Genomic DNA, 48,771 nt, shown 5'->3' with positions numbered 1-48,771 from the left:
GCGTGCCGTGCCCCCGGCGTGGCGCGCGGCGCGCGGCGCGGGCACGCCGCCCGAGCCTTGCACCGCCGAGGCCACGACGGAGCGGAACTGCTTCAGGTCCACCGGCTTGGTCAGGTAGTCGAAGGCGCCCGAGCGCAGGGCCTCGACGGCGTTCTCCGCCGAGCCGTAGGCCGTCATGACCACGCAGCGCTCGCGGCGCTGCTGGTCGCGCAGGTCCTGCAGCAGCTCCATGCCGAAGCCGTCGGGCAGGCGCATGTCGGTGATGACGGCGTCGAAACGGCGGGCCTTGAGCTGCTCGCGCGCCTCCTGCACGTTGGATGCGGTCTCCACGCGGTAGCCCTCGCGCAGCAGCGTGAGTTCGTACAGGGTGCGCAGGTCGGGCTCGTCGTCCACGACGAGGATGGAGGCGGGGGTGGAGGTGCTCATGGTCATACGACGATGGTGTCGAACAGCGTGGCGGCGTCGCTGGGGCGCGTGGTGCGGCGGAATCCGACCGTGAATGCGTTCCCGCCCGTTTCGCCGCGCGCCGTGGTCCGGTTCAGCCGCTGGTAGCCGATGCTTGCGCCGTGGCGCTGGCACAGCTCGCGGCAAATATAAAGGCCCAGGCCGCTGGAGCGGCTCTCGGACGAGAAGAAGGGCTCGAACAGGTGGCGCTCCACCGACTTGTCCATGGGCGCGCCGTCGCTCCACACCTGCAGGCTGACCTGGCCTGAGGGCGCGATGCGCGTGGTGACGGCGAGCGAATCGGCCTCCGTCCCCATGTAGCGCAGCGCGTTGTCCAGCAAGTTGACCAGCACGCGGCGCAGGTGCTCCGCGTCGAACTCCACCTGTGCGGCCCCGGCGCCCAGCGCCACCACGGCCCGGCGCCGCGCCGGATCCTGGGCCTGCCAGTCGGCCCAGATCTGCGCCACGGTCTCGTCCAGCCGCAGGGTGGACGCGGGCGCATGGCTGATCTGGTGCTGCACGCGGGCGATGTCCAGCACCTCCTCGGCGATGCGCGCCAGGCGGTCGGCGTTCTGCTGCACCATGTGCGCCAGCCGCTTCTGGGCGGGGTCGTGCAGGTCTTCTTCGAGCAGGGCGTTGGCCTGCACGATGGCGGCCAGCGGGTTGCGGATCTCGTGCGCCACGGCGGCGGACATGCGGCCCATGGCCGCGAGCTTCTCGGTGCGCAGGCGCGCTTCCATCTCGCGCAGGTCGTGCAGGAACATCACGCACAGGCGCTCGGTCTGTGCTGTGCGCACGTCCTCGCGCGTGGACGTGAGCCAGGTGCGCACATGCAGGCCCGTGGGGCTCTGGCCGGGGTGCAGCAGGTCCACGTCGGCGGCCTGTGGCTGCTCCTGGCGGAAGGTGCGCTGCGCCAGGACGACCAGCGGCCTCCAGGGCGCCTCGGCCGCCAGGGTGAACGGCGGCTCGGACTGCGCGCCTTTGCCGAGCAGCTGCAGCCCGGCCGGATTGGCGATGCGCACGGTATCGCTCTCGTCCACCACCAGCACGCCGTCGGTCAGGTTCTGGATGACCAGCGCGCTCACCTGCGTCTGCACGCGGGCCGCGACCTGGCTCTGCTGCGCCACCTGCTGCTCGCGCGCCAGCCGCGAGGCCAGCTGATGCACCAGGTAGCTCACGATGAAGTAGCCGGTGCCCGTCAGCGCGCTTTGCAGGTATCGGGACAGGTCGTCGCCCGCCGTGCCCGTGCCTTGCCACCAGGCCCAGGCCAGCAGCAGCAGGGTGACGGCGGCCGTGGTGCCCAGCGCCAGGGTCAGGGTGCCCAGCACGGCCGCCATCAGGATGGGCAGGCCGAACAGCGGCGTGAAATTCATGGTGCTCGCCTGGAGCCATTGCAGAACGGAGATGGCAGCCAGGTCCACGCCGACCGACGGCAGCCACTGCACGCCCGCCCCAGGCGCGGGCGGAGCGCGGCGGGCCAGGATGCGCAGCAAGATGGTGGCTGCCAGGTAGGCTGCGCAGACCCCCAGCACCGTGGGAGAGGGAGTCTGATTGATGGCTTGCATCGCGCCCTGCAAGATGAGCAGCGCCAGGGCGACCATGACGCGGCCGGTCAGGAAGCCGCGCCACAGGCGCAGGAATGGTGCGTCCACCGGGGCGCGGAGTGTCGGCATCGCGTCAGGCCGGGCCCAGGCGCTGGTGCTCGGCGCAGCAATAGGCCCGGTCGCCCGCCACCAGCGCGTCCGGTCGGGGAATGTGTACCTTGCAGTGCGCGCAGGCCAGCATGTCCTGGGGCAGGGCGCGCGACCGTGGCCGCGCCGCGACGGCCTGGGCGCGGCGGCTGCGCCAGATGCCGAAGGCCACCGCCAGCACGATCAGCAGCACCAGGTATTTCATGCGCTGCGGCCCAGGATGACTTCGAGCACGAAGCGCGAGCCCACGTAGGCCAGCAGCAGCAGTGCCGCGCCCGTGTAGAGCACGCGCACGGCGCTGCGCCCGCGCCAGCCGAAGCGCGCGCGGCCCAGCAGCAGCGCGGCGAAGGCCAGCCACGACAGCAGCGAGAACACGGCCTTGTGGTCCCAGCGCCAGGCGCGGCCATAGAGCTGCTCGCTGAACAGCCAGCCCGCCAGCAGCGTGGCCGTGAGCAGCACGAAGCCTGCCGCCACGAAGCGGAAGGTCAGCCGTTCCAGCGTCAGCAGCGGGATGCCGCTGTGCGGGTCTTCGGCCTGGCGGATGTGGCGCTCGGCGCGGGTCATGAGCCAGGCATGCACCACCGCCGCGCCGAAGAGGCCGTAGCAGGCAATGCCCAGCGCCAGGTGCAGCGGCAGCCAGGCCGAGGCCGCCACGTGCAGCGGCTGGCCCGGGAAGACGAGGGCCAGCACCACGGCGGCTGCGCCCAGCGCGGCCAGCGCCCAGCGGGCCTGGAGCTGCGGGAACAACTGCCGCTCCACCGCGTACACGGTGAGCACCAGCCAGGCCGTCATCGACAGCGCGGGCGCGAAGCCGAAGCGCGGCGCGTCGCCCCACAGCCCCCAGACCAGCACCGCGCCGTGCAGCACCCAGGCCGCCAGCAGCGCGTTGCGCGCTGCCGCCGCGCCCAGGCGCGATGCGCCTGCGGCGGGCACGGCATAGGCCGTGGCGGCGGCCAGGGCCAGCAGCCAGCTGACGGGGGAGCTACTCGCTAAAATCATGGGCCGCAGTTTAGCCTTTCACCTGCCCTGGCATTCCCGCCCGCGGCCCCACCGAAACCCCTTTTTTCCTATGGCCTCCGCACTTACCGACAAACTCACGCGCCTCGTCAAGGAGATGCGCGGCCAGGCCCGCATCACCGAGTCCAACGTGCAGGACATGCTGCGCGAGGTGCGCATGGCCCTGCTCGAAGCCGACGTGGCCCTGCCTGTGGTGCGCGACTTCATCGCCCGCGTCAAGGAAAAGGCCCTGGGCCAGGAAGTGCTGGGCTCGCTCAAGCCCGGGCAGGCGCTGGTCGGCATCGTCAACCGCGAGCTGGCCGCCACCATGGGCCAGGGCGTGGCCGACATCAACCTGGCGGCCCAGCCGCCCGCCGTCATCCTGATGGCGGGCCTGCAGGGCGCGGGCAAGACCACCACCACGGCCAAGCTGGCCAGGCACCTCATCGAAAAGCGCAAGAAGAAGGTGCTCACCGTCTCGGGCGACGTGTACCGCCCGGCGGCCATCGAGCAGCTCAAGACCGTGACCAGGCAGGCGGGCGCCGAGTGGTTCCCCAGCACGCCCGAGCAGAAGCCGCGCGACATCGCCCTGGCCGCGCTGGACTACGCACGCAAGCACTACTTCGACGTGCTGCTGGTGGACACGGCAGGGCGCCTGGCCATCGACGACGCGCTGATGCAGGAGATCAAGGACCTGCACGCCGTGCTGAACCCGGTGGAGACGCTGTTCGTGGTGGACGCCATGCAGGGCCAGGACGCGGTGAACACCGCCCGGGCCTTCAAGGAAGCGCTGCCCCTCACCGGCATCGTGCTGACCAAGCTCGACGGCGACTCGCGCGGCGGCGCGGCGCTGTCGGTGCGGCAGGTGGCGGGCGCGCCCATCAAGTTCGCGGGCGTGTCCGAGAAGATCGACGGGCTGGAAGTCTTCGACGCCGAGCGCCACGCGGGCCGCATCCTGGGCATGGGCGACATCGTGGCGCTGGTGGAGCAGGTCACGGCGGGCGTGGACCTGGAAGCGGCGCAGAAGCTCGCCGCCAAGGTCAAGAGCGGCGACGGGTTCGACCTCAACGACTTCCTGTCGCAGCTGCAGCAGATGAAGCAGATGGGCGGCCTGTCCAGCCTGATGGACAAGCTGCCCGCGCAGCTTACCGCCAAGGCCGGCCAGGTGGACCTGGACAAGGCCGAGCGCGACATCCGCCGCAAGGAAGGCATCATCCAGAGCATGACGCCGCTGGAGCGCCGCAAGCCCGAGCTGATCAAGGCCACCCGCAAGAAGCGCATCGCGGGCGGCGCGGGCGTGCACGTTCAGGAAGTGAACCGCCTGCTGAAAGAGTTCGAGCAGATGCAGGGCATGATGAAGAAGATGAAGGGCGGCGGCCTGATGAAGATGATGAAGCGCATGGGTGGCATGAAGGGCCTGGGCGGCGGCGGCATGCCCAAGATGCCGTTCTGATAGATTTCAAGCATTTTTGGCCTCCAGCGCTTATCCAGCAAGCGCGAGCAGCTATCAAAAGATGAGTAAACCGGCGCGTTGTGCGCCGGTTTTTCTTTCAACGCGGCGCTGCCAGCCATTGACCCAGCGGCTGGCTGGCCCAGCCCCGCGCCTCGTCCCCCACGAAGATCTGCGGTTTGGACGGCGGCAGCTTGCGGCGCTGTTCCTGCGCGGCCACGGCCTGCTGGGCGGCGGCCATCCACGCGGTCACGGGCAGGCCGATGGCGGCCTGGCCGAACAGGGCTTCGGCGAACGGCGTGTACTCGCCCGGGTACTGGCAGCGGAACGAGGCGCTGCGTGCGTCGGTGGCCGTCAGCACCACGCGGTGGGGCGCCTTCAGCGGCTCCACGAAGGCGCCGCTGTAGCAGGCCGACAGCACCACCAGGGTGGGCACCTGCCTGGCGGCCAGGGGCGCGAGCGCGTCGCTCAGGATCTGCGGCGTGATCGGGTGCCGGTGCTTGCCGTCCACCATGACGTTGAGCACGCCCGGGTTGCTGTGCGCGGCGATGAAGACCAGCACCCGGTCCTGCGGCCGCGCCACCTCGGCCGTCTTGTTCATCGCCAGCGTGAAGTTCTCGACCGTGGCCTGGGGCCAGTCCGCTGGCTGGCCGGGTGCGGGGTTGGCCATCTTGATGCGCAGCGCCTTGGGGTCGATGCTGCTGGCCAGCTTCTCGGCCAGCAGCACGTCGTTGCGGAAGGCTTTGGCCTGCGAGTGCAGCGCAAAGCCCAGGAAGATGACGCGGCCCGGCGGCTCGGGCTGCGGCTGCGCTGTGGGCGCAGTGACCTGAGTGCGGTCGGGCGCCTTGCCAGGCGGCGCGGCGCAGCCCGCCAGGGTCAGGGCCAGGGCGAATGTGCTGGCGTGGAAGGCGCGGCGGGTGGCAAGGTGTGTGAGGGGCATGGGCGGAGAGGCGCGGGGCCGAGAGTGAAGCGGCGCCTATCGTAAATGCCCCGCGCCCGTCACGCGGCGTTGGGCTTGGCGTGCAGCCACGCACGGCGCAGCACGGGCGGCGACCACGACTCCTCGGGGATCAGCAGCAGGCGCCGCTCGCGCAGTGTGCGGCCCAGGTCGGTGCGGCTGGTGAACACGGCCAGCGGCGTGGCCAGCGCCAGCGGCAGGCCCACGGGCAGCAGCCAGAGCAGGGCGCTGGCGTCGATCAGCGCCACGCCAGCGGCCAGCAGGGCGATGACCGCGCTCATGGGCGCGAGCTGGCGCAGCGCGTGGTGCCAGGGCACGGCCTGCGCCTCGCGCGGGGGCGACTTCCAGTCCAGCTTCAGGCCGGTGAGCGCCACCAGCACGAACAGCGAGTGCGCCAGCATGCGGATGGGCGCCTGCAGGATGGCCAGCGCGCTCTCCAGCGCGGCGCTCTGGAGCAGGCTGGCGCCGCCGCCGTATTCGTGCTGCTCGCGCCGCATGAAGACGGCGGCCACGCCCAGAATGCGCGGCAAGAAGAGCATGCACAGCGTCCAGCCCCACAGCGCGAGCAGCTCGCTGGGCAGCACGTGCGCGCCCGCCGCCTGCCGCGCGCCCGACAGCCACAGCGCCGTGCCCAGCGTGAGAAAGGCCAGCCACAGCGGTGCCGACAGGTAGGCCATGGCGCCCGTGGCGAACATCGTGCGGTGTACGGGGTGGATGCCGGGCTCGGCGATCAGCCGCGCGTTCTGCAGGTTGCCCTGGCACCAGCGGCGGTCGCGCTGCAGCTCGGCCAGCAGGTCGGGCGGCTGCTGCTCGTAGCTGCCCACGAGGTCGGACACCAGCCACACGTGGTAGCCCGCGCGGCGCATCAAGGCCGCTTCCACGAAGTCGTGGCTCATGATGCCGCCCGCCAGGCCCCCCCGGCCCGCAATGGGCGCGAGCGCGCAGTGCCGCATGAACGGCTCCACGCGCAGGATGGCGTTGTGGCCCCAGTAGTGCGATTCGCCCAGCTGCCAGTACTGCATGCCCAGGGTGAACAGACGCCCCGTGACGCGCGACGCGAACTGCTGCGCGCGCGCATGCAGCGTGACGTGGCCGATGGCCTGCGTGGCCGTCTGGATGATGCCCGCGCTCGGGTGGGCTTCCATGAGCTTGGCCATGGAGACGATGCAGGCGCCGCTCATCACGCTGTCGGCGTCCAGCACCACCATGTAGCGGTAGTCCTTGCCCCAGCGGCGGCAGAAGTCGGCCACGTTGCCCGCCTTGCGGTGCGTGCGGCGCGTGCGCAGGCGGTAATAGACCTGCACCTGGGGCTGCTGGGCGTTCTGCGCCAGGGCGCCGCGCAGGTCCTCCCACGCGGCACGCTCGGCGCGGGCGATGGCGGGGTCGTAGCTGTCGGACAGCACGAACACGTCGAACGTGGCGCCGTGGCCCGTGGCCGCCAGCGATTCGCAGGTGGCGCGCAGCCCGGCGAACACGGTGGCCACGTCCTCGTTGCAGATCGGCATGATGATGGCCGTGCGCGCGTCGGGCGAGAGCTGGTGCTCCGTCACGCTGCGCACCGACAGCGCGTGCCGGTCGCCGCGCAGCATCACCCAGAAGCCCATCAGCCCCGTCAGAAAGCCGGTGACCACCCAGGCCGAGAGCACCGCGAACAACGCGATCTGGCCCGCGCCCAGCCAGGCGTTGCCGTGGTCGGGCTGCACCTGGGCGAACAGGGCCGTGGCGAGCGCCGTGGTCAGCCCCGTCAGCAGCGCGAAGACCCAGCGGCGCTGCGTCGCCGCACCCTGCCACGCCTGGGCGGGCGCGGCGCTGGCGGCGTTGGCGCGGGTGTGGCCCGTCAGGCGCAGCAGCGCCGCCGTACACAGGCTGTTCCAGAAGCCGCGCCAGGGCACGGGCGGCATGGAGCCCCGGTGCAGCGGTGGCGCTGTCACGGAGTTGGGGTGGCGCTGCGCACGCGGTGTGCCTACTCGGGAAGAAGGATGTGCGTCCATGTTTCGCTCACTGCGTGGTTGTCGTGTTGCAGAAAAGCCCGCAGCTCGACGGGGCGGCCGGCTTGCTTGCGCTCTGTGCGCACGGTCATGCGCCACTGGCCCGTGGCGGGGTTGCCGTAGGCATTGCTTTCGACCACCTGGCCGTTGGCGTCGCTGCTCACCACGGCCTTCACGGCGGCGTCCGGCGCCAGGGCCTGGAGGGCCGGGCCGTCGAAATCGACCACGTACTGCACCTGCTGGCGCGGGGCTGCGGCGTTTGGCTTGGTGTAGCCCATGCCACGGCGCGACTGCGCCACCCAGCTGCCGGGCGGGCGCTGCTGTTCGTCGCCCTGCCAGAGCAGCTCGTAGGCGAACTCCAGCGGCTGGCCGGGCGCGGGCAGCTGGGCGGGCACCCAGTAGGCGACGATGTTGTCGTGCGTCTCGTCGGGCGTGGGCAGCTGCACCAGCTCCACGCGGCCCGCGCCCCAGTCGTGCAGGGGGCGCACCCAGGCGCTGGGGCGGCGCTCGTAGCGGGCTTCCACGTCCTCGTAGCTGCTCCACTGGCGGTCGCGCTGCATCAGGCCGAAGCCCTTGGGGTTCTGGGTGGCGAACGAGGTCACCAGCACCTGCCGGGGGTTCTGCAGCGGGCGCCACAGCCATTCGCCCTCGCCGGTGGCGACCATCAGGCCGTCGGAGTCGTGGACCTCGGGGCGGAAGTCCTCCTTGCGCGGCTGGTTCTCGCCGAAGAAGAACATGCTGGTCAGCGGCGCGATGCCCAGCGTGGCAATGGGCTGGCCGGTGCTGCGCACGAAGACGCGGCTCCTGACCGTGGTGGTGGTCTGCGGGCCGGGCGTGATGTCGAAGCGGTAGGCGCCCGTGGCACGGGGCGAGTCCATCAGCGCATAGACCGTGGCCTGTTTGGCGCCTGGCGCGGGCCGCACCAGCCAGAACTCGGTGAAGCGGGGAAACTCCTCCTTGCCGCCCACGGTGTCGATGGCCAGCCCCCGCGCCGACAGGCCGTACTGCTGGCCCTGGCCCAGCGCGCGGAAGTAGCTCGCGCCCTGGAACACGACCAGCTCGTCCTTGTAGTCGGCCGAGTTCAGGTGGTGGTGCAGCCGAAAGCCCGCAAAGCCCAGGTCGCCCCAGTCCTGCGGGCGCAGCCTGTCGTTCTTGCCGTAGTCGAAATCGGCCCTGTCATAGCGCACGTGGCGTACGCCCTGGGGCGTGACCTCGTTGATCAGCACCGGCTCGGTCTGGTACAGGCCCAGGTGGAAGAACATGGCCTCGAACGGCAGCCTGTCGGCCCGCCACAGCGCGCGCTCGGGCCGCCAGCGGATGTCGCGCACCTGGTCATAGTCCAGCCGGGCCAGGTCGGCGGGCAGCTTGCCGCCAGATGCGCGGTAGGGCTGGGCGGCGCGCTCGCGGGCCAGGCGCGTCACGCTCTCGAAGTCGAAGCCCTGCGCCTGCGCAGCGCCCGCCAGCAGCGTGGCCGCCAGTGCCAGCAGGGGCCGCCGCCAAAGGGAAAAAACAGCATCCATGCCAGACCTAGGGCAAACCCTGTGCCAGCGCAGAAAACTCTTTTTAAATCAATGAATTAGGAGCGGATGTGCATGTAAGCAACTGTGCGGGCGCTCCAAGGGGCTTCAAAACACAGGTTTTTGTCGCCGGATGGCGACTTGCAAGGGGCGGCTGGCTGGAAAACCTAGGTGGATCAATCACTTACCCATGTCGCTCATTGGCGACAGGCTTGCGCGCACCTGATGCGTGGTATGTCGATAACTACAAAATTGATAGCTGGCAGCGCTTACTGGATAAGCGCCAGAGGCCAAAAAGGCTTGAAACTACGGCGCAGGGTTGTTGAAGTTCCCCGGCGTCAGCGCATGCTTTTGCAGCAGCCGGTAGAACTCCGTGCGGTTGCGCTGGGCCAGCCGTGCCGCGTCGGCCACGTTGCCGTCGGTCATCTTGAGCAGGTCCACCAGGTAGTCGCGCTCGAAGCGCTGGCGCGCTTCGCTCAGGCTCAGCACCTGGGCCGAGGGCGTGCGCAGCGCGCGCTGCACCAGGGTCAGGGGCACCAGGGGCGTGGTGGACAGGGCACATGCCTGCTCCACCACGTTGTAGAGCTGGCGCACGTTGCCGGGCCAGGCGGCCACGGTCAGCGCCTTGAGCGCCTCGGGCGCGAAGCCCGACAGGCGCTTGCCGTACTTGCGCGCGAGCTTGTCCAGGAAGTGGTTGGCCAGCAGCGGGATGTCCTCGCGCCGCTCGGCCAGCGTGGGCAGCGCCAGCGTGACCACGTTGAGGCGGTAGTACAGGTCCTCGCGGAACTGCGCCGCCGCCATGGCGGCTTCGAGGTTGCGGTGCGTGGCCGAGATGATGCGCACGTCCACGGGGATGGCCTGGCTCGCGCCCACGGGGCGCACGGCGCGCTCCTGCAGCACGCGCAGCAGCTTGACCTGCAGGGCGGGCGGCATGTCGCCGATCTCGTCGAGCAGCAGCGTGCCGCCTTCGGCCGCCTGGAACAAGCCCTTGTGGTGGCTCACGGCGTCGGTGAAGGCGCCCTTGACGTGGCCGAACAGCTCGGATTCGAGCAGCGCCTCGGGGATGGCGCCGCAGTTCACGGCCACGAAGGGCCTGGCCGCGCGCGGGCTGGCGCGGTGGATGGCGCGGGCCAGCAGCTCCTTGCCCGCGCCGCTGTCGCCCAGCAGCAGCACGCTGGCGTCCGACTGGGCGACCATGTGGGCCTCGGCCAGCAGGTCGGCCATGCGGTGGGAGCGGCTCACGATCTCGGCGCGCCAGGCTTCGTCGGCGTGCGGGTGGGCGGCTGCGGGCGCGCTGAGGGCCAAGGCCTCGCTGACCTTCTCCAGCAGCTCCTTGCCGTCGTAGGGCTTGGTGAGGTAGGTGAACACGCCGCGCGACGTGGCCTCGACCGCGTCGGGGATGGTGCCGTGCGCGGTGAGCAGGATGACGGGCAGCGACGGGTGCCGCGCGCGCACCGCGTCGAACAGCGCCAGGCCGTCGCGGCCCGGCAGACGCACGTCGCTCAGCACGAGCTGGGGGCGCGCCACGTCGAGCTGGGCCAGCGCGGCCTCGGCCGAGCCCACGGCGACCACCTCGTGGCCCGCAGCCGACAGGCGCAGGGAGAGCAGCCGCAGCATGTCGGCGTCGTCGTCAACGACCAGGATGCGGGCGGGGGATGGGTTTTTTGCCATGGTCAGGGCATGGGCTTTGTGCCATTGGCGGGCGGGGGCGGCGCGGGGCGGGTGCTCAGGCTGCGCTCGATGGCGCGCACGGCCTCCAGGCGTTCGTTGAGCTGCTCGTTGCGGCGCTGGGCTTCGCGCAGTTGCTGGGCTTGCTTGTCCAACTGATCTTCCAGCCGCCGCTGTTGCAGCAGGCGCGATTCGAGCAGGCGGGCCAGCGGGTGCAGGGCCGGTGCGGCAGCGTTGCCCAGCACGCGCTGCACCAGCCCCAGGGCGCGGGCCGTGTCCGCGGGCTGGCGGGTCTGGGCCAGCGCCACGGCCAGCAGCAGCGGGTTCTCGGGCGCTGCATCTTCACTGTCGCCCAGGCGGGCGATCTCCCGGCCCAGCTCGGCGGGCGCCAGGCGGGCGATGGCGTCGGCCCGGGCCAGTGCCTGGGCCACAGGGTCTGCCGTGGGCGCCGCTGCGGGCGGGGGCGCGGCTTCGGCCGGAGCAGGGACCGCGATGACCACCGCAGCGGGGGGTGGTGGCGGCGGAGCTTCTGCCGGACGCGGTCGCACGGCCTGGCAGCCCCCGAGCACGGCTGCCAGGCAGGCGGCAGCCAGGACACGGAGGGCGGAGGGGTTACTGGGCATTCGGCAGTTCCATGCGAAAGAAAGAAGAACGGGTGCCATCTTCCACGATGTACACGCGCCCGCCATGGGCGGCCACGTATTCCTGCACGATGGACAGGCCGATGCCGGTGCCGCGCGCGGCGTCCTGCGGCTGGCGCTCGCCACGGTAGAAGGGCTCGAACACGCGCTCCCGGTCGCCGGGCGCCACGCCCGGGCCCTGGTCGGCGATGTCCACGCGCACCACGCCCGGCCCGTGGGACAGCGCCATGCGCACCGTGCCGCCCTGGGGCGAGAAGCGGATGGCGTTGGACAGCAGGTTGCTCACGGTCGAGGCGATCTTGTCGGGGTCGATGGGCAGCGTCACGGCGGGCCCTTGCACCAGCACCTGCAGGCCCCGGGCCTGCCACTGCAGGCGCTGGGCTTCCACCTGGGCCTCCAGCAGCGCCAGCAGGTCGGTATCGCGCCGCCGGAGCTGCCGCGCCTCGAAGGCGGCGGCGTTGAAGCGCAGCAGGGCCTCGATCTCGCCCTGCAGCACCAGGGTGTTGTGGTGCAGGATCTGCGCGACCTCGCGCTGGCCGGGGGTGAGTTCGCCCGTCACGCCGTCCTGCAGCAGCGCCACGCCCTCGCGCAAGGCGGCCAGCGGGGTCTTGAGCTCGTGCGAGACGTGGCGCAGGAAGCGCGCCTTGTCCGCGTCCAGCTCCGACAGGCGCAGCCGCAGCCATTCGAGCTGCTGGCCCACGCGGCGCACGTCGTCGGGGCCGGAAATGGCGACGGGCTCGTCCAGCTGGTTCTCGCCCAGCCTGCGGATGGCGCCTTCCAGGCGCTTGAACGGGCGCGCCAGCCAGATGCCCAGCGCCAGCGCCAGCACCAGGGCCAGCACGATCACGCCCACCGCCTGGTGCGTGACGCTGCGGCGGCTGTCCTCCACCCGGTCCTGCAGCTCTTGGTTGCGCCGGGTGTTGATGTCCTGCACCGACTGCACGATGGCCGCGTGCAGCGCGTCCAGGCCGACGAATTCCTCGGCCACCCGGCGCTCGTTGTCCAGCGCGCGCTCTGGCGGGGCGTCGAGCAGGGCCTGCACGGTGTCGAGGTGCTGGCGCCACCGGGCCGCTTGTTCTTCGGGCAGGCCGCTGTTGTGCAACTGCGCCAGCACGCCCAGCGCCTGGGCCGCCATGTCGTCGAAGCTGCGGCGCAGCGTGGCGTCGCGCAGCACCAGCGACTGCCGCGCCGCGCGCTCCAGCGCCTGGCCGTGCTGGTTGAGCGCCTGCGCGGCGCCGGTCAGCGCGGTGGCCTGCGCGGCGCCGTGGCGGCTTTGCACCATGAGCTGCTCCAGCGTGTAGAGCGCCCGCAGCGAACTCGCGCCCAGCAGCCCGGCGATGAGCAGGAAGGCCAGCAGCAGCAACTGCTGGAAGGAGAAGCTGTTCAGCGGGGAGTGGCTGCTTTCTGCGGGCATCTCATGCCGCCAGCGCGGCGGTGTCATGCGTAAGGACTTCGCCCCGCAGCGTGTACGCCTTGGCCTCGGTAATGGTCACATCCACCATCTGCCCGATCAGCCGGGGCTGGCCCGCGAAGTTGACCACGCGGTTGCATTCGGTGCGGCCCATCAGCTCGCCCGCGTCGCGCTTGGACGCGCCTTCCACCAGGATGCGCTGCACCGTGCCCACGCGGCTTTCGCTGATGGACTTGATGTTGGCGTTGATGACGGACTGCAGGTGCTGCAGGCGGCGTAGCTTCACGTCGTGCGGCGTGTCGTCGTGCAGGCCGGCGGCGGGCGTGCCGGGGCGGGGGCTGAAGATGAAGCTAAAAGAGTTGTCGAAATGCACGTCGTCGATCAGCTTCATCATCTTGTGGAAGTCGTCCTCGGTCTCGCCGGGGAAGCCCACGATGAAGTCGCTGCTCATCGCCAGGTCGGGCCGGATGGCGCGCAGCTTGCGGATGGTGCTCTTGTATTCCATGGCCGTGTAGCCGCGCTTCATGGCCATCAGGATGCGGTCGCTGCCGTGCTGCACGGGCAGGTGCAGGTGGTTTGCCAGCTTGGGGATGCGCGCATAGGCCTCGATCAGCCGGGGCGTGAACTCGTTGGGGTGGCTGGTGGTGTAGCGGATGCGCTCGATGCCCGGGATGTCGGCCACGTATTCGAGCAGCAGGGCGAAGTCGGCCACCTCCGCCGTGCCGCCCATCTTGCCCAGGTAGGCGTTCACGTTCTGGCCCAGCAGCGTGACCTCTTTCACGCCCTGGTCGGCCAGGCCCGCCACCTCCACCAGCACGTCGTCGAAGGGGCGACTCACCTCCTCGCCGCGCGTGTAGGGCACCACGCAGTAGCTGCAGTATTTGGAGCAGCCTTCCATGATGGAGACGAAGGCGCTCGCGCCCTCGACGCGGGCCGGGGGCAGGTGGTCGAACTTCTCGATCTCGGGGAAGCTGATGTCCACCTGCGGGCGGTCCTGCCGCTCGCGCTGGGTCAGCAGCTCGGGCAGGCGGTGCAGTGTCTGGGGGCCGAAGACCACGTCCACATAGGGCGCGCGCCGGATGATCTCGGCGCCCTCCTGGCTGGCCACGCAGCCGCCCACGCCGATCTTCACGCCGCGCGCCTTCAGGTGCTTGACGCGGCCCAGGTCGCTGAACACTTTCTCTTGTGCCTTCTCGCGCACCGAGCAGGTGTTGAACAGGATCAGGTCGGCTTCATGAACGTTCTGCGTGGGCTCGTAGCCCTGGGCGGCGTTCAGCACGTCGGCCATCTTGTCCGAGTCGTACTCGTTCATCTGGCAGCCGAAGGTTTTGATGAAGACTTTCTTGGCCATGGCGGGCTCTCTTATCTCGGGGCGGAAAAACAAAACGGAAACGGCGGCGCGCCCGCACGGGCGCGCCTCGGCAGTCGAGCGGTCGGGCCTATTTGTTGGCCGACTCGGTGCGGAAGTTGAAATGCACCGCGTCGCTGCCCTTGCGGGGCTGCGCGGCTTCCTTCTCGGTCAGGATCCAGGCCGTGAGCAGCATGCCCGTGCTGTTCTCGATGACGTAGTTGACCTTGAAGGTCTGGCCGATCACGCTGTGCGCCATGACCAGCGTGTTCTGCGGGCTGAACAGGCGCATGCCGGGCGCCAGGCGGATGGGGCGGTTGTTGAGCGTGGCCTGTGCCACCGTGTCGATGGTGAGCACGCCGCGCAGCGCGGACGGGGGAAAGTTGCGCGTGACGCCGAGGCCGGGCTGGACCTGGGCGGCGGTCGGCAGCGCGGTCCATAGCAGTACGGCGGCACACCCTGCAAGCAGGGTGCGTGTGAAGGAGGTCGTGGGACAGCGGTTCATGGTTTACATCCAGGGGCTGAAGCAGCGATTCTAAAAGCGGGGCGTGTGGCCAGGGTATTCAAAAAAGATAGCTGCTGGTGCCTGATTCCATTAGGTTTCAGATAGTTTTCTCATTGAAAACAAGGCTGGAAAGGCGCGAGCAGCTATGATTTTTGATATCCATCTGCCCAAGAAAAAACCCACAGTGCAGGGCACTGTGGGTTGGCAGGTGGTGGTGGTACCGGGACTTGAACCTGGGACATCAGCATTATGAATGCTGCGCTCTAACCAACTGAGCTATACCACCGAAGCCGCGCATTATAGAACGAATTTTCTCACTGGTGCGTGAAGTTGGCGGCGCGCTTGTTCATGAAGGCGTCCATGCCTTCCTTCTGGTCCTGCGTGGCGAACAGCGCGTGGAACAGGCGGCGCTCGAACATCACGCCGTCGCTCAGGCTGCCCTCGAAGGCGCGGTTGACCGATTCCTTGGCAGCCATCACGGCGATCTGCGAAAAGCCAGCGATGACCAGCGCCGCGCCCAGGGCCTCGTCCATGAGTTTGTCGTAGGGCACGACGCGGCTCACCAGCCCGGCGCGCTCGGCTTCCGATGCGTCCATCATGCGCGCTGTCAGGGCCATGTCCATGGCCTTGGACTTGCCCACGGCGCGCGGCAGGCGCTGCGTGCCGCCCGCGCCGGGGATCACGCCGAGCTTGATCTCGGGCTGGCCGAACTTGGCGTTGTCGGCCGCGATGATGAAGTCGCACATCATCGCCAGCTCGCAGCCGCCGCCCAGGGCAAAGCCGCTCACGGCGGCGATCACGGGCTTGCGGATGCTGCGGATGGTTTCCCAGTTGCGGGTGATGTAGTCGCCCTTGTAGGCGTCGGCGAAGCTGTACTTGGCCATGGCGCCAATGTCGGCCCCGGCGGCGAAGGCTTTTTCGCTGCCGGTGAGGATGGTGCAGCCGATTTTTTCATCCGCGTCGAACGCTTTCAGCGCTGCGCCCAGTTCGTCCATGAGTTGGCCGTTCAGCGCGTTGAGCTGCTTGGGGCGGTTGAGCGTGATGACGCCGACCTTGTCCGCCTCGACGCGGACCTCGATGGTTTCGTAGGCCATGGAATCTCCTGGATGTTTTTGGTGAGGGAAATTATGAGCCGAGCCATCGGCCCAGCGCGGCGGCATCGGCGGCGGCCAGGCTGACGGTGTCGGCGGCGACTTTCTTGCCGGGCAGTGCAAGCGCGAGCCGCAGCAGGCGACCGTCCCGCGCCACGATGGCCGTGGCTTCGGCGGCGCTGCCCGCGTAAAAGCCCACGTCGGCCAGTTGCTGGATGCGCCAGCCCTGGCCCGCCACCTCCAGGCCCAGCCACTCGTCGCCTGCGGCCATGCCCGCTTTCTCGGCAACGCCGCCGCGCAGCACCACCTTGATCTGCACGCTGTGGTTTTCCGCCACGCGCAGGCCCAGGCGCTGGGCCAGTTGCGGTGTTTCGGCCTTCAGCGTCACGCCATGCGCGGCCAGCAGCTCGGCCAGCGGCAGATCCGCCGTGCCGTGTACCCACTGCGCCAGCTCGGCGTCGAACGAGCGGCCCGCCAAGTCTTGCAGCACGGTGCGCAGGTCGGCCTCGGCCATGGGGCCGCCCGCGCAGCGCTGCCACAGGGCGCGCATCACGGCGTCCAGCGTGGTGCGGCCGTCGCGGCGCAAGGCCAGGTCCAGGCACAGCGCCACCAGCGAGCCCTTGGTGTAGTAGCTGACCGTGGCGTTGGGCGTGTTCTCGTCCTGCCGGTAGTACTTGACCCAGGCGTCGAAGCTGGCCTGCGCCACGGTCTGCACGTGGCGGCCCGGCGTCTGCAAGACCTGGTTGATCGCCTTGGTGAGCAGCTTCAGGTACGCGGCGTCGTCAATCAGCCCGGCGCGGCGCAGCAGCAGGTCGTCGTAGTAGCTGGTAAAGCCCTCGAAGAACCACAGCAGCTCGGTGTAGTTCTCGCGTGCGTAGTCGTAGCTGGCGAACTCCGCGGGGCGCAGGCGCTTGACGTTCCAGGTGTGAAAGTACTCGTGGCTGATGAGGCCCAGCAGCGTGGTGTAGCCCTCGCCCGGTTTGCTTTCTCCCACACGCGGCAGGTCGCGCCGCCCGCAGATCAGTGCCGTGCTGTTGCAGTGCTCCAGCCCGCCGTAGCCGTCGCCCACGGCGTTGAGCAGGAACAGGTAGTTCTTGATCGGCGGCTTGCCGCTGCCGTGCCAGAAGCGGATGGCGGTCTCGCAAATCTTCTGCGCATCGGCCAGCAGGCGCTTGCCGTCGAACGAGGGCGCGGCCCCGGCCACGACGAAGCGGTGCGGCACGCCGCAGGCCGTGAAGCGGCCCTGCCAGAACGTGCCCAGCTCCACGGGGCAGTCCACCAGCTCGTCGTAGTCGGCGGCGGCGTAGAGGCCAAAGCCCTGTTTGTCGGCCTTGACGGCGGCCAGCCCCGTGGCGACCGACCAGTGGGCCGTGGCGGGCGTGCTGGCGACTTCCAGCGTGTGCTTTGCGCGCTCCTGCCCGTGTACGCGCAGGCACAGGCTGGTGCCGTTGAAGAAGCCGCGCGCCGTATCGAGCCACGCGGTGCGCACCGAGGCGTCGTAGGCGCATACGGCATAGGTCAGCACCAGCGGCGTGCCCGGGCGGCTGTCGGCGCGCCAGCGGTGCTTGTCGAGCTGTGCCAGCGGCACGGCGCGCCGCCCCTGCCGGGCTTTCAGGTCCTGCAGGTTCCTGGCGAACTCGCGCACCAGGTAGCTGCCCGGAATCCATACCGGCAACGACAGCTCCTGCCCCGCAGCGGGCGCGTGGATGGTCAGGGTGACGCGGAACAGGTGGGCGTGCAGGTCCGCAGGCTCGATGCGGTAGTGGATGGCGGCGCCGGGCGCGGGCATCAGTTGGCCGCCCCGCTGGAGTCGCTGCCCGCGTCGGCCAGGCGCTTTTCCACCTCCTGCGCGCCGATGGCGCCCGGCACGCGCGTGCCGTTGGAAAAAATCAGCGTGGGCGTGCCCGTGATCTTGTACTTGCGCCCGAACGCCAGGTTGCGCTGGATGGCGGCAGTGTCGCAGCTCGCAGACGGGGCGGGCTTGTCGCGCACCATCTGGTCCTGCCACGCGGTGGCCTTGTCCTTGGCGCACCAGATGTTGCGCGACTTCTCGGCCGAGTCGGGGCTCAAGATGGGGTACAGGAACAGATGGACGGTCACGTTGTCCACGTTCTGCAGGTCGCGCTCGAAGCGCTTGCAGTAGCCGCAGTTGGGGTCCTCGAACACGGCCACCTTGCGCTTGCCGTCGCCGCGCACGATGGTGAAGGCATCCTTGAGCGGCAGGGCGGAGAAGTCGATGGCCGTCAGCTTGTTGATGCGGTCCTCGGTCAGGTTGCGCCGCGCCTTGGTGTCGATGAGCTCGCCCTGGATCACGTAGTTGCCCTTGGCGTCGGTGTAGAACAGGTCGGTGCCGACGCGCACCTCGTACAGCCCCTTCATGGGCGTGGGGCGCACCTCGTCGATCTGGGTGAACTGCGGGTAGCGCTCGGCCAGCGTCTTGCGGATGTCGGCGTCCTGGGCAGAAGCTGCGAAGCTCGCGGCAAGGGCGCTGGCGGTGAGCAAAAGTGCGGGAATCAGTTTCATGGCGTTCTCGGTCGATCCATCTCTATGGTTGGCAATCACATCCCCATGGCCTGGCGGGCCACGAAATTTTTCAGCGGCCCGCTCAGGTCGAAACCCTTCATGCCCCAGTTGCGCAGCGCCTGCAAGGGCGCTTCCGGGCGCGTGAACAATTGCTGCAGCCCGTCGGTGGCCAGGCCCATGGGCAGCAGGGCCGCCTTGCGCGCGCGCTCGTAGCGCCGCAGCAGCCGCAGGTCGGCCACGCTGCGCCAGGCGTCGCGCCCGTGCAGCACGGCGGCCAGCGCCTGGCCGTCGGCCAGCCCCAGGTTCAGCCCCTGGCCTGCCAGCGGGTGAACGTTGTGCGCGGCATCGCCCGCCAGTGCCCAGCTCTGGGTGCTGGCGCCAGGCAAAGGCCCGCACCAGCGGTCGGCCTGGGCGAACTGCAGGGGCCATGCGGCGCGCTCGGCGGTCAGTTGCAGCGCGCCCAGGGCGTCCTGGCTGGCGTCCTGCAGCTTCTGCGCGAATTCCTCGGGGGGCAGCGCCATCAGCAGCGGCGCCTGGTCCTGCGGCACGGACCAGACGACCGCCACGGTGCTCCCCTGCGGCCCGTCCAGCGGCAGAAAGGCCAGGATGCCGCCCTGCGCGAACCACTGCCGCGCCACCTGCCCGTGGGGCCGCTCGCAGCGCAGGCGGGTGGCAATGGCGTGCTGGGCGTAGGGCGTGGCGTGGAACTGCGCGCCGAACTCCGCGCGCGTGCTGCTGGCGCGGCCTTCGCACACCACCGTCAGCGCGGCGTGTACGGGGGCGTCCACCACGTCCACCTGGGGCTGGTAGCGCACGGCTTCGGCCAGGCGGGCCTCCAGGGCAGGCACGTCCACGATCCAGGCCATGGCGTCCACGCCCTGCGCGGCGGCGTCGAAATGCACGGCGCCGCCCTGGTCGCCCTGCACCTGCATGTGGCGCACGGCGGTGGCGTGCTGCGCGTCGGGCCAACTGCGCAGGGACTCCAGCAACTGGCGCGAGGCACGGTTGAGCGCATAGGCCCGCACGTCGCCCGCTGCGGGGCTCTTGGGGCCGGGGGCGGGCAGCAGGGCCACTTTCAGGCGGTCCCGCGCCAGCAGCAGCGCCAGCGTGCTGCCCACGATGCCGCTGCCGCGAATGCAAATGTCAAAGGTGGGGGCCATGAGGGGCATTGTAGGAGCCGCCCCGTGGGCCAGCGCATGGTGGCTGACCGACGGCTCGACCGACTGACTAAAATCGACGGTTTGTCTCCGAACTCCCAGAAAGCCCAGCCATGAGCCTCCAATGCGGCATCGTGGGCCTGCCCAACGTCGGCAAGTCCACCCTTTTCAACGCCTTGACCAAGGCTGGCATCGCCGCCGAAAACTACCCCTTCTGCACCATCGAGCCCAACACCGGCGTGGTGGAAGTGCCCGACCCGCGCCTTGACCAGCTGGCCGAGATCGTCAAGCCCGAGCGCACCGTGCCCGCCATCGTCGAGTTCGTGGACATCGCGGGCCTGGTGGCAGGCGCCAGCAAGGGCGAGGGCCTGGGCAACCAGTTCCTGGCCCACATCCGCGAGACGGACGCTATCGTCAACGTGGTGCGCTGCTTTGAAGACCCCAACGTGATCCACGTGGCGGGCAAGGTGGACCCCATCGCTGACATCGAGGTCATCCAGACCGAGCTGTGCCTGGCCGACATGGCCACCGTCGAGAAGGCGCTCAACCGCTACAGCAAGGCCGCCAAGAGCGGCAACGACAAGGAAGCCGCCAAGCTCGTGCAGCTCCTCGCGCCCATCCAGGCCGCGCTCAACGAAGGCAAGCCCGCGCGCACCGTACCCGTGAGCAAGGAAGACGCGCCCTTGCTCAAACAGTTCTGCCTGATCACCGCCAAGCCCGCCATGTTCGTGGGCAACGTGGCCGAGGACGGCTTCGAGAACAATCCCCTGCTCGACAAGCTGCGCGAATACGCCACGGCCCAGGGCGCGCCCGTGGTGGCGATCTGCGCCAAGATCGAGGCCGAAATGGCCGAGATGAGCGACGAGGACCGCGCCATGTTCCTCGAAGAAATGGGCCTGGCCGAACCCGGCCTGAACCGCCTGATCCGCGCGGGCTACGACCTGCTGGGCCTGCAGACCTACTTCACCGCAGGCGTGAAGGAAGTGCGCGCCTGGACCATCCACAAGGGCGACACCGCGCCCCAGGCCGCGGGCGTGATCCACGGCGACTTCGAGCGCGGCTTCATCCGCGCCCAGACCATCGGGTTCGACGACTTCATCCAGTACAAGGGCGAGCAGGGCGCCAAGGACGCGGGCAAGATGCGCGCTGAGGGCAAGGAGTACGTGGTCAAGGATGGCGACGTGATGAACTTCCTGTTCAACGTCTGACGATTTTTGCTGAATCTCGGTGGCGTTCAGTAGCGCTTGGTGGACAGGTTGACCCATTTGAAATCAATGGGTTGCGTAAACAATACGGTCTGCTGAGCGTTCCTATTGTTCATCGAGGTCTGAAAAATTCGGGGGTAGCGTTGGGGGTACTCGTGTTCAACCGTGGGGGTACATCTCCCCGCAGTGGAGTCCAACGATGCCCGAAAACCTACTCACCGACCTCAAGGTCAGGTCGGCCAAATCGACGGATCGAGATTGGAAACTATCAGACGGCGGGGGCTTGTTCCTGCTGGTCAAACCTACCGGCGGCAAGCTCTGGCGGTGGAAGTACCGCCTGCAAGGCAAGGAGAACCTCTTTGCCATTGGCGGCTTTCCTCAAGTAAGTCTTGCGGATGCACGTGCGGCCCGAGAGAAGGCGCGTGCCCTGGTCAAGCAAGGCATTCATCCTGCGCATGAGCGGCAGCAGGTCAAGCGGCGCAACCTCGAAGCGCTGGAAGAACGCAAGCGCGCTCGTGAAAGCTCGTTCGTCAAGGTGGCGAAAGCGTACCTGGCGGAGATCAAGCCAGTCTTTGCGCTCAGTTCCTACCGCACGAAAGAATCCCGCATCAGGAAGTACCTGTCGCCCAAGTTCGATGGGATGCCAATGAGCGACATTGGCGTGAAGCAGATTCGCCCGCTGCTGGAGGAGTGCAAGTCACACGGTGCGTGGGCGGCCATTCACGTCAAAGGCGATCTGGCGACCATCTTCGAGTTCGCAGTGGTGCGTGGTCTGGTCGAGGCAAATCCAATTCCCAGCCTGCGTGGGCTGCTGCGCGTGCCATTCAGCGAGAGCAAAGCGGCGATGACGCGAGAGCAAATCCAGAAGTTCTATCAGGAGTTGCGCGGCTACCGGGGCTATCCGGAAACCTCGCTGTGTCTGCGGCTGATTGCGCTGACCGCCTGCCGTCCAGGGGAAGCGGCGGATGCCGAGTGGGACGAGTTCGACTTTGAGGATGCCCTGTGGCGTCGGCCTGCGGCGAAGATGAAAGCGCGGCGCGACCATGTCAGCCCGCTATCCACGCAGGCCATAGCGGTGCTGAAAGATTTGCAGCACATCACGAGTGGCGGACGCTATCTGTTCCCGCACAGGAGCGGAAAAGGCTTCACCACGCCCAATCGGCTCACCTACGCCATGCGCGACATGAACCTGGGCCGGGGTACGACGCCGCATTGCTGGCGGACGACCTTTTCGACCTGGGCAAATGAGAACGGATACCGGTCTGATGCAATTGAGCGGCAGCTTGCCCACGTGGAAAGCAACAAGGTGCGGGCGACGTACAACAAGGCGTTGTTGCTAGATCAGAGAAGGACGCTGTTGCAGGACTGGGCGGACTATCTGAGTGCGGCGGAAGGCAGCGTCACGGCATAGGGAAGAGTTGGCTGGGTGTTGCAGAACCAATGGACAGGGCGGCCTTTTCCTTTTCTGGATAGGGCCGTTGTCCCTTGAGGGCCGTTCCCTTGCCATTTGCCTTTGCCCAAGGCTGGGTGCTGGAAATGGGGTAAACAATGGAATAAATGGGGCAATTTTGACTTTATTGCCTCCTTTTAAGATTCGTGTCACCCATTTCCTTCCTGGTTAGCCATGCCTCCCCCTCACGACCGGTCCAATGTTCAGGAAATGGGGTAGTTAAATACTGGTAATGAGGTATTTTTATAGACAATACCCCATTTAACGGCTATGATTACCCCATTTAGACAGCCTGAGCTTACATTTCCATGCACTCGCTCACACCCGAGTACCTTGCCGCGCTTCGCTTCGATGGCACTCAGGCCGCCACACTGCGCACGTTGGGGGAGTACCAGGGCAAGCAGCAACTCTACGCCGCACAGTCGCCCGAAGCCCTCAAGGGGCTACGCCAGATCGCGGTGGTGGAGTCCACCGAGTCATCCAACCGGCTGGAAGGTGTTGTCGTAGCGCCCTCGCGGCTGAAGTCTCTGGTCATCCGCAACGCAACGCCAAAGAGCCGTTCCGAACAGGAGATCGCGGGCTACCGTGACGCCTTGGCGCTGATCCACGAATCGGCCGCGCACATGCCCTTCAGCGAGGGAGTGGTGCTGCAACTGCACACCCTGCTGTACCGCTATATGCCGCAGGCGGGCGGGCGCTGGAAGGCCACCAATAACGACATCATCGAGCGTCACCCGGATGGCACTTCGCGTTTGCGCTTCCAGCCGGTGGCTGCGCATCTCACGCCGATGGTCATGGCTGATCTGACCGGGCGCTACGCCACCGCACTGGACCAGCACCTGGCCGACCCTCTGGTGCTGGTGCCGCTGGCGATGCTCGACTTTTTGTGCATCCACCCCTTCCCGGACGGCAACGGTCGCATGTCCCGCTTGCTGACCTTGCTGCTGCTCTACCACTTCGACTATGCCGTGGGTCGTTACATCAGCTTGGAACGCATCTTCGAGGACACCAAGGAAGGCTATTACGAAACGCTGGAAGCCAGCTCGCAGGGATGGCACCAGGGGCAGCACGACGTTAAGCCCTGGCTCGACTACTTCTGGGGTGCTTTGCTGCGGGCTTATCGTGAGTTCGAGGAGCGTGTCGGCACCATCGAGCGTGGCCGTGGCAGTAAAGGCGACCGGGTGCGGGCGGAGGTCCTAGGGCGCAGCCAGCCGTTCTCGATTTCCGAGATTGAGGAGGCTTGCCCGGGCGTGAGCCGAGACATGGTGCGGTTGGTGCTGCGGGCGATGAAGTCAGAGGGAGTGATCGAGTCCATGGGCAAGGGGCGAGGAGCGAAGTGGAAACAAGTCAAGGTAGAGGGGGGAGACTGATGCAACAGCCCCTTACGCAGTATCAAAGCCAGTACTACGCATGGCTTCTGACGCGCCGCGCGGCAGGCGACTCCGTGGAGTCGCTGGCATCAACGCTGGTTGACTCGCAGGTTGATCTCAATCCGCATCAGGTCGATGCGGCCCTCTTCGCATGCCGCAATCCCCTTTCGCGCGGTGTGCTCCTCGCTGACGAAGTAGGTCTCGGCAAGACCATTGAAGCGGGCTTGGTGATCTCGCAACGCTGGGCGGAACGGCGGCGCAAGATTCTCATCATCGTCCCGGCCAACCTTCGCAAGCAGTGGCACCAGGAGTTGCAGGACAAGTTCGGTCTGCAAGGGCTGATTCTCGAAGCCAAAAGCTATAACGCGATCCGTAAGAAGGATCGGCAGAATCCGTTCCTCTTTGCCTCTGGCCCGGTCATCTGTTCCTATCAGTTCGCCAAGTCCAAGGCTGACGATGTCGAGAGCATTGACTGGGACTTGGTCGTCCTCGATGAAGCGCATCGCCTGCGCAACGTCTACAAGACCAGCAACGTCATTGCCAGGACTCTCAAGGAGGCGTTGTCGCACGTTCACTCCAAGGTGCTTCTGACCGCAACGCCATTGCAGAACTCATTGCTCGAACTCTATGGGCTGGTCAGCTTCATCGATGACCGCGTGTTCGGAGACCTAGACAGCTTTCGCTCGCAATTTACTGGCCGGGAACAGACCTTCAACGGCCTGCGTGACCGACTGACCCCCATTTGCAAGCGCACTCTGCGCAAACAGGTTCAGCCTTATGTGTCGTATACGGCGCGCAAGGCCATCATCCAAGAGTTCACCCCCTCAAGCGAAGAGCAAGAACTGTCCAGACTTGTCGCCGATTACTTGCGTCGCCCCAACCTGAAGGCCATGCCCGAGGGACAGCGCCAGCTGATTTCACTCGTGTTATGGAAGTTGCTCGCGTCCAGTTCGCACGCAATCGCAGGCGCGCTGGAGACGATGGCTAAACGCCTTCAGGGTGTACTTGACGAAACTGCCGAAACTCCCGATCTGGCCGAAGAACTCGACGAAGACTACGAATCGCTGGACGAAACGGCGGATGAGTGGAGCGACCATGAATCCGCTTCTGCGACGCCAAGCCTCTCAGAGCGGAATGCCATCGCGCAGGAAATCGAAGAGCTTCGCCACTTTAAGGCGCTGGCAACCAGCATCCGCGACAACGCCAAGGGCAAGGCGCTGCTCACCGCGCTGGATCGCGCCTTCGCCGAACTGGACCGGTTGGGCGCGGCCAGAAAGGCCATCATCTTCACCGAGTCCAAGCGCACACAGGAGTACCTCCTCAGCTTGCTGGCTGACACACCATACGGCGATGACATCGTGCTCTTCAACGGCACCAACAGCGACCAGCGTGCGCAGGCGATCTACAAGGATTGGCTCAAACGCCACGAAGGCACTGACCGCATCACCGGCTCCAAGACCGCCGACACCCGTGCGGCACTGGTCGAGCACTTCAAGGAGCGTGGCAAGGTCATGATTGCCACCGAAGCCGGAGCCGAAGGCATCAACCTTCAATTCTGCTCGCTCGTCATCAATTACGACCTACCGTGGAACCCGCAGCGCATTGAGCAGCGCATCGGGCGCTGCCACCGCTACGGCCAAAAGCACGACGTGGTGGTGGTGAACTTCGTTGACCTCGGCAATGAGGCGGACAAGCGCGTCTACGAATTGCTGGCGCAGAAGTTCCAGCTTTTCGAGGGCGTTTTTGGTGCCAGCGACGAAGTGTTGGGCGCCATCGGTTCTGGCGTCGATTTCGAGCGGCGCATTGCTGATATCTACCAAAATTGCCGAGAGCCCGAGGAAATCAGATCCAGCTTCGAGCAACTCCGACTTGATCTTTCGGGAGAGATCAGCGAAGCCATGGTCAAGACGCGCCAGCTCCTCTTGGAGAACTTCGACGAGGAAGTACAAGGCAAGCTCCGCGTCCGTGCGGAAGACAGCCACAGCGCCCGGAGCCGTTTCGAGCGGATGCTGATGGAGCTGAGCCGGGCGGAACTGAGCGAATTCGCCAGCTTCGATGACAACGGCTTCCTCCTGCAGCGTGTGCCGGACGGCGTCGATGCCAGTGCACGCGCTGGAATCGAGCTGGGGCGTTATGAGTTGCCCCGTCGCTCCGGCGACGCACACCTGTACCGAATTCATCACCCGCTAGCTTCATGGGTCACCGAGAAGGCCAAGGCCCGCACGCTTGACGGTGCCAAGCTCATCTTCGACTACGACGCATACGGCACCAAGGTGAGCACCCTAGAGCCTTATCGCGGCAAAGCGGGATGGCTCACACTGAAGCTGATTGAAGTCGATGCGTTGGGCAACCAGGAGCAGCACCTGCTGGTTACAGCCATCACGTCGGATGGCGTCACTCTGCTGGAAGACGATCCCAGGAAGCTCCTGCGCCTGCCCGCCGTTGCCCAGCCGCCCAGCCTGCTCAGCAGCGCGGCCGGCTTCGCGCTGTCGTCCGACGTCGAAGTCCGCAAGACCGAGCTGCTGCGCGAGATCAATCGGCGCAATCTCGGCTACTTCGAGCAAGAAGTACAGAAGCTGGATGCGTGGGCTGACGACCTGAAGCTGGGCCTTGAACAGGAAATCAAAGAGATTGACCGGCAAATCAAGGAGGTGCGCAGCACTGCAGCCACCGCGCCGACGTTGGAAGAAAAGCTGTCTTGGCAGAAGAAGCAACGGGAGCTTGAGGGAAAACGGAGCAAGCTGCGCCGCGATCTTTTCTCCCGACAGGACGAAGTGGAAGCCCAGCGCAACGACCTCATCAGCCAGCTGGAATTGCAGCTTCAGCAGCAAGTGGAGGAGCACATGCTGTTCACCATCGAGTGGGAACTGAAATGACGACGAAAAGAGAGCTTTCTCGGGGTGCAATTTGGAGGCAGTGGGACCTGCATGTCCACACGCCCGCATCATTTCATTGGTCGGGAGAGAAGTTCGAAAACGACCTCTCCTCTGCGGCGAGCAAGAAGCTGGTCGATGAAATGATCGAGGCCATGAACAAGGCAGAACCTTCTGTGTTCGCGATCATGGACTACTGGACATTCGATGGCTGGTTCGCACTGAAGCAACGACTCTCTGACGCGGACGCGCCAAAGCTCACAAAGAAGGTCTTTCCAGGGATTGAGTTGCGGCTGTCAGCGCCCACCGAAAAGCGGCTGAACGCGCACGTCATATTCTCAGACGAGATCGCCGATCAACATCTGAAGGATTTTCTTGCCAATCTCAAGATCGAGCGCCTTGATCGCTCCGTATCCAAGGACGCACTTGTAGATCTCGCTCGCGCGACTGCCGCCGATATGCTGGCAAAGAAGGGGCACAAGAAGGAAATTGTCGAAAGCGACTACGCGGATGCGCTGTTGGCTGGGTACAAGTTGGCTGAAGTAAAAACAGAGAGCTACAAGAACGCGATTGCAAGTGTTCCGAATGAGTTCGCGATTGGGTTCATGCCATACGACACTAGCGATGGGCTTAACGAGGTTAAATGGGAGCAGCACTACTCCTACTTCCTCGGGCTCTTTGAATCGTCACCTATCTTCGAGTCCAGGAATTTGGACCTGAGAACAGCTTTCCTGTGCGAGAAGACATCGACCAACCACGCCTGGATCGACAATTTCAAGCACGGATTGAAGGGTATCCCCAGGCTCGTAGTGGCTGGCAGTGACGCTCATTGCTTTGTTGGCGCCGCCGGGAATGATGACAAGCGGGGCTACGGCGACTTCCCTTCTGGGAAAAGAACGTGGATCAAGGCCGACCCAACGTTCCACGGCCTCAAGCAAGCCATTCTTGAGCCGGCAAAACGCTCCTTCATTGGCGACACGCCGCCCAAGGTTCAAGAAGTCGACTCCAACAAGACCTTCTACATCGAGTCTATCGAGATTAGCAAAACAGTGGCCAAGGCTGGCGTCGGGCGGTGGCTGCACGGCTGTGACATCCCGCTGAATCCCGATCTTGTCGCCGTCATTGGGAACAAGGGAAGCGGCAAGAGCGCTTTGGCGGATGTCATCGCGACGCTCGGCAACTCCAAGCAATCCAAGCACTTCAGCTTTTTGAAGAAGGATCGCTTTTGGGGCAAGACCGGCGAGCCCGCACGTCACTTCACCGGAACGCTGACCTGGCGAGACGAAAGCACCGAGTCCAGACCGTTGCATGAGTCGCCATCAGAGGAGAAGGTGGAGCTTGTTCGCTACATCCCGCAGGGCTACTTCGAAGAGCTTTGCAATGAGCACGTATCGGGCAAGTCGAACGCATTTGAGAAGGAGCTGAGGTCAGTGATCTTCTCCCATGCGAGCGAAGAAATGCGGCTTGGCGCACTCGACTTTGATCAGTTGACCGAGCAGCAGGAGCAGTCACTCAGGAATCGATTGGGTGAGTACCGTAAGGAGCTGGCATCGACCAACGCAGACATCGTTCGCATCGAGGAGCAGCTTCAACCCATTGAGTTGAAGAAACTCACCGATCTGCTTTTGCTTAAGGGCAAGCAGATCGAGGAACACGACAAGCTGAAGCCTGCGGAGGTCGCGGCGCCGACCGAAGCTATGAGCCCCGCGCAAAAGCAAGCGGCTGAAGGCTTGGCTGCAGCAACTCAACAGGCGGAAGCCGCCAAAAAGCGCAGCCAAGAGATCGCTGGCGAGACCACGGAGCTGGCCAAACGCCAAAAGGCCATAGGGAATATTCGCGAGCAGTTGAGGTTGCTTCAACGATCTTTCGATCAAGCCGAAAAGGCCGTTTCCGACGAAATCAAACTTCTCGGATTCGCTTGGACCGATCTCGCTGCCATCGAAATCAAGACCGCCGTTCTGGACCAAAAATCGACCGAGTTGGCAACGAAGCAAGGCGAGATAAAGATCGAGGCCGAAAAGCTGGCGGAAGCCCTCAATGCCGTCACCGCAACTCAGCAAGGTCTCACTGCAAAGTTGAACGCTCCGCAACAGCAGTATGAGGCCTATCAGCGCCAGCTTGCGGAATGGAACACAAAGCGCGACGAGCTCATCGGCTCAATCACCGAGCCTGAGACCAAGGTCGGACTGGAAACCAGGATCGAGCAGATCAAGGAGCTTCCGCAGCAGCTCAAGGATTTGGAAGCGAGGCGTTTGCAGCTATCCGGGGAAATCTTCGACACCCTTGATGCACAGCGGCGTGCGCGCGCGGAATTGTTCAAGCCGGTGCAGGACCTCATTCAGAAGAACATCCTGATACGCGAGGACTACAGGCTGCAGTTTCAGGCAACGCTGGCGGCATCCGCTGATGCTATCGCCGACCAATTGTTTGCGCTGATCAAGCAAACCTCGGGTGACTTTCGCGGGCAGGACGAAGCGCTGGCGACCATCAGAAGACTGTTCGATAGCCATGACCTGAACACCAAGGAGGGGGCGCTAGCCTTCATTGCTTCCTTGCAGGAGAAGATTTTGGCTGCAGCGAAGGCCTCCGGCTCGGATGCTGGGATATTCAGCTTGCTGAAGAAGGGGCAGACGGCCGCGGCCGTCTATGACCTAATCTTTGGCTTGAACTTCCTTGAACCTCGCTACTCGCTGCTCTTTCAGGATACGCAGATCGAGCAACTGTCCCCTGGTCAACGTGGCGCGCTCTTGCTGATCTTTTACTTGCTGGTGGATAAGGGAAAACCCCCCATCATTCTTGATCAGCCGGAAGAGAATCTTGACAACGAGACGGTGTTCCGTCTGCTCGTTCCCGTTCTCTCTGAAGCCAAAAAGCAGCGGCAGATCATCATGGTCACGCACAACCCCAATTTGGCGGTTGTGTGCGACGCCGAACAAATCATCCACGCAAGATTCGACCGCGCATCGGACTCCACTATCCGCTACGAATCGGGAGCCATCGAGAACACGGGGCTGAACGAAGCTGTCGTGACCATCTTGGAGGGGACGAAACCCGCATTCGAGAACCGCTACGGGAAATACCACTGACATGGCGGCCCTTGAACCACAGCACATGACCGCCCTGAAGACGATTCTGGCGGAGCGCTTCGTGCCCTCCTTGCCGCCGCTTCTGGACACCTCCAAACCTGCAGCGGAGCAACAGGCCAAGCAGCTCTCGCGTGCCTTCAGCGCCTTCGTTCTGCACAAGCTGCTCGACATCACACCGCAGGAGGCCGCCGCATCTGTCGTGGACGACTACAACGACAAAGGCATCGACGCCGTCCACTACGACGAGAATTCGGAAACCCTTTACCTGCTGCAAGCCAAGCTGATGGAATCCGAACAGTTCAAGCAGGAAGACGCGCTGCCGTTCTGCGAGGGCATCCGCTTGTTGATTCGCCAGGAATTCGCCGGGTTCAACAAGAACTTCACGAACCGGAAGGCGGACATCGAAGCGGCGCTCGATGCGTGCAGCTATATCAAACTGGTCGTTCCCTACACGGGTGACGGTATTTCCAAGACGGCCAGCGATGCCTTGCAGGCCCTGCTCGACGATGAAAACCTCGACGAGGAGCGGCTCGATAAGCAGGTGACGTACTACACCGCAGCCGATGTCACCCGCGACCTGCTGGCGGAACAGGCCTACCAGCCCGTTCACACCGACATCGCCTTGCAGAAATCCGAAAAAATCGAGAGCCCGCGTGCCACGTATTACGGCGTCGCCCGATTGGTCGATCTGGTTGCATTGCACAAGGACAAGGGCAAAGCGCTGTACGAGCGCAACATCCGCTATTTCCTCGGCAGTAGCCGATCTGACGTCAACAAGGCCATCAAGACAACCTTGCGCGACTCCCCAGCAGACTTCTTCTATCTCAACAACGGCGTCACTGCCGTTTGCGACCTGATCGAACCCAAGGCCACGAAGAACGGAGTCAAGAAATTCAAGATTCGCGGCCTGTCCATCATCAACGGCGCGCAGACGGTCGCGTCCGCCGCCGAGTTCGTGGCCCAGCACCCGAACTGCAACATCGACGACGCCAAGGTGATGCTCACCTTGATCAAGGCCCCGGCGGACGGCCCGTTCGGCAAGCGCGTCACCAAGGCGCGCAACCACCAGAATCCGGTGCAGACGGCGAATTTCGCCTCGCTGGATGAGAACCAGGAGCGGCTGCGACAGGAAGTCGCCCTGCTCGGTTTTACGTACCACTATCGCCCCGAAGCCCTGGCCACCGATTCCCAATCCATCTCACTGGATGAAGCCTTGCGTGCGCTCGCTTCGCAGCAGGGTGATCCGCGCTACGCCGTCTGGCTCAAGAGCGAACCGGCGCGGCTGGCCGATCCGGAATCTGCTGAATACCAAGCGTTACTCCCGGCCACCCTGACCGGCGTGGCCCTGGTCAATGCCGTGCTGTGCTACCGCGCTATCCGCAAGCTCGTGGTGGGCTACGAGCAGCGCGCGGCGGCGCGCAGCCGGGAAAGGCTGATCTACCGCCACGCCATTCACGTCATCACCGCCGTGATGATGAAGCGCCTGCGCCAACGCATCGGTGCGGCAGCAGTCCTGGACGCGGCAGCGATTCCCGGCTTGATCAGCCAGCCGCTTGATGAGCTGCGGCAGCAGACCTTCGACCTCAAGCAGCAGCAACTGCTAGGCGATGGGCCACTGGCCTACTTCCGCAACCAGAGCAGCGTCGCCTCGTTAATGGCTGACCTGATGGCCGCGCACTTTGGCCTGACTGCCGACCCGACGCTGCCCACACTGCGCAATATCAACACTGCGGCGGATGCCTATCCGCGCAAGCGCCTGCTCGACTACTTGTCGGGCAAGGCTCCCCAACTATGAGAGCGATGCCATGAGCAAGCAAAAACTAGAACTGACATGGATCGGCAAGGAGAAGCGCCCCAAGCTGGAGCCACGCATCCTGCTCGAAGACCCGGCCAGGTCGTACCACGCCAAACAGCGTGTGAGCGAAAACGACATCTTCGACAACCGGCTGATCTTTGGGGACAACCTGCTGGCGTTGAAGGCGCTAGAGCAGGAGTTCACCGGCGCTGTGAAGTGCGCATACATTGATCCGCCGTACAACACCGGTTCGGCCTTCGAGTACTACGACGATGGCTTAGAGCATTCGATCTGGCTGGGCCTGATGCGCGACCGATTGGAACTCCTACGGCGTCTTCTGACTTCGGATGGATCAGTTTGGATCAGCATTGACGACAACGAATACCCCTACTTACGAGTTCTTTGCGATGAGGTGTTTGGTCGTGCGAATTTTGTTTGTACGATCATTTGGGAGAAGAGAAAGAGTCGAGAAAACAGGCGTGCCTTCTCCTTCAAGCACGATTACATCGCGGTGTATGCGCGGGACAAGGGAAGCTTTGAGGCTTCCCGCAATCCGGTACCCGTAAATCAAGAAGTGCTTGCCAGGTACAGAAATCCAGATGGTGATCCACGGGGCGCTTGGCAATCAGTAGCAATAACAGCTCAGGCCGGGCATGCAACAAAATCGCAGTTCTACCAAATCACCACCCCAAGTGGTCGCGTTATTGATCCCCCAGCAGGAAATTGCTGGCGTTTCACTGAGCAACGACTGAACGAGTTGATTGGCGATGGCCGAATTTATTTCGGTGCCAACGGAAGCAACGTGCCGAGGCAAAAGAAGTTTCTGAAGGAAAGTGAGGACGCCGGCCTGACACCAGAAACCATTTGGTATGCAGATGACGTCGGCACGAATGACACGGCCAAGAGGCACTCAAACGGGATTTTCGACGGCAATGGCTTTGATAATCCGAAGCCAGAAGAGTTGATTGAGCGAATCCTGAGTATTGCCTCGAACGAACGAGACTTGGTACTCGACTCCTTTGCAGGATCAGGTACGACAGGCGCAGTAGCTCACAAAATGGGCCGCCGCTGGATCATGGTGGAGCTGGGCGAGCACTGTCACACGCACATCATCCCGCGTCTGCAAAAAGTGGTGGATGGCGAAGACAAGGGCGGCATCACTGAAAGCGTGAACTGGCAAGGCGGTGGCGGCTTTCGCTACTACAAGCTCGCGCCCAGCCTCATCGTCAACGACCGCTGGGGCAACCCGGTCATCAACCCCGAATACAACGCTGCGCAACTGGCCGAAGCGCTCGCCAAGCTGGAAGGCTTCAGCTACGCCCCCTCCGAGGTGCAGTGGTGGCAGCACGGCCATTCCAGCGAGCGGGACTTCATCTACGTCACCACGCAGAACCTGTCCGCCGACCAGTTGCAGGCCCTGTCTGACGAAGTGGGTTCCGACCGGAGCCTGCTGGTGTGCTGCTCGGCCTTCCACGACGTGACCGCCGCCAAGGCAAACGAACGCTGGCCGAACCTGACGTTGAAGAAGATTCCGAAGATGGTGCTGGCCCGCTGCGAATGGGGTCATGACGACTACAGCCTCAACGTGGCAAATTTGCCGATGGCCAAACCCGATCCGAAGGAACCTGCGGTAGCCCCCGAGGCCGACAACAAGAAGTCCAAGAACAGAAAAGTGGCTGCTGCGAATTTGAATCAGGGCGGTCTGTTTGGGGAGAACGAATAATGAACAACCGCGTCCTGCACGCCGTCACCGGTCGTCTGTCCCTTCGGCCGCCCCAGGCGGATTCGCTCATTAAACTGGTTCGCGCGCTCGATGCCGCGCCTGAACTTTTAGGCCACGAGCGCGATGTCTCCGCGATTCTTTCCACGCTGAAGGCCGAGTTCAGCACGCTTGAGGATTTCGAGCGCGAGTTCCCGTCACTGTGCTTTGCGCTGGCAACAGGCGTGGGCAAGACGCGCCTGATGGGAGCCTTTATCGCCTACCTGCATCTGGCCCACGGCATCAACAACTTCTTCGTCCTCGCGCCCAACCTGACGATCTACAACAAACTCATCACGGACTTCACGCGCAACACGCCGAAGTACGTGTTCAAGGGGATTGCCGAGTTCGCACAGCAGCCACCGCTGATCATCACCGGCGACAACTACGACCAGACCGGCGCTGCGGTGGATGATCAGCAGGGTTCATCGTTTGGGGGCTTCGCCCACGACGTGCGCATCAACATCTTCAACATCTCCAAGATCAACTCCGAGGTGCGCGGCGGCAAGGAGCCGCGCATCAAGCGGATGAAGGAAGTGCTGGGTGACAGCTATTTCAACCATCTGGCGAATCTGCCTGACCTCGTGCTGCTGATGGACGAATCGCATCGCTATCGCGCCAGCGCGGGCGTGCGCGCCATCAATGAGCTGAGGCCGCTGTTTGGCCTGGAGGTGACGGCGACGCCATTCGTGGAATCCAGCAAGGGGCCGGTGCCGTTCAAGAACGTGGTGATGGATTACCCGCTGGCGCGGGCGATGGAGGACGGCTTCGTCAAAGAGCCTGCCGTGGTCACCCAGCGCAACTTCGACGCCAAGGCGCACACGCCTGAAGAAATCGAGAAGACCAAGCTGGAAGACGGTGTGCGCCTGCACGAGACGACCAAGGTCGAGTTGCTCACCTATGCCCGCGAGAACGGCGTCAAGCCGGTCAAGCCCTTCATGCTCGTCATCGCTCGCGATACCACGCACGCGGGGCAACTCTTGGCGCTTCTGGAGTCGGAAGCCTTCTACGAGGGCCGCTACCAGGGCAAGGTGATTCAGGTCGATTCCAGCCGTACCGGCGCGGAAGAAGAAGAGATGATCACGCGCCTGCTGGCCGTGGAGAGCGTGGACGAGCCGACCGAGATCGTGATTCACGTCAACATGCTCAAGGAAGGTTGGGACGTGACCAACCTCTACACCATCGTGCCGCTGCGCGCCGCCAATGCCCGCACGTTGATCGAACAGTCCATCGGACGCGGCCTGCGTCTGCCCTACGGCAAGCGCACGGGCGTCGCGGCGGTGGATCGCTTGAACATCGTCGCGCACGACAAGTTCCAGGAAATCATCGACGAGGCCAACCGCGGCGACTCGCCGATTCGCCTGAAGCAGGTCATCCTCGATGCGCCAACCGCCGACGACAAGAAGGTCAGCGTACAGGTCGAGTCCGGAGCGAAGGCGCGTCTCGGTCTGACGGATGCACCGGTCTTGGTTACAGGGGTTTCATCCGCCGAAAGTGGAGCGGAAATCCCAGTGCCCGAACCGGTGTTCACCACGGAGGCGGAGAAGCAGGCCGCGCGCGTGGTCATGGACGTCATCGGCAAGTACGAGGTCAAGCGCGATCTGGTGCCCACCAGCAGCGCGCTGCTGAAACCCGAAGTGCAGAGGGAAATCCTCGCGGAGGTGGCGGAGCGGTTGAAGCCGCTGCAAGGCGAATTGCTGGCGGGCGTGGATGCATCAGCCCTCGCACTTGATTTGTCCGCCGTGGTGGCGAAGACCTCCGAAATCGTGGTGCAGCAGACCATCGACATCCCGCGCATCGCGGTGGTGCCGACTGGCGAGGTCACGACGGGGTTCCACGCCTTCAAGCTGGACGTGAGCCAGCTCCACCTCCAGCCGGGTGAGCGCGAGATCGTCATCCATAACCTGCGCACCAACGAGCAGGACACCCTGGCCGCCGAAGTTGGGCTCAAGGAGCAGCGCCCGGAGGACTACATCGTCCACGCGCTGGTGGACTTTGACGACATCGACTACTTCACCCACGCCGATCTGCTCTACGACCTCGCGGGCCAGATGGTGCAGCACCTGCGCGGTTATCTATCCGAGGACGAGGCCATCAGCGTCTTAGATCGTGACCGCCGCTTGATCGCACGGGAAATCCACGCGCAGATGATGGCCCACTTCTGGGAAGAGGCGACGGAGTACGAGGTGCAGGTCAGTCGTGGCTTTACCGAACTCAAGCCGTGCAACTACACCGCCACGGCGGGCCAGACGGCCCATCACTTCCGGGAGACGGTTGCAGAGACTAGCCGCATCAAGCAGATGCTCTTCGGGGGCTTCGCGCGTTGTCTGTACCCGCTACAGAAGTTCGATTCGGACACTGAGCGGCGCTTCGCCATCATCCTGGAGCGCGATGCCCTGAAGTGGTTCAAGCCTGCGAAGGGGCAGTTCCAGATCTACTACAAGCTTGGCACCGAGCAGTCGGAGTACATCCCGGATTTCGTCGCCGAAACGGACTCGACGATCTTGATGGTGGAAACCAAAGCACGCGGCGACATCAACACGCAAGAGGTGCAGGCCAAAGCTGCTGCTGCCTTGCAGTGGTGTCAGCACGCGTCGGACTTCACGGCGAGCGTCGGCGGAAAACCGTGGCGGTATCTGCTCGTACCTCACGATGAAGTCAATGAGTCGCGGCGGCTGGCCGACTTTTTGAGGTTTGTGAAGGCTTGAGGCACTACCGTATCTGGCGACTTGCTCACCTCAGATGACGCAATAAGGAATAACCATGGCCAAGGCCGAAGCAAGCGTTGAAGAACTGGTATCCATGATCGAGCGGGGCGAACTGCGCTTGCCAGAGATGCAGCGCCAGTATGTGTGGCGCTCCACGCGAGTGCGCGATCTGCTGGATTCGCTGTATCGCGGCTACCCATCCGGCGCAATCCTGCTTTGGGAAACGGATGAAGCTGTGCCGCTGCAGGATTTCGCGGTCAGCCAGAGCACGAATCCTTACCAGAGCACGCGGCTTCTGCTGGATGGTCAGCAGCGTCTGACATCGCTTTCTGCCGTCATTCGCGGCGAGCCAGTATCGGTGCGCGGCCGTCGTCGGCCTATCGACTTGCTGTTCAACTTGGAGCATCCCGACCAGTTGGCGGTCGTGACCGAAGTGGAAGAGAACGGCGACGACGAGGACGATGCCGACGACGATAGCGAACTGATTGGCGATGAGACGGATTCGACCGAGGACGAACTGCTCAAGCGCTTCAACAAGATGACTTTCGTGGTGGCCACGAGGAAGCTTGAGCAGTTGCCGCATTGGGTGAAAGTGTCGGAAGTGTTCAAGACCGACAACGATGCGCCTTTCCTCAAGCGTGCCGGTATCAGTGGTCTTGACGATCCGCGGTACGAGAAGTACAGCCAGCGCTTGGCCCGGCTACGTGGCATCCGTAAGTACGTTTATCGGATGGACGTGCTGGAACGCACGCTTTCCTACGATGAGGTCACGGAAATCTTCGTCCGGGTCAATTCACTGGGAGCCAAGCTGCGCAGTTCCGACTTGGCTCTGGCTCAGATCACCGCCAAGTGGCGGCACTCGCTGCAGACGTTCCAGGATTTCCAGAAGGCATGCGCCAAGACGGGCTTTGATCTTGACCTCGGTTTGCACTTGAAGAATCTGATGGCGTTTGCCACCGGTCAATCACGTTTCCAGATCGTGGGTAGCCTGAATGTGGAGAAGCTGCAGAAGGCGTGGAAAGAAGCCTGCGAGGGCATGGAATTCGCGCTCAACTTCCTGCGTAGCAATCTGGGCATCGATAGCCCGGCGCTGCTGTCGTCGCCCTTCCTGCTGGTGGTGCTGGCGTATTTCGGACACAGCCGCAACTATGCACTGAGCAACGATGAGGCCCGCCAACTGCGCTATTGGGCGCTGATGGCCAATGCCAAAGGCCGCTTCTCCCGAGGCTCCAGCGAAACCATTCTGGATCAGGATTTGGCAAGTATTCGTCAGGGCGGAGCGGTGAGCGAGCTGATCGACCGGCTGCGCCTGCAGTTCGGCCGCCTGGACATTACCGCGGAGGAGCTGGAAGGCCGCAACCAGCGCAGCGCGCTGTTCAAGACCATGTTCCTGGCTTTCCGCGCTGCCGGTGCGAAAGATTGGCGCAGCCATCTGGCCATTGCTCTGGATCATTCGGGCGTCCAGCATCGCTTGCAGTTCCATCACATCTTTCCCAAAGCCGTACTGAAGACCAGCTTCACTGCCCGCGAGGCGGATGACATCGCCAATCTGGCCTTCATCGGCGGCAAGACGAATCGCGCGATCAGCGACAAGGCCCCGGCGGTTTACCTGCCCCCGCTGGTGGACCAGCTTGGCGAGCCAGCGTTCTCAGCACAGTGCATCCCGGTTGAGGCATCGCTGCTGGAAGTGGAAAGCTACAAGGCTTTCTTGCTTGAGCGACGCAAGAGGATTGCAACGGCGCTGAATACGTTTGTTGGGCCTGCAGATTGAGCCGGTGGACGGCTGTGTATGTAGGCCAGGGGGTTCATACTGCCTGACCTAGCTACCGAGGTAGATGGCAGTGATTTGAACGCGCTCGTGTCCCAACTCACGGCTGATGGTTTGACGAGCACGGTGGTCTTCTATGCGCTGCGTTGGACTTAACTCCGTGACTAATGGTCCACCTGCCGCTGGCGGCGGCCTCCCCGTCAACGTCTCATAACGGCTTTGCGCGTACTGATGGCGAAGGCCATGCATATGACTCAGACCGGCTGCCTTGCACTGTCCGTCGTAGACGTGCCGTTGCTGGATGTAGGTCTTGTTTGCCGGAATCAATGACCCTGCGCCCGCCAGACGGTGTGCAGCTTGGAGCGCGTCGCGTTGCTCTGTTGTTGTGATGGGCACAGTGCGCTCCCGACCACCCTTGGTCCACGATCCCTTGAGGGCGATGTGGTCACCCCCATCTGCGTAACTGGGCTGGAACTTGATCCCTTCCTCCCGACGCAGTCCGAAGGCGGCCTGTAGCTGACGGCTCATGCGTACGTGAGCGTCGGTGACCTTTTCAAGACCTGTGCCGAGTTCCTGGGCCTTGCTGATGTTGGTCACGTAGCGGCGCTCGGGCACGCCAAGCTGTGTGTTGTCAGTCGGCAAGATGCCAGCCTTGCCGATCTTTTCGGCCCACCAGCGCAGATGAGAGAGCCGATTCTTGATGGTGCCGGACGACAAGCCTTCGCCTTGCCAGCGTTCCAGCAGCGTATGGACGTGCTTGCCCTTGAGCGACGAAGCCTTCATCTGCCGGAAACCGGCCTCCCGCAGTTGCCGCGCGGCCAGCGACAGCGAGCGCATCCGGTCGGCCTGTGTGGTGTGGCTGCCGTCACGGTTGCGCTGGCAAAGCTGCCGCAGGGTATAGGTCAAGTCGTCCATTTCCCAGCCTCCCGGCAAAGCGCCGTACTGCGTTGTCCTGAAACTCAATGGTTAGTGTTGGTGCCAACTCGCCAGGGCGAGATCCCGTGAGGGCAAGGGCATGGTGTTCAGGAGACACCAGAGCCTCGAATGAGGCGTCCGTCTTGCTTCCTGCTGGAAGGCCGGACGGAGATCGTGCGAGATGAACAAGCTTTCAGCGTCGATGAGTCCTCCTATGAAGTGAGTGGGATGAGAAAACGCAGCGGCAGTCCTGTGCATTGCACACAGGCGATTGCCGCAAGGGGACAATGCGCCAGACGGCGCGCAAGGGATGAGTGCAAGCAGACGAAGAAGGCTCCGCCCATGGGTAGGGCCAGTATGCGGTCGAAGCCTGGGCATACCTGGGGTGGTTCTGCCCTGACGGGCCAGCGCTTGCAGGAACCTACGCTGTTGGGGTTGCCGATGTACGAAGCCCATCGGTCTTGGCAACTGCCCGGTCAGTGTAGAGCGGCCATCATCATGTCTGCCGCACGCAATAGGATTCGGCATTCGCCCGCATTGTTGCTGACGCAGGCGGGGTCGTCACTGCGGCGTGCAGTGACGACCCGTTTCGCGGCAGCATTTGCTACGCAGGATGCGGCTCCCATCCCCTGGCCTGCATGCCTGTGCCGCGATATCCCCAGCGTTCGTCGGAGCATTCAGCATCTTGCGGATGTTGGCGATGTGCGCCAGGGCAGTTTCACGCGATGCCGGTGGCGCGGTCGGTTCTGGGCGGTGTTCGGTGCGTGGCACACCAGCAGGCCGATTTTCGGCAGTCCGTGGGGTGGCAGACGTCTCCTTACGACCTGCCCACAGGCGGAATTCGCCAGCAAAGACGCGCTTCACCAAAGAGTAGGCCACGACATTGCGCACGGTGCCGCTCTGGCTGCGTGCCTGCAATTCATCGAGTACTTCCTGGCGATGCTGCGGCGGCAGCCGCCGCAAGGCGGCCTGCACGTCCTTTTGCTGATCTGCCTGGGCATTGCTCAGGCAAGGCGGCAAGCTCACCGGCCGCGATGAGGGATCGCTGTTTTCTTCACGCGCGCGGTACGTACGTTCTTTTTTATACATATACGTCTTATACGTACTGCTCTGCTCAGCCGTCATGTGGCGAGCGTATTCGGTCTGTTGCGGAACAAGCGTGCTGCCAGCGGAATCGCCAGACAATGGCAGTGGGTCGGCTGCCTCGCTCTCCTGCGACGGCGGCGTAGGGGGCAAATCATCGTCATGGTGGCGCTGATCGTGGGTCGCAATGGAGGCGGCTTCAGGTGCCTGCGCCAGCGTTGCCTGAATGTGGACGGCCACCCGATCCACTTGGTTGTTTTCGTGGCCGATAGACCCTTGCAGAAGCGCGGGCAGACTGGCATCGAGCATGCAGGCCTGCTGGAAGTGCAAGGCGCTTTCGTGAACCTGATACAGCTCGCTGAGCACATGGCCGGTCAGAGGATCGCGGTGCTGGCCTACCAGGCTGATCCAGCCCGTCAACCGAAGCACAACGAGGACGCGCCGGGCCGTCTCGTACTCGGCCCTCTGCCCCAGCGGGGTGGAGGTGAGATAGCGGCGCAACTGGCCCAGGTTCGCCAGCGGGCTGATGCCCTCGGCAGAGCGCAGCATGTTCAGCACCTGCCAGCCATTGCGCTCCAGCGGCGTGAGGCGAGCATCGAGCATGAGCGAGGCGGGCGTGGTGAACAGGGCATCTTGCCCTAGCGAGTTGTGGCGGTTGTGGTGGTCTGCCATGAGAGTTCTCCAAGGTATGGGCTATAGCTGCCCGTTCCCCTGCATCTCATCGCGTACCGTTCCATGCGTCAGCCAACAATGCGGTCTGCGCCATACCCGTTTTATCCGGCAGGCGCAGCGCTGGCACCCGCATCCAGACTGATCTATCATCCCGATACCCCCTTGGGGGTACAACTGGGGGTACTTCCAGCGATTCCCGCAAAGGCCGTGGCTCAATTTCCCCGCGAAACCTAGCATTCACGGCCCTTTGCCGACCGATCAACGTTTAAACGTGTGATCAACGTCTGAGCCCCGTTCTTCAAAATCCACCGCCGCCGCCCGCCAGCATGGCCTGCCTTCGCTACCGCTCCAGGTTCCACACCATCTTCACCATGGCCTTTGTCTGCACCGGCTCCAGGGTGCGTTGCGCGCCCGTGTAGCCCAGCCTGTCCAGCGCCAGCACCAGATCGCTGCCCGGCGCCCACCCTGGGGGGCGCCAGCGCAGCCGTGCGCTTACTCCCATTGCGCGGGTCACGTTGTCCCACTGCAGCAGCAGGCTGCTGGCCAGCCGTGTGCTTGGCGTGTGGTCCAGCCGCAGCGTCGCCAGTTTCACCGTGAAGCGACCCGTGGGCAGCGCGATCGCGTTGCGCCCCAGGCCCGCGCGGGCCTCCCACCGGGCCGACGGCTTCCAGCCGATGGTGGCTGTCTGGTCGTTGCGCCGTCCGTCATAGAAGCCGCCCGCACGCAGTTCCGCCGACACCCACACCGGTCGCGCATGCGAGGTCTCCGCTACGCCATACAGGTAGCGCCAGCGGTAGGCTCCCGGCGCCAGCCATTTACCCGGCACCGGGGCGTAGCCCTGGGCCAGTCTGTCCTGCTCGATGAACAGCTCGGCCATCGCCGTGTCGCCCGCCGCAGTGGTGTAGGCCACCTCGGGGTTGAGCACCACCGTGCGTTCGCGCCCGTCCAGCGTTCGCCGGTAGCTCCAGTCCAGCGCCGGGATCGCGTCCGCGCCGCCTGGGGTGCGGCGCCACCAGCCCAGCGTGCCTTCACCGCGCAGCACGTTGGCCTCGGCCAGGAAGCCCAGCGCCGGGTCGAAGCCCTGGCCGATGTGCTGCACCTGCGCTTCGGCCATGGGGCCGATGTTCAGGTAGCGCAGGCTGGCGCCCCACGCCTGGCCGCTGGTCTGCGTGCCAGCACGGGCGTTCGATGAACGCATCGCCCAGGCGTGCCCCTCCAGCGTCTTGCCGCCCGTCCAGGCGGTGTCGCGGAACTGGTAGTCCACCCCCCACAGGTGGCTGCCCGCCGTGCCCTGCGGGTTGCCGCGCGTGGCGATCAGGCCCACGCGCTGGCGCTCATCCAGCGGGCGGGCCACGCGCAGCACCGCCACGTCAGCGGCGTTCTGGTCCGGCTCGCCAGCTTCGGTCGGGCCGCCCGCCACCCGGGCAGCGAACGCGCCAAAGTCCGTGCCGCCCATGCTGCCGGTGAGCTTGAGGCCCGCATCCAGCCCGCGCGCCCTGCCTGCGGCGTCCAACCCGATGCGGCGCGAGTAATACGGCATCACCGCCGCATCCACCAGCCCGCCAAAGCTGAAGCGCCCGGCGTCGCGCAGAAAGAACTCGCGCTTCTCGGGCCTGAACAGCTCGAAGCGGGTGAGGTTGACGCTGCGCTCGTCCGCCTCGGCTTCGCCGAAGTCGATGTTCAGCGCCGCCGTGGTGCGCAGGCCCGCATCGCTCGCGTGGAACAGTTCCAGGCCGGGTTGCAGGCTGGTTTGGGGCCTGCCGGTGCCGGACGCGGCGGAGGATTCGCGGGCCAGGCGCAATGAAGGCTTCACGCGCAGGTTCCAGCCCTCGCGCTCGCCGCGCATGGCGGGGATGCGCAGGGCGTCGCCCAGGGACGCGACGGGTTTGTCGGGCTGGGCGCCCGCCAGGCGCACGCGCTCGTGGCCCCGGGGCATCCAGCGCTCGGCGTTGATGCGCCAGGTATCGCTGCTGCCTTGGCCGAACACGCTCAGGGGGATCTCCAGCCGGGCGCTCCAGCCCCAGGGTTCGATGCGGGCATCGCTCTCCCAGCGGGCATCCCAGTCGGCGCGCATCTGGCCGCCGTCGAAGATCAGGGCGTCGAACTGGGCGCCCTGCGGGTTGACGGCGAACAAATAGCCGTGGCGGCCTGCGCCTTCGGCATCGATCACCAGGGTCACCTGGTCCTCGGACAGCATGCTGTCCACGTCGCGGCGCAGGTGGCGGGCGGTGATGGCGGCGGGGTCGGGGTCGAAGGCCAGGACTTCGGCGTGCAGGGCGTGGGCGCTGCGCCACAGGCGCAATTCGGTGCGCCGCGTCGGCGCGGCGCCGGTAGCGGGGGACGATTGCACGAAGCCATCGAGCACCAGGGTCTGCGGCGCTTCGCCGGGGCTGCTGGCGTGTACGCAGGGCGCGAGGCTGGCGGCCAGCAGAAGCACCCTCGCGGCCTTCACCGCGCCACCCCCGCCAGGCCCCGCAGCCAGTGCGGGCGCCAGGCCAGCACCATCGCCACCACCAGCGCCGCAGCGGCCAGCGCCATGACCCACACCAGCACGGCCATGGAGGCGTGGTCGGCGGCCACGCACAGGACCAGGCTGGCGATCAAGGCCAGGATGCCCAGCACGCGCAGGCGAAGCACGCCCCTTTGCGGCGCATCGGGTCGTACCTGCGCCCAGTGCGCCTGCATCGCCAGCGCCAGCCAGGCCATGCCCAGGGTGCAGGCCAGCAGTGCCGCCGCCAGTAGCGCCGCCTCACGCATGGGCAGCCTTCACCCGGGACGGCGCAGGCGATGCCCGCCGCCCCAGCCAGCGCGCCGCCCATGCGGCCAGGCCCGCCGCCGCCAGCAGGGCGAGATCCACCCCGGCCACGGGCCAGTAGGTGTCGGTGAACACGGTCTTGACGAGGTGGTCGCCCGTGGTCAGCCAGTTCAGCAGCACGGCCATGGGGGCCAGGACGGCAATCGCCCAGCACTGCTCGCGCCACGCCGGGTTCAGCTTGCCCTGGGCCACCGGTGCGCTGCGGACGAAGGCATGCGCCATCGCCAGCGCCCAGCCGGCCCAGAAGATGGTTTGCTCCACGTCGCCCCGCTGCGGCAGGGCCTCGGGCAACAGCCGGTTGGCGATCAGGATGGTCAGCGTGGCCACCAGCATGCCGGTCACCGTGGTCACGGCCAGCGCATCGACGACGCGGCTGCCCTGGCCGCCCGCCCTGGCGTGCTGCTTCTTGCGCTTTTCCACGAAGAAGACGAAGCCCGTGGCGATGCACACGCAGCCCATCAGCCCGCCCAGCAGGTACAGCCAGCGCAGCAGCCAGTGGCGAAAGTGCTGCAGGTGCAGGCCGGTGAGGAACTCGCTCACGCTCTCCACCGCGCTGTGCGGCGGCTCCTGGCGGATCAGCTCGCCGCTGCTGGCCCTGAAGTGGATCGCCTCGCCCAGCAGCGCCACCCGGTCGGTGCCCGCGCGGTAGATGCTGACGTAGCCGTTGGCGTCGCCCACGTGGGTGAGCGACAGCGCGCCCACCTCGCCCGCCATGCCCCGGGCGGCCCACAGGCGCTGCGCCTGGGCCACCATGGCGTCCACCGAGGCCAGCGGCGCCGCTGTGCCCGCGCGGTCCTTGGGCAGGCCCGTCTGCTGCGCCTCCAGCTTCTCGTGCAGCTCGTGCAGCGGGTGAAGCTGGGTCTCGGCCACGGGGAAATAGATGCCCGCGAAGATCAGCAGCCCCGTGAAGGCGAAGAAGAAGTGGAACGGCAGCGCCAGCACGCCCGTCAGGTTGTGCAGGTCCAGCGTGCGGCGCTGGGCAGCCTTCTGCGGGCGGAAGGTGAAGAACTCGCGCAACACCCTGCGGTGCAGCACCACGCCCGAGACCAGCGCCGCCAGCATGGCCAGCGCGGCCAGGCCGACGATCCAGTAGCCCAGGTTCTTCCACTCCAGGTGCAGGCTGTAGTGCAGCGGGTAGAAGAAGTCGCTGCCGATCTTGAGCCGGCCCTCGGGCAGCACTGCGCCCGTGCGCGGGTCGATGGTGCGGCTGGCCCAGGCGGCATCGTCGGGGTCTTTGGCGTTGGGCACCTCCCACGTGGCATAGATGCCCAGCACCGGGTCGCGGTGGGTGGTGTAGGCGCTCCAGCTGCGCACCACGTCCAGGTGCGCGGGCAGCGGGCCCTTCACCTTGTCCTGCAGGTACTCCCGGCTCTCGGCGCTGGGCTGCAGGCCCTCGAACACCGGGCGCAGCACGCGGTCGAACGAGGGCATGGGCTGCGGGGCGAAGCGCGACGCGGGGATGGCCCAGCGGTCGATCTCGCGGTCGAACACCGACAGCGCGCCGAAGAAGAAGCACACCATCAGCACATAGCCCAGCACCAGGCCGAACCAGGTGTGCGGCCAGGCCATGGACTGGCGCAGGCTGGGGGGTGGGTCGGTTTTAAGCATCAAATTGGCCTCTAGCGCTTATACAGCAAGCACTTGCAGCTATCAATACAGTAGTAATCAAGCTGCTGCCCTCAGCCCACCAGCCGCGACTGCAGCAGCGATGCGGCCCCGGCCATCAGCGCCCCGCCGCCGCCCAGCACCACCCATACGCGCCACAGGCTGCGCGCCGCAAAGGCCCACAGAAAAGCCGCCAGGTACAGCAGCAGCCCCAGCAGGGCGGCCAGGTGCTCGGCGTCGTGGAACGGCAGGCCCAGCGCGTACAGGCCGCCCAGGCTGAGGGCCATGAAGCCCCAGGTGAAGGCGTAGCCGCCCAGCAGGGCGGCGGCGATGCGCGGCACCATGCTCGGGCGCGGGCCGACAGGCAGCACGGTATTCATATTGAAATCAGCCTCCAGCGCTGATGCAGCAAGTGCGGGTAGCTCTGATTTTAAGAGTGCGCACGCACAGCGTGGTGATGATGAACGCCGCCCTCTTCGCCATCCGCGCCTTGCAAGGCGGCCTGGAAGGCGCCGCCGCCCAGGCCGGCATGGCCTCGGAGGACGACGTGGCCGAATTGGTCAGCGGCCTGCGCACCCAGCCCGGCGGTGCATGAAGGTCTTCATCGACACCAACGTCCTGCTTTCCGCCGCGCTGTTTCCCTCGGGCGTGGCTGCGCGTGCCTGCCAGTCCATCGCCGGGGCGGGGCATCGCAGGCTTGTCCGGCCCCGGGGGTCGCAGGATTGAATTATTCATAGCCAAATTCGCCTCCAGCGCGCATCCATAAAGCACCAGCAGCTATTGTTTTGATAGTTTCAGGCTGCCGGTCTTGATGGCAGCGGCGCGGCGGCGATGCGCAACGGGGTGCGCATCGCATCCTTGGGCATCAATAGCTGGCGTTCAGCGTCAGCAGCACGCTGCGCGGCCTGCCGTAGGCTGCGATGGCGCCCCAGTACCAATCGCTGGAAATACTCGTGTAGTAAGTCTTGTCGAACACGTTGTTGATGTCGAGCTTGAGGCTGACGTTCTTCGACACGCGGTAGCTGGCCGACAGATCGACGATGGCACGGGCTCCCTGTTGGTTGCGCACCATCTCGCCATAAGCGTTCTCTCTGTCAACATAAATCTTGCTCTGCCAGTTGATACGCCCGCCCAGCGTCAGCCGGTTCAGCACGCCGGGCAGCGTGTATTGCGTGCTCAGCTTGAACAGCGTGGCGGGCGAAAAGGTGCTCAGCCGCTGGCCGATATTGGCCGAGTCGGCGTCCTTGCGGAAGCGGCCATCCGCCCAGGTGATGCCGCTGCCGATCTGCCAGTTGGGCGTGATGGCGCCCTGCAATTCGACATCCACCCCATCGGTGCGCACCAGGCCGGCCGCAGCGAAGCACACCTGAGGCGCAATGGTGCAGGCGCTTTGGTCGCTCAGATAGACGGCCCGGTTGCTCTCATTCATACGAAACAGCGCAATGCTCCCGTTGAGCGCACCGCCCAGGTATTCACCCTTCACGCCGATCTCGTAGTTCTGGCCGACTTTGGGAGGCAGAACGCTGCCGCTCAGGTCACGCACGTTCTGCGGCTGGAACACGTCCGTGTAGCTCACGTAGGCCGAATGGTTGTCCGCGAACTTCCACGTCAACCCCCCGTACTTGAGCAGATGCCGGTGCGCCGAATAGGGCTCGCCCCCCTGGGTGTCGGTGCGCTTGTACCAGTCCAGCCGTGCGCCCAGGATCAAGTCCAGCGTGCCGGTCAGGTTGAACTTGCCAGCGGAATAGAGGCTGTCCTGCTTGTAGCTTGTCGCATAGTTCGTCAGCAAGGGGCTTGTGCTGCTGAGGTCTGGCCGGGGGGCGGCATGGTTCCAGGTCGCCAGATCGACGCCGCTGGTCAACGGCGCGTCCCAGCCTCCGAACCACTCCGCGATGCGCCCTTGCTGATGGTTGAGTGTGGCGCCGACCACCAGATCATGCTTGCGCCCGAACCATGACACGGGGCCGGACACCTTGAGGTCGGCGGCCTTTTGCTTGCGCGACGATTGCGTTGCCCACCACGCATGCCCGTATCCGCCGGCATCCGGCGTTGGAATCAGATAGGTCGCCAGCAGGTCATAGCTGGCGTCCGCGTAAGTGCCATTGAAATTCAGGTTCCAGCCTTGGCCGAAATCGTGCGCCAGACTGGCATAGAAGGTGTTGACCTTGTTCTTGTTGTATTCCCAGTCCGTTCCGACGAAGGTCGAGCGCGGCAGGTCAAGGGGATGGAATCCGTAGTCGGTCGGCAAACCGCCCCAGCTCAGGTTCTTGTTGGAATACAGGTTGGAGTAGCCGACGTTGAGGGTGGTGCGCGGGGTCAGGTCGATGTCGACCGTGGCATAGCCCAGCCCTTTGTCATTGAATGCCTTGTCGTAGTGGCCCCCGGCTTTCTGGGCATGGCCGACCACGCGGCCGCGTATGCGGCCATCTTCCGTCAGAGGGCCGCTCACGTCGGCCATCAGCCGGTAATCGTCCCAACTGCCGACGCTGGTCGATGCCTTGAATTGCCAGGTGTGCGTGGGCCGCTTGCGCACCATGTTGATGGCGCCGGACGGGTTGCCAGCCCCCTGCATCAGGCCCGTCGCGCCCCGCACCACTTCCACGCGATCCTGCATGGCAAGGTTGCCCAGCGAGTCGCCGAAATACCAGTCGTAGGGGGTGGCGATACCGTCCTGCGTCACGCTTTCGATGATGTAGCCACGCGACTCCAGCACAGGGCGAACCTCGCTGGACTGGAGCGACAGCCCCGGCACGGCAGCGGCGACATCGACCATGTCCACCAGGTTGTCGGCCTCGATGCGGGCGCTGGTGAGCACCGTCACCGACTGCGGCGTCTCGCGCATCGTCAGCGGCAGGTGCGTGGCGCTGGACATGGTGCGGGTGGTGAAAGAGCCCGTGCCTTCGGTCGTACCGCCGCTCTCGGCCTGCGCCGTCACCTGCACCTCGTCCAGCACGGCTGCGCCGGAAGTCGGCGCGGGCGGGGCCTGCTGCACGATCACCGCCGTGCCCTCCACGCGCGCCACCAGCCCGCTGCCCGCCAGCAGGCGGTCGAGCGCCTGCCGGGGCGTCAGGCTGCCCGAGACGGCGGGCGCCTGCTTGCCCGCCACCAGCGCCTGCGGCACCGCCACCTGCATGCCAGCCTGGCGCGCCCAGGTGTTGAGTGCGTCGCCCAAGGGTTGGGCCGGGATGCTGATGGGGCGCGCCACATCGGCGGCAGGGGCCTGTGCCCACAGCGGGCCCGCGCCGAACGCGAGCGACAGGGCCAGGACGAGCGGCGCGGGCCGCGACAGAAGGCAAGACATAAAGAGAGGCTCCATGAACAAGATTGCGAATGCTTCGTGTTCATGTGTAAACGCGCGAGGCTGGCGTTTGCCGGATAGGCGGGCCGTTTTTTTTAAGCCCAAAGGGCGGGCGGGGTCAGCGGGCGGCGGCCAGCACCTGCCAGCCGCTGCCTTGTGGTGCGAACCGGATGGGCAGGCTGGCGGCCAGCAGTCGGCGGGTGGCGGCGGGGTCGCGCGGGTCGAAGGTGCCGGACAGGCGCAGCTCGGCGGCAGCGGGGTCGATGGCGGCGATGCCCAGGCTGCGGTAGCGCTCGATTTCGGCCAGCGCCTGGCGCAGGGGCACGTCGCTGAAGCTCAGTTGCAGGGTGCGCCAGCCCCCCACGGCCTCGGGCGCGACGGTGCCCAGCACGGGCTGGCGCCCCTGGGGGTCGAAGACGATGCGCTGGCCTGCGGCCAGCTCGAACGCCTGGCCCTGGCCAGCGGCATCCTGCGGCGCGGGCGCACCTGCACTCACGTCTGCACCCACGCGCACGCGGCCCTCGGCCACTTCCACCTCGACCCCTTCGCGCCCTGCGATGCCGGGCGTCAGGCGCACCGAAAAGCGCGTGCCGACGACGGTCACGCGCACGCCCCCGGCGGTGACGTGGAAGGGCCGCGCGGCGTCGGCGGCGACGGTGAACAGGGCCTGGCCTTCGGTGAGCCGGACTTCGCGCCGGTGGCGCCAGAAGGTCGCTTGCAGCGCGGTGGCCGTGTCCAGCCGCAGGGTGGAGCCGTCGGGCAGGGTCACGCTGGTCAGTTGCCCGGCGCGGGTGCTGAAGGCGTGCTGGAACACGGGCTGTGCCTGTATGTGCTGCCAGCCCAGCCAGCCGACGGTGGTGGCCACGGCGGCGACGCTGGCCACGGCAAAGCCCCCGGCCAGAAAGCGTCGGCGCTCGCGGGCGGGCTGCTGCGGGCGGGCTGTGCGGCGGTCGGCGGCGACCTGGGCGCGCAGGCGGTCGG

Annotated in this window: 36 protein-coding genes, 1 tRNA gene and 1 pseudogene; 12 read left to right on the top strand and 26 right to left on the bottom strand. The window is 65.3% G+C overall.

The genetic code is table 11. The annotated features are described in order from the left end of the window. From QM569_RS05265 to QM569_RS05250, 4 genes are all read right to left on the bottom strand, one after another. A partial coding sequence (locus QM569_RS05265; RefSeq protein ID WP_414986180.1) for a response regulator occupies positions 1-426 on the bottom strand: 426 nt, incomplete at its 3' end. Positions 427-428: 2 nt separating this feature from the next. Further along, entirely contained in the window at positions 429-2,117 is a 1,689-nt protein-coding gene (locus QM569_RS05260) for an ATP-binding protein (protein WP_414986179.1), read from the bottom strand. Between the two features lie 4 nt (positions 2,118-2,121). After that, the gene (locus QM569_RS05255; RefSeq protein ID WP_414986178.1) at positions 2,122-2,340 is read right to left on the bottom strand and encodes a PP0621 family protein; all 219 of its coding nucleotides are present in this window, start codon (positions 2,338-2,340) and stop codon (positions 2,122-2,124) included. Beyond that, positions 2,337-3,134, bottom strand: a complete 798-nt coding sequence (locus tag QM569_RS05250; RefSeq protein WP_414986177.1) for an inner membrane protein YpjD — start codon at positions 3,132-3,134, stop codon at positions 2,337-2,339. The genes QM569_RS05255 and QM569_RS05250 overlap by 4 nt, the downstream gene beginning before the upstream one ends. A gap of 70 nt (positions 3,135-3,204) precedes the next feature. On the opposite strand from QM569_RS05250, the gene ffh reads away from it, so the two are divergent. Next, complete coding sequence (gene ffh, locus QM569_RS05245) at positions 3,205-4,584, top strand: signal recognition particle protein (RefSeq protein ID WP_414986176.1); 1,380 nt, start codon at positions 3,205-3,207, stop codon at positions 4,582-4,584. A gap of 97 nt (positions 4,585-4,681) precedes the next feature. Here ffh and QM569_RS05240 read toward each other — a convergent pair whose 3' ends face one another. From QM569_RS05240 to QM569_RS05175, 14 genes and pseudogenes are all read right to left on the bottom strand, one after another. Beyond that, positions 4,682-5,521 (bottom strand): C13 family peptidase, encoded by an 840-nt coding sequence (locus tag QM569_RS05240; RefSeq protein ID WP_414986175.1) that lies wholly within the window; start codon positions 5,519-5,521, stop codon positions 4,682-4,684. Positions 5,522-5,580: 59 nt separating this feature from the next. After that, complete coding sequence (mdoH, locus tag QM569_RS05235) at positions 5,581-7,530, bottom strand: glucans biosynthesis glucosyltransferase MdoH (RefSeq protein WP_414986174.1); 1,950 nt, start codon at positions 7,528-7,530, stop codon at positions 5,581-5,583. Beyond that, positions 7,503-9,047, bottom strand: a complete 1,545-nt coding sequence (locus tag QM569_RS05230) for a glucan biosynthesis protein G (RefSeq protein WP_414986173.1) — start codon at positions 9,045-9,047, stop codon at positions 7,503-7,505. Before QM569_RS05230 ends, mdoH begins: the two co-directional genes overlap by 28 nt. A gap of 177 nt (positions 9,048-9,224) precedes the next feature. Beyond that, positions 9,225-9,344 (bottom strand): annotated as a pseudogene (locus tag QM569_RS05225) (hypothetical protein); the annotation flags it as partial. Positions 9,345-9,350: 6 nt separating this feature from the next. Then, positions 9,351-10,715 (bottom strand): sigma 54-interacting transcriptional regulator, encoded by a 1,365-nt coding sequence (locus QM569_RS05220; protein ID WP_414986172.1) that lies wholly within the window; start codon positions 10,713-10,715, stop codon positions 9,351-9,353. A 2-nt stretch (positions 10,716-10,717) separates the two neighbouring features. Next, positions 10,718-11,335, bottom strand: coding sequence for a hypothetical protein (locus QM569_RS05215; protein WP_414986171.1), 618 nt, complete (start codon positions 11,333-11,335; stop codon positions 10,718-10,720). Next, complete coding sequence (locus tag QM569_RS05210) at positions 11,325-12,767, bottom strand: sensor histidine kinase (RefSeq protein ID WP_414986170.1); 1,443 nt, start codon at positions 12,765-12,767, stop codon at positions 11,325-11,327. Before QM569_RS05210 ends, QM569_RS05215 begins: the two co-directional genes overlap by 11 nt. Before the next feature lies 1 nt (position 12,768). After that, positions 12,769-14,115 (bottom strand): tRNA (N6-isopentenyl adenosine(37)-C2)-methylthiotransferase MiaB, encoded by a 1,347-nt coding sequence (gene miaB / locus QM569_RS05205; protein ID WP_414986169.1) that lies wholly within the window; start codon positions 14,113-14,115, stop codon positions 12,769-12,771. An 88-nt stretch (positions 14,116-14,203) separates the two neighbouring features. Beyond that, positions 14,204-14,617: a hypothetical protein gene (locus tag QM569_RS05200; protein ID WP_414986168.1), complete on the bottom strand. Its 414-nt coding sequence runs from the start codon at positions 14,615-14,617 to the stop codon at positions 14,204-14,206. 209 nt (positions 14,618-14,826) lie between these two features. Continuing rightward, a tRNA-Met gene (locus QM569_RS05195) sits at positions 14,827-14,903 on the bottom strand. Between the two features lie 28 nt (positions 14,904-14,931). Further along, complete coding sequence (locus QM569_RS05190; RefSeq protein WP_414986167.1) at positions 14,932-15,711, bottom strand: enoyl-CoA hydratase; 780 nt, start codon at positions 15,709-15,711, stop codon at positions 14,932-14,934. A 31-nt stretch (positions 15,712-15,742) separates the two neighbouring features. Further along, positions 15,743-17,497: a M61 family metallopeptidase gene (locus QM569_RS05185; RefSeq protein WP_414986166.1), complete on the bottom strand. Its 1,755-nt coding sequence runs from the start codon at positions 17,495-17,497 to the stop codon at positions 15,743-15,745. Further along, positions 17,497-18,231 (bottom strand): DsbC family protein, encoded by a 735-nt coding sequence (locus QM569_RS05180; RefSeq protein ID WP_414986165.1) that lies wholly within the window; start codon positions 18,229-18,231, stop codon positions 17,497-17,499. Before QM569_RS05180 ends, QM569_RS05185 begins: the two co-directional genes overlap by 1 nt. Positions 18,232-18,266: 35 nt before the next feature. Beyond that, positions 18,267-19,391, bottom strand: a complete 1,125-nt coding sequence (locus QM569_RS05175; protein ID WP_414986164.1) for an FAD-dependent monooxygenase — start codon at positions 19,389-19,391, stop codon at positions 18,267-18,269. Positions 19,392-19,501: 110 nt separating this feature from the next. Here QM569_RS05175 and ychF point away from each other — a divergent pair, with 110 nt between their 5' ends. From ychF to QM569_RS05130, 9 genes are all read left to right on the top strand, one after another. Further along, the gene (gene ychF, locus QM569_RS05170; protein ID WP_414986163.1) at positions 19,502-20,596 is read left to right on the top strand and encodes a redox-regulated ATPase YchF; all 1,095 of its coding nucleotides are present in this window, start codon (positions 19,502-19,504) and stop codon (positions 20,594-20,596) included. 196 nt (positions 20,597-20,792) lie between these two features. After that, complete coding sequence (locus tag QM569_RS05165) at positions 20,793-22,004, top strand: tyrosine-type recombinase/integrase (protein ID WP_414986162.1); 1,212 nt, start codon at positions 20,793-20,795, stop codon at positions 22,002-22,004. A gap of 347 nt (positions 22,005-22,351) precedes the next feature. Further along, a complete protein-coding gene (locus QM569_RS05160; RefSeq protein WP_414986161.1) occupies positions 22,352-23,413 on the top strand; it encodes a Fic family protein in 1,062 nt (353 codons plus the stop codon). Then, the gene (locus QM569_RS05155) at positions 23,413-26,289 is read left to right on the top strand and encodes an SNF2-related protein (RefSeq protein ID WP_414986160.1); all 2,877 of its coding nucleotides are present in this window, start codon (positions 23,413-23,415) and stop codon (positions 26,287-26,289) included. The genes QM569_RS05160 and QM569_RS05155 overlap by 1 nt, the downstream gene beginning before the upstream one ends. Further along, a complete protein-coding gene (locus QM569_RS05150) occupies positions 26,286-29,372 on the top strand; it encodes a TrlF family AAA-like ATPase (RefSeq protein ID WP_414986159.1) in 3,087 nt (1,028 codons plus the stop codon). The genes QM569_RS05155 and QM569_RS05150 overlap by 4 nt, the downstream gene beginning before the upstream one ends. Position 29,373: 1 nt before the next feature. After that, positions 29,374-31,167: an AIPR family protein gene (locus QM569_RS05145; RefSeq protein WP_414986158.1), complete on the top strand. Its 1,794-nt coding sequence runs from the start codon at positions 29,374-29,376 to the stop codon at positions 31,165-31,167. Between the two features lie 10 nt (positions 31,168-31,177). After that, the gene (locus tag QM569_RS05140; RefSeq protein WP_414986157.1) at positions 31,178-32,890 is read left to right on the top strand and encodes a site-specific DNA-methyltransferase; all 1,713 of its coding nucleotides are present in this window, start codon (positions 31,178-31,180) and stop codon (positions 32,888-32,890) included. After that, a complete protein-coding gene (locus tag QM569_RS05135) occupies positions 32,890-35,634 on the top strand; it encodes a DEAD/DEAH box helicase (protein WP_414986156.1) in 2,745 nt (914 codons plus the stop codon). The genes QM569_RS05140 and QM569_RS05135 overlap by 1 nt, the downstream gene beginning before the upstream one ends. Before the next feature lie 55 nt (positions 35,635-35,689). Continuing rightward, complete coding sequence (locus tag QM569_RS05130) at positions 35,690-37,405, top strand: DUF262 domain-containing protein (protein WP_414986155.1); 1,716 nt, start codon at positions 35,690-35,692, stop codon at positions 37,403-37,405. A gap of 48 nt (positions 37,406-37,453) precedes the next feature. On the opposite strand, the gene QM569_RS05125 is transcribed toward QM569_RS05130, so the two are convergent. The 6 genes from QM569_RS05125 to QM569_RS05100 form a co-directional block, all read right to left on the bottom strand. Continuing rightward, positions 37,454-38,317, bottom strand: coding sequence for a phage integrase N-terminal domain-containing protein (locus QM569_RS05125; protein WP_414986154.1), 864 nt, complete (start codon positions 38,315-38,317; stop codon positions 37,454-37,456). 561 nt (positions 38,318-38,878) lie between these two features. Continuing rightward, on the bottom strand, positions 38,879-40,072 hold the full coding sequence (locus QM569_RS05120) for an STY4528 family pathogenicity island replication protein (protein ID WP_414986153.1): 1,194 nt from the start codon (positions 40,070-40,072) through the stop codon (positions 38,879-38,881). A gap of 340 nt (positions 40,073-40,412) precedes the next feature. Next, on the bottom strand, positions 40,413-42,509 hold the full coding sequence (locus QM569_RS05115; protein WP_414986152.1) for a DUF5916 domain-containing protein: 2,097 nt from the start codon (positions 42,507-42,509) through the stop codon (positions 40,413-40,415). Between the two features lie 11 nt (positions 42,510-42,520). Continuing rightward, on the bottom strand, positions 42,521-42,829 hold the full coding sequence (locus QM569_RS05110; RefSeq protein ID WP_414986151.1) for a DUF3325 domain-containing protein: 309 nt from the start codon (positions 42,827-42,829) through the stop codon (positions 42,521-42,523). Continuing rightward, positions 42,822-44,495, bottom strand: coding sequence for a PepSY-associated TM helix domain-containing protein (locus tag QM569_RS05105; RefSeq protein ID WP_414986150.1), 1,674 nt, complete (start codon positions 44,493-44,495; stop codon positions 42,822-42,824). The genes QM569_RS05110 and QM569_RS05105 overlap by 8 nt, the downstream gene beginning before the upstream one ends. Positions 44,496-44,566: 71 nt before the next feature. Next, complete coding sequence (locus QM569_RS05100) at positions 44,567-44,872, bottom strand: iron uptake protein (RefSeq protein WP_414986149.1); 306 nt, start codon at positions 44,870-44,872, stop codon at positions 44,567-44,569. Between the two features lie 80 nt (positions 44,873-44,952). Between QM569_RS05100 and QM569_RS05095 the strand changes: the two genes are divergently transcribed. Beyond that, positions 44,953-45,087, top strand: coding sequence for a hypothetical protein (locus QM569_RS05095; protein ID WP_414986148.1), 135 nt, complete (start codon positions 44,953-44,955; stop codon positions 45,085-45,087). After that, complete coding sequence (locus QM569_RS05090; RefSeq protein ID WP_414986147.1) at positions 45,084-45,218, top strand: hypothetical protein; 135 nt, start codon at positions 45,084-45,086, stop codon at positions 45,216-45,218. Before QM569_RS05095 ends, QM569_RS05090 begins: the two co-directional genes overlap by 4 nt. Before the next feature lie 139 nt (positions 45,219-45,357). On the opposite strand, the gene QM569_RS05085 is transcribed toward QM569_RS05090, so the two are convergent. After that, positions 45,358-47,793, bottom strand: a complete 2,436-nt coding sequence (locus QM569_RS05085) for a TonB-dependent siderophore receptor (protein ID WP_414986146.1) — start codon at positions 47,791-47,793, stop codon at positions 45,358-45,360. A 115-nt stretch (positions 47,794-47,908) separates the two neighbouring features. Beyond that, positions 47,909-48,771: FecR family protein (locus QM569_RS05080; protein ID WP_414986145.1), on the bottom strand; the 863-nt coding region annotated here is incomplete at its 5' end.

This window comes from Acidovorax sp. (assembly GCF_047607405.1).
GTDB lineage: Bacteria > Pseudomonadota > Gammaproteobacteria > Burkholderiales > Burkholderiaceae_C > Acidovorax.
The sequence above is the reverse complement of the archived record's forward strand: the minus strand, read 5'-3'. Positions and strand labels throughout refer to the sequence as shown.

Excerpts from the sequence above, each read along its gene's own strand:
- QM569_RS05135 (WP_414986156.1), top strand. The coding sequence starts at position 32,890 with ATGAACAACCGCGTCCTGCACGCCGTCACCGGTCGTCTGTCCCTTCGG.
- QM569_RS05085 (WP_414986146.1), bottom strand. The coding sequence starts at position 47,793 with ATGTCTTGCCTTCTGTCGCGGCCCGCGCCGCTCGTCCTGGCCCTGTCG.
- QM569_RS05095 (WP_414986148.1), top strand. The coding sequence starts at position 44,953 with ATGAACGCCGCCCTCTTCGCCATCCGCGCCTTGCAAGGCGGCCTGGAA.
- QM569_RS05210 (WP_414986170.1), bottom strand. The coding sequence starts at position 12,767 with ATGCCCGCAGAAAGCAGCCACTCCCCGCTGAACAGCTTCTCCTTCCAG.
- QM569_RS05240 (WP_414986175.1), bottom strand. The coding sequence starts at position 5,521 with ATGCCCCTCACACACCTTGCCACCCGCCGCGCCTTCCACGCCAGCACA.
- QM569_RS05215 (WP_414986171.1), bottom strand. The coding sequence starts at position 11,335 with ATGCCCAGTAACCCCTCCGCCCTCCGTGTCCTGGCTGCCGCCTGCCTG.
- QM569_RS05160 (WP_414986161.1), top strand. The coding sequence starts at position 22,352 with ATGCACTCGCTCACACCCGAGTACCTTGCCGCGCTTCGCTTCGATGGC.
- QM569_RS05165 (WP_414986162.1), top strand. The coding sequence starts at position 20,793 with ATGCCCGAAAACCTACTCACCGACCTCAAGGTCAGGTCGGCCAAATCG.
- QM569_RS05105 (WP_414986150.1), bottom strand. The coding sequence starts at position 44,495 with ATGCTTAAAACCGACCCACCCCCCAGCCTGCGCCAGTCCATGGCCTGG.
- QM569_RS05260 (WP_414986179.1), bottom strand. The coding sequence starts at position 2,117 with ATGCCGACACTCCGCGCCCCGGTGGACGCACCATTCCTGCGCCTGTGG.
- QM569_RS05110 (WP_414986151.1), bottom strand. The coding sequence starts at position 42,829 with ATGCGTGAGGCGGCGCTACTGGCGGCGGCACTGCTGGCCTGCACCCTG.
- ychF (WP_414986163.1), top strand. The coding sequence starts at position 19,502 with ATGAGCCTCCAATGCGGCATCGTGGGCCTGCCCAACGTCGGCAAGTCC.
- QM569_RS05150 (WP_414986159.1), top strand. The coding sequence starts at position 26,286 with ATGACGACGAAAAGAGAGCTTTCTCGGGGTGCAATTTGGAGGCAGTGG.
- QM569_RS05140 (WP_414986157.1), top strand. The coding sequence starts at position 31,178 with ATGAGCAAGCAAAAACTAGAACTGACATGGATCGGCAAGGAGAAGCGC.
- QM569_RS05230 (WP_414986173.1), bottom strand. The coding sequence starts at position 9,047 with ATGGATGCTGTTTTTTCCCTTTGGCGGCGGCCCCTGCTGGCACTGGCG.
- QM569_RS05180 (WP_414986165.1), bottom strand. The coding sequence starts at position 18,231 with ATGAAACTGATTCCCGCACTTTTGCTCACCGCCAGCGCCCTTGCCGCG.
- QM569_RS05255 (WP_414986178.1), bottom strand. The coding sequence starts at position 2,340 with ATGAAATACCTGGTGCTGCTGATCGTGCTGGCGGTGGCCTTCGGCATC.
- QM569_RS05125 (WP_414986154.1), bottom strand. The coding sequence starts at position 38,317 with ATGGACGACTTGACCTATACCCTGCGGCAGCTTTGCCAGCGCAACCGT.
- ffh (WP_414986176.1), top strand. The coding sequence starts at position 3,205 with ATGGCCTCCGCACTTACCGACAAACTCACGCGCCTCGTCAAGGAGATG.
- QM569_RS05185 (WP_414986166.1), bottom strand. The coding sequence starts at position 17,497 with ATGCCCGCGCCCGGCGCCGCCATCCACTACCGCATCGAGCCTGCGGAC.
- QM569_RS05175 (WP_414986164.1), bottom strand. The coding sequence starts at position 19,391 with ATGGCCCCCACCTTTGACATTTGCATTCGCGGCAGCGGCATCGTGGGC.
- QM569_RS05200 (WP_414986168.1), bottom strand. The coding sequence starts at position 14,617 with ATGAACCGCTGTCCCACGACCTCCTTCACACGCACCCTGCTTGCAGGG.
- QM569_RS05155 (WP_414986160.1), top strand. The coding sequence starts at position 23,413 with ATGCAACAGCCCCTTACGCAGTATCAAAGCCAGTACTACGCATGGCTT.
- miaB (WP_414986169.1), bottom strand. The coding sequence starts at position 14,115 with ATGGCCAAGAAAGTCTTCATCAAAACCTTCGGCTGCCAGATGAACGAG.
- QM569_RS05145 (WP_414986158.1), top strand. The coding sequence starts at position 29,374 with ATGGCGGCCCTTGAACCACAGCACATGACCGCCCTGAAGACGATTCTG.
- QM569_RS05090 (WP_414986147.1), top strand. The coding sequence starts at position 45,084 with ATGAAGGTCTTCATCGACACCAACGTCCTGCTTTCCGCCGCGCTGTTT.
- QM569_RS05220 (WP_414986172.1), bottom strand. The coding sequence starts at position 10,715 with ATGGCAAAAAACCCATCCCCCGCCCGCATCCTGGTCGTTGACGACGAC.
- QM569_RS05130 (WP_414986155.1), top strand. The coding sequence starts at position 35,690 with ATGGCCAAGGCCGAAGCAAGCGTTGAAGAACTGGTATCCATGATCGAG.
- QM569_RS05100 (WP_414986149.1), bottom strand. The coding sequence starts at position 44,872 with ATGAATACCGTGCTGCCTGTCGGCCCGCGCCCGAGCATGGTGCCGCGC.
- QM569_RS05120 (WP_414986153.1), bottom strand. The coding sequence starts at position 40,072 with ATGGCAGACCACCACAACCGCCACAACTCGCTAGGGCAAGATGCCCTG.
- QM569_RS05190 (WP_414986167.1), bottom strand. The coding sequence starts at position 15,711 with ATGGCCTACGAAACCATCGAGGTCCGCGTCGAGGCGGACAAGGTCGGC.
- mdoH (WP_414986174.1), bottom strand. The coding sequence starts at position 7,530 with ATGGACGCACATCCTTCTTCCCGAGTAGGCACACCGCGTGCGCAGCGC.
- QM569_RS05250 (WP_414986177.1), bottom strand. The coding sequence starts at position 3,134 with ATGATTTTAGCGAGTAGCTCCCCCGTCAGCTGGCTGCTGGCCCTGGCC.